Source organism: Ruegeria sp. SAZD013 (assembly GCF_059612525.1).
This window is the reverse complement of the sequence record NZ_JBXWQT010000013.1, coordinates 280,960-322,509: the sequence shown is the minus strand read 5'-3', so window position 1 is coordinate 322,509 and position 41,550 is coordinate 280,960. Positions and strand designations below refer to the sequence as shown.

42 protein-coding genes, 1 tRNA gene and 1 pseudogene (1 of these 44 only partly in view) are annotated in these 41,550 nt (G+C 56.7%); 26 read left to right on the top strand and 18 right to left on the bottom strand.

What is annotated here, in order from left to right:
- On the top strand, nucleotides 1–245 hold a 245-nt coding region (locus AC2FLU_RS03715), incomplete at its 5' end, for a tyrosine-type recombinase/integrase (RefSeq protein WP_496811870.1).
- 460 nt (nucleotides 246–705) lie between these two features.
- Here the strand turns inward: AC2FLU_RS03715 and AC2FLU_RS03710 are convergent.
- Complete coding sequence (locus AC2FLU_RS03710) at nucleotides 706–1,920, bottom strand: carbohydrate porin (RefSeq protein ID WP_480520385.1); 1,215 nt, start codon at nucleotides 1,918–1,920, stop codon at nucleotides 706–708.
- A gap of 250 nt (nucleotides 1,921–2,170) precedes the next feature.
- Between AC2FLU_RS03710 and AC2FLU_RS03705 the strand changes: the two genes are divergently transcribed.
- Nucleotides 2,171–3,496 (top strand): metal-dependent hydrolase family protein, encoded by a 1,326-nt coding sequence (locus tag AC2FLU_RS03705; RefSeq protein WP_496808275.1) that lies wholly within the window; start codon nucleotides 2,171–2,173, stop codon nucleotides 3,494–3,496.
- Nucleotides 3,497–3,640: 144 nt separating this feature from the next.
- Here AC2FLU_RS03705 and AC2FLU_RS03700 read toward each other — a convergent pair whose 3' ends face one another.
- The 9 genes from AC2FLU_RS03700 to AC2FLU_RS03660 all read right to left on the bottom strand — a co-directional run bounded on the left by AC2FLU_RS03700 (nucleotide 3,641) and on the right by AC2FLU_RS03660 (nucleotide 10,048).
- Nucleotides 3,641–4,222, bottom strand: a complete 582-nt coding sequence (locus AC2FLU_RS03700) for a TMEM175 family protein (RefSeq protein WP_480520390.1) — start codon at nucleotides 4,220–4,222, stop codon at nucleotides 3,641–3,643.
- A gap of 654 nt (nucleotides 4,223–4,876) precedes the next feature.
- Nucleotides 4,877–5,527, bottom strand: coding sequence for an urease accessory protein UreG (ureG, locus tag AC2FLU_RS03695; RefSeq protein WP_480520392.1), 651 nt, complete (start codon nucleotides 5,525–5,527; stop codon nucleotides 4,877–4,879).
- Nucleotides 5,524–6,177 (bottom strand): urease accessory protein UreF, encoded by a 654-nt coding sequence (locus AC2FLU_RS03690; protein ID WP_209504916.1) that lies wholly within the window; start codon nucleotides 6,175–6,177, stop codon nucleotides 5,524–5,526. The genes ureG and AC2FLU_RS03690 overlap by 4 nt, the downstream gene beginning before the upstream one ends.
- Nucleotides 6,161–6,613 (bottom strand): urease accessory protein UreE, encoded by a 453-nt coding sequence (gene ureE / locus AC2FLU_RS03685; RefSeq protein WP_209504410.1) that lies wholly within the window; start codon nucleotides 6,611–6,613, stop codon nucleotides 6,161–6,163. Before ureE ends, AC2FLU_RS03690 begins: the two co-directional genes overlap by 17 nt.
- Before the next feature lie 18 nt (nucleotides 6,614–6,631).
- Nucleotides 6,632–8,341 (bottom strand): urease subunit alpha, encoded by a 1,710-nt coding sequence (ureC, locus tag AC2FLU_RS03680; protein ID WP_480520394.1) that lies wholly within the window; start codon nucleotides 8,339–8,341, stop codon nucleotides 6,632–6,634.
- Entirely contained in the window at nucleotides 8,341–8,646 is a 306-nt protein-coding gene (locus AC2FLU_RS03675; RefSeq protein WP_209597619.1) for an urease subunit beta, read from the bottom strand. Before AC2FLU_RS03675 ends, ureC begins: the two co-directional genes overlap by 1 nt.
- Complete coding sequence (locus AC2FLU_RS03670) at nucleotides 8,643–8,804, bottom strand: peptidase M23 (protein ID WP_209504407.1); 162 nt, start codon at nucleotides 8,802–8,804, stop codon at nucleotides 8,643–8,645. Before AC2FLU_RS03670 ends, AC2FLU_RS03675 begins: the two co-directional genes overlap by 4 nt.
- A 16-nt stretch (nucleotides 8,805–8,820) precedes the next feature.
- Complete coding sequence (locus AC2FLU_RS03665) at nucleotides 8,821–9,123, bottom strand: urease subunit gamma (RefSeq protein ID WP_209504406.1); 303 nt, start codon at nucleotides 9,121–9,123, stop codon at nucleotides 8,821–8,823.
- 1 nt (nucleotide 9,124) lies between these two features.
- Nucleotides 9,125–10,048: an urease accessory protein UreD gene (locus AC2FLU_RS03660; RefSeq protein WP_480520396.1), complete on the bottom strand. Its 924-nt coding sequence runs from the start codon at nucleotides 10,046–10,048 to the stop codon at nucleotides 9,125–9,127.
- Nucleotides 10,049–10,341: 293 nt separating this feature from the next.
- Here AC2FLU_RS03660 and urtA point away from each other — a divergent pair, with 293 nt between their 5' ends.
- From urtA to urtE, 5 genes are read left to right on the top strand one after another with little or no spacing between them, the layout of a single operon-like run.
- On the top strand, nucleotides 10,342–11,622 hold the full coding sequence (urtA, locus tag AC2FLU_RS03655) for an urea ABC transporter substrate-binding protein (RefSeq protein ID WP_209504405.1): 1,281 nt from the start codon (nucleotides 10,342–10,344) through the stop codon (nucleotides 11,620–11,622).
- A gap of 60 nt (nucleotides 11,623–11,682) precedes the next feature.
- On the top strand, nucleotides 11,683–13,635 hold the full coding sequence (gene urtB / locus AC2FLU_RS03650; RefSeq protein WP_480623722.1) for an urea ABC transporter permease subunit UrtB: 1,953 nt from the start codon (nucleotides 11,683–11,685) through the stop codon (nucleotides 13,633–13,635).
- Between the two features lie 3 nt (nucleotides 13,636–13,638).
- Nucleotides 13,639–14,868, top strand: a complete 1,230-nt coding sequence (urtC, locus tag AC2FLU_RS03645) for an urea ABC transporter permease subunit UrtC (RefSeq protein WP_496808276.1) — start codon at nucleotides 13,639–13,641, stop codon at nucleotides 14,866–14,868.
- Nucleotides 14,865–15,605, top strand: a complete 741-nt coding sequence (gene urtD, locus AC2FLU_RS03640; protein WP_209504402.1) for an urea ABC transporter ATP-binding protein UrtD — start codon at nucleotides 14,865–14,867, stop codon at nucleotides 15,603–15,605. The genes urtC and urtD overlap by 4 nt, the downstream gene beginning before the upstream one ends.
- 3 nt (nucleotides 15,606–15,608) lie before the next feature.
- Complete coding sequence (urtE, locus tag AC2FLU_RS03635) at nucleotides 15,609–16,304, top strand: urea ABC transporter ATP-binding subunit UrtE (RefSeq protein WP_209504401.1); 696 nt, start codon at nucleotides 15,609–15,611, stop codon at nucleotides 16,302–16,304.
- Between the two features lie 129 nt (nucleotides 16,305–16,433).
- On the opposite strand, the pseudogene AC2FLU_RS03630 reads toward urtE, so the two are convergent.
- A pseudogene (locus tag AC2FLU_RS03630) lies at nucleotides 16,434–17,368 on the bottom strand (IS5 family transposase).
- A 219-nt stretch (nucleotides 17,369–17,587) separates the two neighbouring features.
- On the opposite strand from AC2FLU_RS03630, the gene AC2FLU_RS03625 reads away from it, so the two are divergent.
- From AC2FLU_RS03625 to AC2FLU_RS03580, 10 genes are all read left to right on the top strand, one after another.
- Nucleotides 17,588–18,907, top strand: a complete 1,320-nt coding sequence (locus AC2FLU_RS03625; protein ID WP_209504400.1) for an ABC transporter substrate-binding protein — start codon at nucleotides 17,588–17,590, stop codon at nucleotides 18,905–18,907.
- 79 nt (nucleotides 18,908–18,986) lie between these two features.
- A complete protein-coding gene (locus AC2FLU_RS03620; RefSeq protein WP_170332156.1) occupies nucleotides 18,987–19,934 on the top strand; it encodes a carbohydrate ABC transporter permease in 948 nt (315 codons plus the stop codon).
- Nucleotides 19,931–20,869: a carbohydrate ABC transporter permease gene (locus AC2FLU_RS03615; protein ID WP_010442361.1), complete on the top strand. Its 939-nt coding sequence runs from the start codon at nucleotides 19,931–19,933 to the stop codon at nucleotides 20,867–20,869. The genes AC2FLU_RS03620 and AC2FLU_RS03615 overlap by 4 nt, the downstream gene beginning before the upstream one ends.
- Nucleotides 20,866–21,054 (top strand): hypothetical protein, encoded by a 189-nt coding sequence (locus AC2FLU_RS03610; protein WP_209504399.1) that lies wholly within the window; start codon nucleotides 20,866–20,868, stop codon nucleotides 21,052–21,054. The genes AC2FLU_RS03615 and AC2FLU_RS03610 overlap by 4 nt, the downstream gene beginning before the upstream one ends.
- A gap of 2 nt (nucleotides 21,055–21,056) precedes the next feature.
- Nucleotides 21,057–22,154: an ABC transporter ATP-binding protein gene (locus tag AC2FLU_RS03605; RefSeq protein ID WP_209597607.1), complete on the top strand. Its 1,098-nt coding sequence runs from the start codon at nucleotides 21,057–21,059 to the stop codon at nucleotides 22,152–22,154.
- Entirely contained in the window at nucleotides 22,147–23,139 is a 993-nt protein-coding gene (locus AC2FLU_RS03600) for an ABC transporter ATP-binding protein (RefSeq protein ID WP_209504397.1), read from the top strand. Before AC2FLU_RS03605 ends, AC2FLU_RS03600 begins: the two co-directional genes overlap by 8 nt.
- Nucleotides 23,140–23,150: 11 nt before the next feature.
- Nucleotides 23,151–24,773, top strand: coding sequence for a dihydroxyacetone kinase subunit DhaK (locus AC2FLU_RS03595; protein WP_209504396.1), 1,623 nt, complete (start codon nucleotides 23,151–23,153; stop codon nucleotides 24,771–24,773).
- 7 nt (nucleotides 24,774–24,780) lie between these two features.
- Nucleotides 24,781–25,839, top strand: coding sequence for a LacI family DNA-binding transcriptional regulator (locus tag AC2FLU_RS03590; RefSeq protein ID WP_209504395.1), 1,059 nt, complete (start codon nucleotides 24,781–24,783; stop codon nucleotides 25,837–25,839).
- A gap of 27 nt (nucleotides 25,840–25,866) precedes the next feature.
- Nucleotides 25,867–26,922 (top strand): sugar phosphate isomerase/epimerase family protein, encoded by a 1,056-nt coding sequence (locus tag AC2FLU_RS03585; RefSeq protein WP_209504394.1) that lies wholly within the window; start codon nucleotides 25,867–25,869, stop codon nucleotides 26,920–26,922.
- Nucleotides 26,922–28,076, top strand: a complete 1,155-nt coding sequence (locus tag AC2FLU_RS03580) for a Gfo/Idh/MocA family protein (RefSeq protein ID WP_209504393.1) — start codon at nucleotides 26,922–26,924, stop codon at nucleotides 28,074–28,076. Before AC2FLU_RS03585 ends, AC2FLU_RS03580 begins: the two co-directional genes overlap by 1 nt.
- A gap of 164 nt (nucleotides 28,077–28,240) precedes the next feature.
- Here the strand turns inward: AC2FLU_RS03580 and AC2FLU_RS03575 are convergent, their stop codons facing one another.
- The gene (locus tag AC2FLU_RS03575; RefSeq protein ID WP_209504392.1) at nucleotides 28,241–29,119 is read right to left on the bottom strand and encodes a LysR family transcriptional regulator; all 879 of its coding nucleotides are present in this window, start codon (nucleotides 29,117–29,119) and stop codon (nucleotides 28,241–28,243) included.
- A 163-nt stretch (nucleotides 29,120–29,282) separates the two neighbouring features.
- Between AC2FLU_RS03575 and AC2FLU_RS03570 the strand changes: the two genes are divergently transcribed.
- The 5 genes from AC2FLU_RS03570 (at nucleotide 29,283) to AC2FLU_RS03550 (ending at nucleotide 33,262) form a co-directional block, all read left to right on the top strand.
- Nucleotides 29,283–29,546 (top strand): DUF4242 domain-containing protein, encoded by a 264-nt coding sequence (locus AC2FLU_RS03570; protein WP_209504391.1) that lies wholly within the window; start codon nucleotides 29,283–29,285, stop codon nucleotides 29,544–29,546.
- 475 nt (nucleotides 29,547–30,021) lie between these two features.
- Nucleotides 30,022–31,032 carry a tryptophan--tRNA ligase gene (gene trpS / locus AC2FLU_RS03565; protein ID WP_496811869.1) on the top strand — a complete coding sequence of 337 codons (1,011 nt, stop codon included), beginning with the start codon at nucleotides 30,022–30,024 and terminating at the stop codon, nucleotides 31,030–31,032.
- 484 nt (nucleotides 31,033–31,516) lie between these two features.
- Nucleotides 31,517–31,720, top strand: coding sequence for a helix-turn-helix domain-containing protein (locus AC2FLU_RS03560; RefSeq protein ID WP_058272705.1), 204 nt, complete (start codon nucleotides 31,517–31,519; stop codon nucleotides 31,718–31,720).
- Complete coding sequence (locus AC2FLU_RS03555) at nucleotides 31,720–32,226, top strand: helix-turn-helix domain-containing protein (protein WP_058272706.1); 507 nt, start codon at nucleotides 31,720–31,722, stop codon at nucleotides 32,224–32,226. The genes AC2FLU_RS03560 and AC2FLU_RS03555 overlap by 1 nt, the downstream gene beginning before the upstream one ends.
- On the top strand, nucleotides 32,204–33,262 hold the full coding sequence (locus AC2FLU_RS03550; RefSeq protein ID WP_496811868.1) for a tyrosine-type recombinase/integrase: 1,059 nt from the start codon (nucleotides 32,204–32,206) through the stop codon (nucleotides 33,260–33,262). The genes AC2FLU_RS03555 and AC2FLU_RS03550 overlap by 23 nt, the downstream gene beginning before the upstream one ends.
- 3 nt (nucleotides 33,263–33,265) lie before the next feature.
- Here the strand turns inward: AC2FLU_RS03550 and AC2FLU_RS03545 are convergent, their stop codons facing one another.
- The 5 genes from AC2FLU_RS03545 to AC2FLU_RS03525 all read right to left on the bottom strand — a co-directional run bounded on the left by AC2FLU_RS03545 (nucleotide 33,266) and on the right by AC2FLU_RS03525 (nucleotide 36,894).
- Nucleotides 33,266–35,101 carry a 7-cyano-7-deazaguanine synthase gene (locus AC2FLU_RS03545; RefSeq protein ID WP_496808277.1) on the bottom strand — a complete coding sequence of 612 codons (1,836 nt, stop codon included), beginning with the start codon at nucleotides 35,099–35,101 and terminating at the stop codon, nucleotides 33,266–33,268.
- Nucleotides 35,094–35,900, bottom strand: a complete 807-nt coding sequence (locus AC2FLU_RS03540) for a hypothetical protein (protein WP_480624745.1) — start codon at nucleotides 35,898–35,900, stop codon at nucleotides 35,094–35,096. Before AC2FLU_RS03540 ends, AC2FLU_RS03545 begins: the two co-directional genes overlap by 8 nt.
- Before the next feature lie 107 nt (nucleotides 35,901–36,007).
- Nucleotides 36,008–36,084, bottom strand: a tRNA-Arg gene (locus tag AC2FLU_RS03535).
- A 21-nt stretch (nucleotides 36,085–36,105) separates the two neighbouring features.
- Nucleotides 36,106–36,582, bottom strand: a complete 477-nt coding sequence (locus tag AC2FLU_RS03530; RefSeq protein WP_496808278.1) for a GNAT family N-acetyltransferase — start codon at nucleotides 36,580–36,582, stop codon at nucleotides 36,106–36,108.
- The gene (locus tag AC2FLU_RS03525; protein ID WP_480518575.1) at nucleotides 36,583–36,894 is read right to left on the bottom strand and encodes an ETC complex I subunit; all 312 of its coding nucleotides are present in this window, start codon (nucleotides 36,892–36,894) and stop codon (nucleotides 36,583–36,585) included.
- Nucleotides 36,895–37,163: 269 nt separating this feature from the next.
- Between AC2FLU_RS03525 and uvrB the strand changes: the two genes are divergently transcribed.
- From uvrB to AC2FLU_RS03510, 3 genes are read left to right on the top strand one after another with little or no spacing between them, the layout of a single operon-like run.
- Nucleotides 37,164–39,350, top strand: a complete 2,187-nt coding sequence (uvrB, locus tag AC2FLU_RS03520; protein WP_496811867.1) for an excinuclease ABC subunit UvrB — start codon at nucleotides 37,164–37,166, stop codon at nucleotides 39,348–39,350.
- Entirely contained in the window at nucleotides 39,245–39,631 is a 387-nt protein-coding gene (locus AC2FLU_RS03515; protein WP_496811866.1) for an ECs_2282 family putative zinc-binding protein, read from the top strand. The genes uvrB and AC2FLU_RS03515 overlap by 106 nt, the downstream gene beginning before the upstream one ends.
- Nucleotides 39,632–39,638: 7 nt before the next feature.
- Nucleotides 39,639–40,100, top strand: a complete 462-nt coding sequence (locus tag AC2FLU_RS03510) for a DUF8453 domain-containing protein (protein ID WP_496811865.1) — start codon at nucleotides 39,639–39,641, stop codon at nucleotides 40,098–40,100.
- A 117-nt stretch (nucleotides 40,101–40,217) separates the two neighbouring features.
- Here the strand turns inward: AC2FLU_RS03510 and AC2FLU_RS03505 are convergent, their stop codons facing one another.
- On the bottom strand, nucleotides 40,218–40,508 hold the full coding sequence (locus AC2FLU_RS03505) for an antibiotic biosynthesis monooxygenase family protein (RefSeq protein ID WP_209507883.1): 291 nt from the start codon (nucleotides 40,506–40,508) through the stop codon (nucleotides 40,218–40,220).
- A 256-nt stretch (nucleotides 40,509–40,764) separates the two neighbouring features.
- Between AC2FLU_RS03505 and AC2FLU_RS03500 the strand changes: the two genes are divergently transcribed.
- Nucleotides 40,765–41,550 carry the 5' portion of a formate/nitrite transporter family protein gene (locus AC2FLU_RS03500; RefSeq protein ID WP_496811864.1) on the top strand. The gene runs 6 nt beyond the window's last position, so 786 of the gene's 792 nt are visible here — the first part of the coding sequence; the start codon lies at nucleotides 40,765–40,767; its stop codon lies off the right edge, out of view.

Here is a 41,550-nt window from a genome sequence, read left to right as displayed (position 1 = left end):
CGCATCTTTCGACCCGGCAATACGCTAGGCTTGTCCGGGAATGGGTGTCAGCGATTGGTCTCGATCCGTCCAGCTACCGCACGCATTCGCTTAGGCGCACCAAAGCGGCTTTGATATACAGAAAGACCGGAAACCTACGTGCCGTTCAACTTCTGCTCGGTCACAGCAAAGTGGACAGTACGGTGCGTTACCTTGGCGTCGAGCTTGAAGACGCGCTTAGTATTGCCGAACGTATCGATCTTTAACGATTTAGGCGGGCGGGATCGTCCGCTCGCCACTCCCAAGCAGACATTCGAATCTCCCGTTAATCTTCCGCTTCGAGCCCTTCTAGGACGTTTATGATCTGCGCAGAATCCGTCGTGAAGGGCGGACTGCGGACCTCCGCCGCATGTGCGTCCTGTGAATGCGACAACCGATAGAGCGGACGTTCAGACGAAGATTCTAACACCCGACATTCCGCACCGGGCAAGTCGGCTCCGAGTTCATCAAGTTCGATGCTACGCTCAGTATCGACGAGTAGAATGCCGACCATGTGAAATTCTGACGAGAATTCACGGAAGACGCGTTCACGACCGGAAGCCGCAGTTCATGCGGACTGAAACATTCCGTGGCAATGGCGGGATCTGGACGTGCGCGCCGCAACTAACCGAAGGCGGGTTGACGGACGGTTTCTGACAGTCGCTCGCCTGCGCCACACCACATATCTCAGAACACGAAACGTCCGCGTAAACTGATCAGGGTAATGCCGTCGCCCGAAGGGTCGAGCAGCGGGTTCTTGATGAACTGGATCGACGGGGTCAGTTCCAGACCAGGCGAGAGCGAAAACCGGTAGAACGCTTCTGCCGTGAACTGGGTCCCCTCGATATCTCGGGCGCCGGACCAGTCAAAGCCGACCGCGGCGAGATCGCCATTGGACGCGAAATACCCCAATCCGGTAGAGATGGAACGGTCGTAAAGGGCCGCTGTTCCGCGCGAACGCCCGGCCCGAAAGAACGGGTAAAATCCGTTCTGCAAAATCGCTGACAACGAAACAGTCGCTCCGTAGTCCTCAGCACGGCTGCCATCACTGGCGGCATCCGAATGCCATATCGTGACATGAGCATTGTTGTAGAAGGCTAGACCGACATCCGTCGTGTAGACCAAATCGAGGCTCTTGAAGAGATCTCCATCCACTACAACGTCAAAGTCCGGCGAGGTCGTCGGGTCGGCATTGGCATCTGCCACCGATCCGAAAACAAGGAAGTTGTCACCTAGTTGTGCGGCCCCGGCAACGCCAAGACCCTGACTGGGCGCGGCAATCGTCGGACTGGTGCTGAAGGCCGCATTTTGAAAGGCGGCGTACGGGCTGACGAGACCGTAGGAATCGAGATAGTCGGTGACGTCGATCAAGCCGAAGCGAACCGCCCAACGCTTGTCTTTAGCGGTGTGCGTCCAAAACAGATTGGTAAGAATCGTGCCAGCGTCGCTGAACACGGTGCCGGTCACCGACAGCGCCCCGGATGCTTCTCCGAGACCTTGCGGCGATACGCTTGTGTAGCTGCGGCGGTTCTCGACCTTGAATGTCAGCGACCCGTTGGAGGTTGCCTGCCAAGTGCCGTAAAGCCGTGCCAATCCGCCGACGGCCTTACCCGGTCCAAACGCCGCGTTGGTCGATTGGCCAAGCGAAAGATACTCGAAGTTGAACTTGATTCCCCGCGCTTCGAGCCTGTCCTTCCAGTCGAAATAACCGGGGACCAGGTTGCGTGGGAAATCGAAGCGATAGTTCGGATCGGGCGGCGCGTAGGAGAGCAGTAAATCGGACCGGACCGATGAAGGCCCGCCAAGCACCTCGGCACAGGTATACTCCGCTGCGCCGACGGAGATTAGCAGCGTCAGGCAGAAACGGACGGCACAGCCGCGGCCAGCGATCACCGCTGTCATGCGCGCGCCCCGACCCTGAAAAGCAGACGCAGCGCTCGCCGTGCGTTGTGCCATTTCCGATCCACCTTTCAATCCCCGTCGGTTGCAACCACTCAGAGCGCCTTTAGCGCCAAGATGTCCGCCCACTATAGGTGCCAACGCAAAATCGATCAGACGCCGACATCTGCCCAGATTGTCACACCCCAAAATGTTGTTCGACTTGTTGCTCTATCATAGAGTCTAATCGAGTTGGCGGCGAGGAGAATCTAAGGTGAGAAGCTTTTTTTTATTAATTTCCATAATGTTGGCGGGAACGGCTCAAGCGCAGTCGACATCCGATGTCCTGGTAACCAACGTCTCCGTTTTTGATGGACAGAACCCCGACCTGATCGAAAACGCGAATGTTCTAATAGAGGGCACCACAATCAAAAGCGTCTCGACCGACGAGATCGACCCAGGCGATGCGACGGTGATCGATGGCAAGGGTGGAACCCTGATGCCCGGCATGATCGACAATCACTGGCACGTTAGCTTTGCCGAAATTCCTGTCGATATCCTTGCAGCGGGCGATGTGTCGGAGGTTGCGCTGCGCGGTGCGATTGGGGCTGAGGCCACCGTGATGCGCGGTTTTACCACTGTGAGAGACATGGGCGGCAATCCCTTCGCAATCAAGAAGTTGGTGGATTCAGGCGAGCTTGTGGGCCCGCGAATTTATCCATCGGGCCCGCCGATCAGCCAGACCTCCGGTCATTTTGACTTCCGCAGCAAAAACGCTGTCCCTGCCAATCCGGCTGACCCTCTGGACTACTGGGAACGCAATGCGATCCTGATGACGGCAGACGGCGTGCCCGAGGTTACCAAGCGCGTGCGTGAGGCACTTCGGATGGGTGCCACGCAAATCAAATTGGCGGCAGGTGGCGGCACTTCGTCGAGTTTCGACCCTCTCGATGTGCAGCAGTACACGCTGGAAGAGATAAAAGCGGCCGTCGAGGTGGCCAGCACATGGAACACTTACGTCACGGTTCACGCCTACACGCCCACCGCCGTCAGAACAGCTGTAGAAGCCGGGGTCAAGGTCGTGGAGCACGGCCAGCTTCTGGACGATGAAACCATGGCACTTCTCGCCGAAAAGGACATCTGGCTCTCTCTGCAACCCTTTGTAATTGAGGATGACTCGGAATACGCGGCAAACCCGTTCGTGAAAGCCAAGCAAGAGATAATGGTTCAGGGAACCGCAAAAGCCTATGAATTGGCAAAAAAACACGACCTGAAGGTCGCCTTCGGGACCGATATACTGTTTTCGCCAGGTGGCGGTATCCAGCAGAACAAGATGGTGGCACTTCTTGGGTCGCATTTCGGCTACACGCCCTTTGAGGCGCTTCGGATGGTGACCTATGACAATGCGCAGCTTCTGAAGCTGTCAGGGCCGCGGGACCCATACCCCAAGGAGAAGGGCGTCATTTCCCAAGGTGCCTTAGCCGACCTGATCATCGTTGCCGGCAACCCACTGGATGTTCTAAGCTTGATGGCGGACCCGGACCAGAACTTCGATTTGATCATGAAGGACGGGGTTATCCACAAGAACACGCTCGAGTGAGGCCGTCGGTCGAATGCTCGGCCCATATGCCCATGCGCGCCGTCCATCCCTGATCGGCGCGCATTCTGAGTTCCACCTTTGGCATTGCGCAACGGTATGAGTTGCGGAATTCCTAGTCGGGAGTTGTTGGCTTGCGGGTCGCGATCAGCGGTAATAGACAAATGGGTGCATCACGATTAGCGAGACCCAGACAAGTATTGCCAGCGTGGTGTCAACAAACGCCAGTGCAATGGACAGGATCGCGATCAATGTGCCCCGAATTGAAAGCAAGGTTGTTGCCAGTCCCGGCTCCGGTGCGGGTGCGTCCGGGACGAGGAGGCTGCGGTCGCGCGCATGCATTGCCATCATTGCAATCGACAACCATCCCATTCCGAGCGTGCCCGAGAACAATATTACCGACACCGGGCTATCGCCGTATGCGCTGATCAGCGAGGTGGTCCAGGGCGCGACGGAGATGAACAGGAGCAAGGCCAGATTGAGCAACAGGACCGTGATGTCGGCCAACCGGAGCTGCGCGACGATGTAATGGTGGTGGAGCCAAAGCGCACCGATGGCCAAGAAACTGATCAGCCAGCCGTACAGCTTCGGAAGGTCCGCAAGGATCAGTGTTCCAACAGATTTCTCCGTGCCGGTCGGAAGATCCAGATCCAGGACAAGAAGAGTTATAGCAATCGCAAATACACCGTCAGACAGGGCTGCTAATCGAGCGACGTCGAACTTTTGCATTGGGCGAACTCCTACGAGCACACGCTACTTTGTCAGGCTCGCAGGGTAAACCTTGATGGCGCCTCGTCTCTTGTATTCATGTACCGCGGATTTGTCCGTAGAGTGTGAGTTCGATCATCTCCAGATTTTGCACGCGCTGCGAATGGCCGGTAAGCAGGCTGCGACTGCAGCAACGTTAAGGTGAGGCGAAGGTCGGGATTGGGCCGATTTCGCCCACAAGTTCGGACGTTCTGAGGACTCGGGTACTCAGACTTAGCTGCTTCAAATGACTAGGTTCCTTGGCCGCCCAAACACGTCGCCTAGTGTCTAAAGTCCAATGCTCAGGCGGGTTCTATACTTTGGCCATATCCCATAAACTGATCAACATGGTCAGGTTACGCCAACAAATTTTGAAGTGGAAAACTGAGGCAAGGCGAAGACTGGTTGCAAGTACTGGTGGACCCTTCGAGCAACGAGACAAACGAGCTCTTTCGGAGACTTGCCGAAGATAACCCATTGATGACGATTGCGTTCATCCTCGGGGGGTGTCGGCACGACACCTTGCGGTGGAGCACTGTATCGGCGATCGGGCCGGTTCGCCGCGCCCAAGAACGAAATTGTGAGCGGACTACGAGCTACATGGTTCGGTCGTCATTCCGCCGTCAAAGGCACACGTCAACCGCCAGAAGCCTCTGCAACACATCCATCTGCAATTTTCAGACCCCCAATCTGCGCTAACAAACTGACGATCGCGTCAACGCCCGTTCGGTGGCGTAGGGCCGAAAACACGAAAGGTCGGCCCTTTCGAATTTGCGTGGCGTCGCGCTCCATCACTTCGAGCGACGCGCCGACATGGGGGGCGAGATCTGTTTTGTTGATGATCAGAATGTCCGATTTCGTTATCGCAGGACCGCCCTTGCGCGGAATTTCCTCACCCGCTGCAACGTCGATCACGTAGAGTGTCAGGTCCGCCAGTTCCGGGCTGAATGTGGCCGACAAATTGTCGCCGCCGCTTTCGATCAGAACTATATCCAAGCCGGGGTGACGGGCCTGCATCTCTGCCACGGCGGCCAGATTGATCGAGGCATCCTCGCGGATCGCGGTATGCGGGCAACCGCCGGTTTCGACACCGATAATCCGGTCCCGGGGCAGAATCTGCATCCGCATCAACGCTTCGGCATCCTCTTGCGTATAAATGTCGTTGGTGATGACACCAATCGAAAAGGCCTCGCCCAGGGCCTCTGCCAAAGCGGCAGTCAGGGTCGTTTTACCAGCGCCAACCGGGCCGCCGATACCAACGCGCAGGGGGCCGTTCATACTGCTCATGTTCGGAATATCCTTGAATATTGAGTTTCATGTTTCATCGACAAGATATCGGACAGGAATGCGGTTGAACCCAGTTCATCAAGGCCCGTGTGTTGTGCTGTTTCCGCAATCGAAGTGCAGAGCGGGGTCAGATCACGAATCAGCCGCTGAGCATCGGTCTGTCCCAAAGGGACAAGGCGGGTTGCGCAGGCCACAAGATTGCTCATGAAGGCCTGAAGGAACATCTGCGACACCAGCGGGCGCGGCAGATTCTGCATCCGCGCGGCACGGCCCACCGCGACCGGGTAGGTGAGGCGCCGCAGGTCGAGCCCCCAGATATCTCCGGTCACGGATCCGAAAGCCTGACCCAGAAGGTCGGATTCCATCAGCCGTTCCGACCCGGCGCAAAAGGCGCGGGCGGAGGCATCGATTCGGGCCAACGCGGCCCTGTCATCGGCGTTATACGCGGCCACAAGAAATAGCGCGTCATTCCAGCCCGAGCCATGTTGCAGTATCGTGGCGACCCAGTCGCCTGTCTGGTTTGCGCTGGCGACCCGGCCCAGTTCAATCGCTGCCTCCAGCCCGTGGGAATAGGCGAAGCCCCCAACCGGATAGGCGGGGGACAACCATTGGGTCAGTGTCAGGATGTCAGAGCTAGTGGGCGTGACCATGGGTCCTGCCGTGGCCATAGGCCCCGCCTTCGGGGGTGAAGGGTTCGACGACTTCGCGAATATCGGCACCCAGTTTCATCAGCATGTCGCGAATGACGTGATCGCGCTGGATCAGCAGCCTGTCAGATTCGATTTGGCAGGGTGTGTGCCGGTTGCCGATATGCCAGGCAAGGCGCAGCAGGTGGTCGCCCTTTACCTCCAGCAGCTCTTCGGGGGCCGCGACGATTTCAATCTCACGACCGTCTTCCAATACCAGAACCCCGCCATGATCCAGCGATTTGGTGTTGGAGAGATCAACCAGAAACGCCTCGCCATCATCCGTGGCCAGCATCTTGCGGCGCAGGAAGCGGCCATCATAGTCCAGCGAGACCTGCGCATGAGCGGGTGCATGCGCATGGTCGTGGTAGATACGAGCGGTTTTGATCGCGGTGGTCATCTTGGTGCTCCTTGTATCTCAGAACATAAAGTATCGCTGCGCCATCGGCAGCACCTCGGCAGGTTGGCAGGTCAGCAATTCACCATCGGCGCGGACCTCGTAGGTTTCCGCGTCTACTTCGACATGGGGCGTCGCATCGTTTAGCAGCAAATTGCGTTTGCCAATCTCGCGTGTGTTCCGCACGGCGACTGTTTTCTTGGCCAGGCCTAGAGTTTCACCGATCCCGTCCGCCTGCGCTGCTGCCGAGACAAAGGTAATCGCCGAGTGCTCCACCGACCGCCCATAAGCCCCGAACATCGGACGGCTGTAAACAGGTTGCGGTGTCGGGATCGAGGCATTTGGGTCGCCCATCTGCGCGCAGGCAATTGTACCGCCCAGCAGAACCATCTCGGGTTTCACGCCGAAAAAGGCCGGGTTCCACAGGACAAGATCGGCGCGCTTGCCTACCTCGATGCTGCCGATTTCATGGCTCAGACCGTGGGCAATCGCCGGGTTGATGGTGTACTTGGCGATGTAACGGCGGACCCGCAGGTTGTCGTTTTCACCGGTTTCCTCGGTCAGACGCCCTCGCTGTTTCTTCATCTTGTCGGCGGTTTGCCATGTGCGGATCAGCACCTCTCCGACCCGGCCCATGGCCTGGCTGTCAGACGCGATGATCGAGAACGCACCCATGTCGTGCAGGATATCCTCGGCCGCGATGGTCTCGCACCGGATGCGGCTTTCGGCAAAGGCTACGTCCTCGGGGATGGACTTGTCGAGGTGATGGCAGACCATCAGCATATCCAGATGTTCCTCGACCGTGTTTACAGTGAAAGGTCGCGTCGGGTTGGTCGAGGAGGGAAGAACGTGATTCTCGCCACAAATCTTGATGATGTCAGGGGCATGGCCGCCACCTGCGCCTTCGGTGTGGAAGGCGTGGATGGTGCGTCCTTTCATGGCGGCGACAGTGTTTTCGACGAAACCGGATTCGTTCAGAGTATCGGTGTGGATCATCACCTGTACATCCATCGAATCGGCCACCGACAGGCAGCAGTCGATGGCGGCAGGGGTCGTGCCCCAATCCTCATGCAGTTTCAGAGCGCAGGCCCCGGCATTGACCTGTTCCTCGAGCGCAGCTGGCAATGAGGCGTTGCCCTTGCCCGCAAAGGCGAGGTTCATCGGGAAGGCATCCGCCGCCTGCAACATCCGTCCGATATGCCAGGGGCCGGGGGTGCAGGTGGTGGCCAGCGTGCCATGGGCCGGACCCGTGCCGCCGCCTAACATGGTGGTCAGGCCGGAATGCAGCGCGTCTTCGATCTGCTGAGGGCAAATGAAGTGGATATGGCTGTCGAACCCGCCTGCGGTCAGGATGCGCCCCTCGCCCGCGATGGCTTCGGTGCCGGGGCCGATGATAATGTCGACACCTGGCTGCGTGTCGGGGTTCCCCGCCTTGCCGATCCTGGCGATACGCCCGTCTTTCAGACCGACATCCGCCTTGTAGACACCCGAATGATCCACGATCAGCGCATTGGTGATGACTGTATCCACCGCCCCCTTGTCCCGTGTGACCTGAGACTGCCCCATCCCGTCGCGGATCACTTTCCCGCCGCCGAACTTGACCTCTTCGCCATAGATGGTCAGATCGCGTTCGACCTCGATGATCAGGTCGGTATCGGCCAGCCGCATTTTATCGCCGGTGGTGGGGCCGAACATGGCGGCATAGTCGGAGCGTTTGATTTTTGCTGGCATCACAACGCCCCCATGACCTTTTGATTGAACCCATAGACCTTGCGTGCGCCGCCGATCGGGATCAGCGAAACCTCGCGTTCCTGTCCCGGTTCGAACCGCACGGCGGTGCCGGGGGCGATGTCCAGACGCAGGCCATGGGCGGCAGCGCGGTCGAATTCCAGCGCCGGGTTGGTCTCGGCAAAATGATAGTGCGAGCCGACCTGAATCGGGCGGTCGCCAGTATTGGCGACCATCAGCGTCAACGGCTCGGCGCCCAGGTTGAACGTGATTTCGCCTTCAGCGGGGAAATGCTCGCCGGGGATCATTTGTTTAGCTTCACCATCAAGGCAACAGCAGCCAACGCGACAATCGCGAGGCCCACGGCCAGAGCGGCATAGTCCGTGCCATGCGCGTGGATATGCGTGCCGTTATGCGCGGCGGCGGGGCCAGCCAGGATCAGAACAGGGAAAAGCATGCGGGTCATATCAGTGTTCCTTTTTTTAGCGAATAGGGTTGTGAACGGTCACCAGCTTGGTGCCGTCGGGAAAGGTGGCCTCAACTTGAACCTCGTGAATCATCTCGGGGACGCCTTCCATGCATTGCGCGCGGGTGATCACCTCGGCCCCGGCTTGCATCATATCGGCGACCGACCGCCCGTCGCGTGCGCCTTCAACCACGGCGCTGGTGATAAGGGCAATCGCCTCGGGATGGTTCAGTTTGACACCACGGGCCAGTCGTTTACGGGCAACTTCAGCGGCCATGGCGACCAGCAGTTTGTCTTTTTCACGGGGAGTCAGGTTCATGTCAGATTGTCCAGCATCTTGGAAGCGAGTCGTTGTTCAGTCGCCGAAGCACGGGCATCAGACTTCGGCGCAGGGCATACCCGTTCTTGGCCAGCAGTCGGACGACCAGCAGGTCAGGTTGAAACAGGCTGGCCCCGGCGGTATCGGGCAGCATCTGGCGGATTGCCTTCAGATGCCCTTCGGCCCTGGGCGAGGCAAATGCGACTAAGGCCATCGCGCCCGCGCCATCTGCAATGTGCTGACGGGCCAGATGCGCGCTAAGGTCGCCGGTGAACCGGGTGGCGTCCAGAAACACCATCCTTTCGTTGCGCCGAATCTCGATCCGATCGCTGAGGCGGATATCCGTCAGAGTTTCACCCATCGCGGTACGACCAAAGATCAAAGGTTCAACCATAAGGGCCGAGGCATCCTCGGCCAAATCAATACGCAAGCGCCGGTTTAATGCGCTGCCACTGTACAGGATCGTCTCTTGCGGAAGCCAGTTCAGCCTTGCCTGCGGACCGGCGGTTAAAGTGTTGACGATGCGTGCGGCCTGACCGGGTTGTGCTTTGTATGCCCGCTCACAAGCCTGCGTGGTCACTGTCAGTTCGGTGCCCCGGCCTGCGCGGCCTGAAAACCGGAAATCATCACCGCCAGTAACACCACCAGCCGTGTTCAAAAGCACGGCGTCCAATTGGCTGCCGTGTCCGCGTGGGAAGAGACATTTGAACGAACCCGCCGGCCGCAAGCGATCAATCACACTGCGCCCGTGGAACAGTTTGGCCGACAGCGTAACCCGGCCTTCAGCGCGTGGCGGTCTCGCATGTGACGCTGACGATATGGGCGTGAATTGAGTGATGGCAGCGGCTTTCGCGTCATGAACGTTTGGCGCTTTTTCACCTTTGGGATGTCGAAACTCTATCGACAGGTGCAGATTTTCGACCAAGTCCCGTACCGTAAGTGCAATTTTTAATCACGCATGCAGCATGTAGATCAAAAATCGGGCATATCAGTCCACTTTGCCAGAATGCTATGGGGCCAGATTTGCCTATTTCGCTGCAATGCAGAATCGATGTGGGGCCTGCCGGGCTAACGACCGCCGGGGGTGTGTGACGGCTGCGCGAATTGGACCTCGGACACAACCGCCACACGTAACGCAACATACAGTTGCGGGGATCAGGTAGTAGAAGACAGCGTGTCAACGCAAGGCTTCTGTGCCCGCCCCGCCAGGAGAATTACATGACATCTCTCAAATCCACGCTCTTCGGATCGGTTGTCTTTGCCGCCATGGCAACGGCCGCTCTGTCTGCTGAAGACACGATCAAAGTCGGCGTACTGCACTCGTTGTCAGGCACTATGGCGATTTCGGAAACCACGCTGAAAGACACGATGTTGATGCTGATCGACCAGCAGAACGCCAAAGGCGGCCTGCTGGGCAAGCAGCTTGAGGCAGTTGTGGTTGATCCTGCATCCGACTGGCCGCTGTTTGCGGAAAAAGCGCGTGAGCTACTGACCGTGCATGAGGTGGATGTGATCTTTGGCAATTGGACGTCCGTCAGCCGCAAATCGGTGCTGCCGGTGATTGAGGAACTGAACGGCCTTCTGTTTTATCCGGTGCAGTATGAGGGTGAAGAAAGCTCGAAAAACGTCTTCTATACCGGTGCCGCGCCGAACCAACAAGCGATCCCGGCGACCGACTATTTCCTCGACGAGCTTGGCGTTGAGAAATTCGCGCTGCTTGGCACAGACTATGTCTATCCCCGCACCACCAACAATATCCTCGAAAGCTATCTGAAGCAAAAGGGCATCGCGGACGGTGATATCTTCGTCAACTACACGCCCTTTGGCCATTCCGACTGGTCCAAGATCGTGGCGGATGTGGTTGCGCTGGGTGCGGATGGTAAGAAGGTCGGAGTGATCTCAACCATCAATGGCGACGCCAACATCGGCTTCTACAAGGAACTGGCTGCGGCTGGCGTCTCGGCGGATGACATTCCGGTCGTTGCGTTCTCGGTCGGAGAGGAAGAACTGTCGGGCCTGGATACAACCAACCTTGTGGGCCATCTGGCTGCTTGGAATTACTTTCAGTCGGCGGATACCGACGCCAACACTGAATTTGTTGAAACATGGAAAGCTACCATGGGCGAAGACCGGGTGACCAACGACCCGATGGAGGCACATTACATCGGTTTCAACATGTGGGTTAACGCCGCGACCGAGGCCGGTTCGACCGACGTAGATGCCGTGCGCGCCGCGATGTACGGGCAGGAATTCCCGAACCTGACCGGTGGAACCGCTGTCATGCTGCCGAACCACCATTTGGCCAAGCCGGTTCTGATCGGTGAGATTCAGGAAGACGGCCAGTTCGACATCATCAGCGAAACCGACGTTGTGCCGGGCGACGCCTGGACCGACTTCCTACCGGAATCGGCGGTGCTGGTATCGGATTGGAAAGAGCTGGGCTGCGGTATGTACAACACCGAGACCGAGACCTGCGTTCAGACCCTGTCGAACTACTAACCGACACGCAAGGTGGGTGTGATGCCCGCCTTGCCCCCAAAGACACTCGGGTTTCACCACATGTTACGACTTTTCCTTGCGGGCCTCGCAATTCTATGCGCCCACCTGACCGCCAACGCGCAAGAGGCCGGTCTGCAACCGATCCTGCAAGAGCATCAGGAGATCATCGCCAAAAGCTCACGCAAGACAATCGGGCCCGCGATTGATGCGATTGCCAGCAGCGGGTTGCCGCAAGCGCAGGTGATGCTTGAGACATGGGCCGCCAAGGACGTGTGGATGCGCAAGTCGGACGGCCTGTTCTTTGCAGGCAAAAAGGTCGAAGGCCGGTCGTATGAGCTTACCGATTTCGATACTGGCGAGGTCGTTGGTATTTTCGAGAAATCCAACCTGAAGCAGTTGAAGCCCAATAGCGGCATCCGCGCGATGATTGGCACGGCTCTGGTGCAGTACCAGCTAACAGATCCGGACCGCGCTCGGCGGCTGGCCGCTTTGCAATCCATCCAACGTGACCCCGAACGTGCTTTGCTGGAGCCCCTACGCGCGTCGATTGCCGATGAAGCTGATGCTGATCTGAAAGCTCACAAACAACGGCTCGAACGGTTGCTGACGATTGGATATGACGAAGATACCGCGGCGCGCGTGGCTGCGATTGAGCAGATGTCCGACGATCTGGGCGTGGACGTCCGTGGCGCATTAAATCCACTGATCGCGACGACGCGACAAGCAGCACCGGAACTTCCGTCTAATGTGAATATCGCCGCCGTTTTAGAACCGGGTTCGAGTGATTTGACGCGCGATGAGGCCTATGACTTGCTGGTCACTGGCAATCTGGCGCCCCCACGCTTGTCACGGGATGATATCCGGACAGCTCTTGCGGCCAATATTGACGGGGGTCGCGTTGGTGACATTCCGCTTGCGCAACTGAATACAGATGAAACGCGCGCTCGGGCATATGTAGCCTTGGCAGAGGCAAGGGTCGTTCCCGCCTTGGTAACCGAGGCCGACATAAACACGGCGCTGGCTGAACATGTGTTCATTGATACCTACACGGAACCCTCGCCCGAAGTGACCGCAGCTGCAGTGCAGGCACTTGAACAGATCGAGCTGAAGGTCGGCCTGAACCAGACGCTCGACCTGACACTGGACGCGATCTCATTGGCGTCGATCTATTTCTTGGCAGCCATCGGTCTGGCGATCACCTTCGGCGTGATGGGTGTGATCAACATGGCTCATGGTGAGTTCATCATGATGGGCGCCTATACCGGATACGTGGTGCAGCAGTTCATCCCCGACCACACGCTGTCGATAATCGTCGCCATCCCGATGGCCTTTGCCGTCACCTTCGCGATGGGCGTCGCGATGGAGCGGCTAGTTATCCGCTGGCTCTATGCCCGTCCGCTTGAGACGCTGCTGGCGACCTTTGGCATCTCAATCGCACTGCAACAGCTGGCCAAGAACATTTTTGGCACGCAGGCCCGCCCGCTGACCGCGCCCGGCTGGCTGGATGGGGCGTGGGTGCTGAACGATGTGGTTTCGATCAGTTATATCCGCATCGCGATCTTTGTGCTGGCGACGATCTTTTTGGGACTGTTCCTCTACATTATGAAGCGCACGCGGCTTGGGCTTGAGATGCGCGCGGTGACACAGAACCCACGCATGGCCGGGTCGATGGGTATCAATCCGGGGCGGGTGAATATGCTGACCTTCGGCTTGGGCTCGGGCATCGCCGGGATTGCCGGGGTTGCGATTGGTCTGTTCGCAAAGGTCACGTCCGATCTGGGCAGCGACTATATCGTGCAAAGCTTCATGACCGTGGTTGTTGGCGGCGTCGGAAACATCTGGGGCGCGCTGGCAGGTGCGGGCATGATCGGCTTCCTGCAAAAGGGGATCGAGTGGATGAACCCCTCGAACACCCTCGCCGCGCAAACATACATGATCATCTTCATCATCATTTTCATCCAGTTCCGGCCAAGGGGCATCATTGCCCTCAAAGGTCGTGCGGCGGGGGATTGAGCCATGGAACGCAGCTTTGTCGCCAAAAACCCATCGGTACTGGTCTTTCTGGCCATCCTCTCCCTGTTCACGTTGGGCGTCACCGTCCTGTCCGAAGGGTTCGGGATTGGCGTGATCTCGACCAGCTTTGTCAAAACGCTGGGCAAGACCCTGTGCCTTTGCCTGATCGCTGTGGCCATGGATTTGGTCTGGGGATTTACGGGCATCCTGTCCCTCGGCCATTTCGCGTTCTTCGGGCTGGGCGGCTACATGATCGGCATGTGGCTGATGTATGAACGTACCCGCCTGATCGTGGTGGAGTCGCTCTCCCAAGCCGACATTCCGCCAACATCGGCCGAGGTCGTGGATGCCATCGGCACGCAAATCTTCGGCGTCGTCGGATCGTCCGAATTCCCGCTGATCTGGGCCTTTTCGGACAGCCTGTTCCTGCAACTGGCGCTGGTCGTGCTGGTGCCGGGCCTTCTGGCACTGATCTTTGGTTGGCTGGCGTTCCGCAGCCGGGTCACGGGTGTCTACCTGTCGATCCTGACCCAAGCCATGACATTGGCACTGGCGCTGTACCTGTTCCAGAACGACAGCGGTATGCGTGGCAACAACGGCCTGTCGGGCCTGCAGAACCTGCCGGGCGTCACGGCCTCGCAGGACTTGGTGTCAATCTGGTTCCTCTGGGCCTCAGCGCTGGCCCTGGGGCTGGGCTACATGCTGGCGGCATGGATCGTGGCGGGCAAGTTCGGCTCGGTTATCCGCGGCATCCGCGATAATGAGGCGCGAGTGCGGTTCCTTGGCTATTCGGTCGAGAATTACAAGCTGGCTGTCTTCACATTGACCGCCTGCATCGCCGCCATCGCGGGCGCGCTGTATTATCCGCAGGCGGGGATCATCAACCCCGAGGAGATGGCCCCCATTGCCTCGATATATCTTGCCGTCTGGGTCGCCATCGGCGGGCGTGGTCGCCTGTATGGAGCGGTCATCGGCGCGGCGTCTGTCAGCCTGCTCAGCACATGGTTCACAGGTGGACAAGCGCCGGACATCCCACTTGGGTTCTACACGATCAAATGGGTCGACTGGTGGCAGGTGCTGCTGGGCGTCTCATTCGTGCTGGTAACCCTGTTCGCACCAAAGGGTATTGGAGGGCTATTCGACCTCTGGACCAACCACCGCGCGCCGCAACGCTACGGTGCCCCGCTTGGACCCGATGAAAGCGCATTGCGCGAAATGGAGGCCTTGGAATGAGCACTCTGCTGGAGGTCAGCGGCGTTTCAGTCACCTTCGACGGGTTCCGCGCCATCAACAACCTGTCCTTCCAGATTGGCAAGGCCGAGCTTCGCGCGGTTATCGGGCCGAACGGGGCAGGTAAAACGACCTTCATGGATATTGTCACCGGCAAGACCCGGCCTGACGAGGGCCGGGTAACCTGGGGTGAGAAATCCGTTTCCCTGCTGCGAATGAGCGAGGCCAAGATCGCGCAAGCCGGCATCGGGCGTAAGTTCCAGAAACCCACCGTGTTCGAGGACCAGACCGTGCAGGAAAACCTGCTGATGGCGTTGAAGAATAAACGGGGCTGGCTGGGTGTGCTGTTCTATCGCCCTTCGACGGATCATCTGGAGAAGGTCGAGGAACTGGCCGCTGAGATTGGCCTGTATGGCGAACTGCTCCGCAAATCCGGCGAACTAAGCCACGGACAAAAGCAATGGTTGGAAATCGGGATGCTACTGGCGCAGGAACCACGTCTGTTGCTAGTGGACGAACCCGCCGCCGGGATGACCTCGCAAGAACGCGAACACACAACCGACCTGCTGGTACAGGCCGCCAAGACCCGCGCCGTCGTGGTTGTGGAACATGACATGGAGTTCGTCCGCCGCCTGAATTGTCGGGTCACGGTTCTGCATGAAGGCTCGGTTCTGGCCGAAGGTTCGCTGGATCATGTCACATCAAATCAGGATGTCATCGACGTTTATCTGGGGCGCTAAACAATGCTGAAACTGACCGATCTGACCCTGCATTACGGGCACTCGCAAATCCTCAACTGTATCTCGTTGGAGGCCGCGCGAGGAGAGGTGACTTGCGTGATGGGCACCAATGGTGTGGGCAAGACCAGCCTGATCAAGGCGATCTCGGGCACGCATCCGCGCTCGGGCGGCGATCTGATGCTGAATGACGAGGCCCTGCCGCCTCTGCCAGCCCATCGCATGGCGTGGAAAGGCGTGGCCTATGTGCCGCAGGGGCGCGAGATTTTCCCGTTGCTGACTGTGCGCGAAAATCTGGAAACCGGTTTTGCCTGCCTGTCAGCAAGCGAACATTTCGTTCCGGACGAGATCTTCGATATGTTCCCGGTGCTGAAGAAAATGCAGAACCGGCGCGGGGGTGATCTGTCGGGTGGCCAGCAACAGCAACTTGCCATCGCCCGGGCGCTGATCGCCAAGCCTCAACTTTTGCTGCTGGACGAACCAACCGAAGGCATTCAGCCCAACATCATCCAGCAGATCGGCGAAGTAATTCGTCACCTCCGAACCAAAGGAGAGATGGCCATCATTCTGGTCGAGCAGTATTTCGATTTCGCCTATGATCTTGCCGACAAGTTCATCGTCCTGCGGCGCGGCGCGGTCCTGATGCAAGGCACGCGGGACGAGCTATCGCGGGAACAGGTTCTGCAAGGCGTAACGGTTTGACATTCATAAAGGAACCAGCCTATTGAGCGGCGAGAAGCTTCAGGGTTTAAGGGGCGCAATTTAGCACTCCAGCTAGGCTTTGTTGCGCGAAGAGCCTGAAGCCCGGACTTCCCTTTTCCCCGGACGTACTTATCCTGTGGGCTCTGTGACCGGTATGCCGAGCGCGGTGTAGCTGTTCAGGACGGCTGCACGGATTGGGAGTTCGGCGACTGGACGCTCGAAGTCGCGCGCCATGAGGCTCTGCCCCAACAGCTTCACGCAGTGCATCTTCGTTTCGGCGCGACTGCGGCGGTGGTATCCGCTCCAATTTCGCCGGATGGCACGGCCAAGGTATTTCGAGGCGCACAGCGCCTCGTTACGGGCGATAGCGCCTGCTGTCGATGGCTTTCGCGGTTTTGGTTCTTGCGCGGCGGGATAACGGCGTGGGCACCCCGGTTTGCGATGGCATCGTGGCATTTGCGCGTGTCATACGCCCCGTCTGCGGTGACCGAGGCGATCTCGACATCGACCGGGATCTGGCTGAGTAGTTCAGGCAGCATGGGCGCATCACCGATGTTGTTACCGGTGATTTCGATGGCGCGGATCTCCAGCGTCTGTTCGTCAACGCCGATGTGGATCTTGCGCCAGAGACGGCGTTTCGCGCGGCCATGCTTGCGGGCATGCCATTCGCCTTGGCCCTCCGCCTTGAAGCCGGCGCTGTCGATCAGAAGGTTCAGGGAACCTTGCTAGCCGCGATAGGGTATGGAAACCGCCAGGGTCTTCTGGCGCCTGCTCAGCGTGCTGAAATCCGGCACCGACCAGTCGAGGCCGACCAGGCGCAGCAGGCTCTCCACGAAGTCCGTGGTCTGCCTGAGGGCCATGCCGAAGAGGACCTTCATCGTCGTCAGGCATGTCTGAATCGCAGCGCCGCTATACTGCGGCTGCCGGCCTTGCTTACCGGTCGGCGGTGGTACCCAAACCATGTCCGGATCAAATCAGATCGCCAGGGAGCCACGTTGCTTGAGGGCTTCATTGTAGGCTGGCCAGTTCTTGGTCTTGTAGCTCGGCGGGATAGGTCTGCTCATGCAGTCCAGCTACCACGCTGGATTCACGAGATGAATCCCTCACCCAACCTTTGCGCAACAAAGCCAATCAACAGCTAAAAGAATATCTGACGGCCTCTTCTGACAGTTTGAGGTACGAACCTCAAAAAAATCTGGACATGAGGTGCGTACCTCAAATAGGCTTGGAAGTATGCCGCGATTCGCACATCCTCGATTGACGGCGCAAAAAGGGAGGAATGGATGACTTACACAAAACTGGCCTCGGCCAGCGCAATAGTCCTTGCCGCTACTACTCTTTCTACCAAGGCAAATGCTGAAGATCTGACGCTATGTTGGGCTGCATGGGACCCGGCCAACGCGCTTGTCGAACTATCAAAAGAATTCGAAGCAGAATCCGGCCACACGATGAACTTCGAATTTGTTCCCTGGCCAAATTTTGCGGACCGGATGCTGAATGAGCTGAATTCCGGTGGTAAGCTCTGCGATCTGCTTATTGGTGACAGCCAATGGATCGGCGGTGGCGCTGAAAATGGCCACTATGTCAAACTGAACGACTTCTTCGATGCTGAAGGCATCAGCATGGACGATTTCGCGCCGGCCACTGTCTACGCCTATTCAACTTGGCCCAAGGGCACACCCAATTACTATGCCCTGCCTGCGATGGGCGATGCGAATGGCTGGTTCTATCGCAAGGACTGGTTCGAAAATCCTGAAATACAAGCCGCATACAAAGAAGCAACTGGTCAGGATTTACGTGAGCCTGAATCTCAGAAAGAACTATTACAGATCGCCCAGTTCTTTCAGGGTCGTGAGATCGACGGCAAGACAGTCTACGGCGCAGCTATCTTTACCGAGCGCGGCTCGGAAGGGATCACCATGGGTGTGACCGGAGCACTGTATCCTTGGGGCTTTAAATACGAAAACACCCCGGGCTCATATGACATGGAAGGCGCCGTAAACTCACCCGAAGCGGTAGAGGCGCTGGAATTCTATAAGGAATTCTACGAAACGGCGACGCCTCCGGGATATACCAACTCTTACATGGGTGAGAGCTTGGACGCCTTCAAGTCCGGTCAGGTCGCCATGGCCATGAACTGGTTTGCGTTCTTCCCAGGTCTCTATGCTGACCCCAATACCGGCGGTGACAAGATCGACTTCTTTGTGAACCCACCGCAAAATCAGGCAGGTTCGACGCTGGGCGGACAAGGTATCTCTGTTGTCAGCTACTCTGACAAACAGGACGCTGCACTTGAGTACATCAAGTGGTTCGCACAGCCTGAAGTGCAGGCCAAGTGGTGGGAGCTAGGCGGCTACTCGGCGCATAACTCAGTGCTGGAAGATCCTGGTTTCGTGGACAGCCAACCGTTTGCCGGTGACTTCCTGGAAGCAATGGCTGGGGTTCAGGATTTCTGGCAAGAGCCTGCCTATGCAGAACTCCTGCTGGCCATGCAGAAACGCATCCACGACTACGTCGTTGCTGATCAAGGTACAGCTCAAGAAGCTCTTAATCTTTTGATCGAAGATTGGACTGAAGTTTTCGAAGACGAAGGCAAGCTGTAGTCCGGACACAGGCAGGAGCGGGCGCAATCCCGCTCCACCTTCACCCGTGAGTCCTAAACCAACAAGAACTGGCAAAGAGATGTCTGACCGGACCGTAGATCGCGTTGCCCAGGCAACGCCCGAGCGAGTTGCGCGAAAAATCCGAGGGTTATCCGACCGCGCGATCGCCTGGATATTCATCTCCCCGACGATTTTTCTATTGCTGGCGATCAACATCTTTCCGTTGATCTGGACCATCCAACTGAGCTTTACCAACTACAAGGCCAACCGGATCGGGCGCGAAGTCAAAGATGTCGGGCTCAGGAATTACGAGCGTATTCTGACAGACTCGGACACCTGGCTAAATATGCAGGCGACGGCGCACTTCCTGTTCTGGACGATCTTTTTCCAGGTCTTGATCGGGTTTACTTTGGCCTGGTTGATCAACAAGAAATTCAAGGGCAACGATCTTTGGACCACGATCATCGTGCTGCCGATGATGCTGTCTCCTGCAGTCGTCGGGAACTTCTGGAAGTTCCTGTATCAACCTCAAATCGGGCTGTTTAACTACATCGTGTCATGGTTCACAGGCAAAGATCCATCGAGCTTTGAAATGCTGGGATCCGTTACTTTGGCCCCTTGGGCGATCGTTATTGTCGACACCTGGATGTGGACCCCCTTCGTGATGCTAATCTGTCTGGCCGGGCTGCGCAGCATTCCCGATTACATCTACGAGGCGGCTGAGATCGACAGGGCCAGCAAGCTGCGGCAGTTCTTTACGATCACCATCCCGATGGTCCTGCCGTTCCTGATGCTTGCCGTGCTGTTTCGAGGGATCGAGAACTTCAAGATGTTCGACCTGGTGGTTCAGCTAACCGGCGGAGGGCCCGGTTCTGTAACGGAACTCACCTCAATCAATCTCAAGCGGGAGGCGTTTGAGAAGTGGCGTACGGGCTACGCCTCGGCCTATGCGATCATCCTTTTCGTCACCGTGTTCGGCCTTGCGTCGATCTACGTCAAAGCCTTGAACAAGGTGAAACAGAGATGAGCAGTTTTTCCGTAACCGAACCTTCGAACCGTTCCAAGTGGATCGCCGGTTTTCTGGTCATCACTTATGCGCTGATCACAATGATCCCGCTGGTTTGGATTTTACTGACAGGTTTCAAGTCTCCAGCCGATGCGATCAGCTACCCACCCAAAGTGGTCTTTGACCCAACGCTTGAAGGGTATGTAAATCTCTTCACCACGCGCACGCGGCAGACGCAGGAGTTTTTGGAAGCGAACCCGCCGCAGAACTGGGCCGATGAGATCGTCCGCCAATACGACATGGTGATTGTCGGGCCATCAAAGTTTGGCGAGCGCTTTATGAATTCGGTTATCATCGGATTTGGCTCGACGTTCTTGAGTATCTTCCTTGGCACGCTGGCAGCCTATGCGTTCAGCAGGTTCAAGGTCCCGCTCAAGGACGACCTTTTGTTCTTTATCCTGAGTACAAGGATGATGCCACCGGTCGCTGTCGCCATCCCAATCTTCCTGATGTTCAGAAACCTTGGATTAAGCGACACGCATCTGGGGATGATCCTGCTGTATACGGGCGTGAATATTTCCTTGGCGGTCTGGTTGCTAAAAGGCTTCATCGACGAAATCCCAAGAGAGTACGAAGAAGCCGCGCTCATAGATGGCTACACGAGGTTTCAGGCGTTTTACAAAGTGGTGCTGCCGCAAGCCGCGACCGGCATAGCCTCAACAGCTATCTTTTGCCTGATCTTCGCCTGGAATGAGTACGCGTTTGCCGTGCTGCTGACATCCGCGAACGCGCAGACTGCACCACCGTTCATCCCAACCATTATCGGTATTGGCGGCCTGGACTGGCCTGCAGTGGCGGCAGGTGCCACGATCTTCCTGATCCCTGTCATGATTTTCACCATCCTGATGCGCAAACACCTGCTGCGTGGGATCACATTCGGAGCCGTGCGCAAATGAGCGAGTTTCTTACCGGATTGATGCGTTTTCGCCGGGGCCCATGGGAGATGATCGCGACCATCCTCATCGCTCTGGGTGTCTTCATGCTTATGCAGCCCTTTGTCCTTTGGGCCTTCACATATTCTTTCATCGTCACGCTGATCGGAACCGTCATGTTCATCATCGTCAGCCATTTCCCGGAGTAGAAATGGCCCAGATCGTAGTTAAAAACGTAAAGAAGATGTTCGGCGATTTCACGGCTGTCCGCGAAAGCTCGTTCACGATTGAGGACGGTGAGTTCTTCATGTTGCTAGGGCCATCCGGCTGCGGAAAGACGACGACGCTGCGGATGATCGCAGGCTTGGAACTTCCGACGTCGGGTGAAATCTACCTGGACGGCGAGGAGATCAGCCAGCGCCCCCCATCGGAGCGAGACATTGCCTTCGTGTTCCAGATGTTTGCGCTGTATCCGCACATGAACGTGCGAAAAAATATCAGCTACCCCCTGATATCGCAGGGCATGCCGCGTGCTGCTGTCAAAGCCAAAGTAGAAGAAGTCGCGGGAATTCTGGGGATCAAGGACATCCTCGATAGCCCGGTAGGTGGGTTGTCAGGCGGCGATAGGCAGCGCGTGGCGCTTGGACGCGCGATTGTTCGCGAACCCAAGGCGTTCATGATGGACGAACCTCTTGGTGCCCTGGATGCCGAATTTCGTGAGCACATGGCCGAAGAACTGCGCGCGCTTCATGATCGCATGGGGGCGACCACTGTTTACGTCACACATGATCAGCTGGAAGCCATGCAAATGGGGGACAAGATCGTGGTGATGAACAACGCTGTGATCGAGCAATTCGGCACACCTCAGGAAATCTACGACAAACCAGCTACGATGTTCGTTGCAGATTTTATCGGGTCTCCTTCGATGAACTTCCTGCCGTTTCAGGGAAAGGTCGCGCCTGGCTCGGAAACGGTGCGACTGAATGGTCACGACGAAGCCGTACCCACACTGTTGGAAGGGGCGGAAGGTGACTTGGTTTTCGGTGTTCGCCCTGAGCATGTTTTTCTGTCGGATGCCAGCGCCTACCGAGCCAAGGTCCTGGCCGCAGAATATCTTGGAACCACCCAGATCGTGACGCTGCAAAGCCCGAACGGAGAGCTGAAAGCCCGCATTGATGCGCGCGAAACCGTTAACCCCGGCGAGACGGTTGGCTTGAAGTTCCGCTCATCCGCAGTGACCCTTTTCGAAAATTCTACCGGACGCGCGTTGAGGTCCGCTCTGAACGACGAGGTACTAAGCAATGGCTGAAGTCGTTCTGGAAAACATTTCGAAGTCATTCGGCGAAATCAAAGCGGTGGATGATATCTCAATGACGATCCCCAACGGTGCCTTTGTGGTTTTGTTGGGTCCGACGGGCGCGGGAAAAACAACGACGCTGAGATTGATATCCGGGCTTGAGAAACTGGATTCCGGAACGGTGCGCATTGCCGGGCGTGACGTTGGGATAGATACACCTGCCCAGCGTGATGTGGCGATGGTCTTCCAGCAATACTCGCTGTACCCCCATATGACGGTGCGTGAGAACCTGTCCTTCCCTCTGAGGTCACCGATCCTGAAGACGCCAGAGGATGAGATCGCCAGGAAGGTCAACGAAGTCTCGGAGATCCTGCAGATCCCGCACAAGCTGGACAACAAAGCCACTGAACTGTCTGGCGGCGAAATGCAGCGCGTTTCAATTGGACGGGCACTGGTGCGCGATCCCCAGATTTTCCTGATGGACGAGCCGCTCAGCTCTTTGGACGCCAAGCTTCGGGCGGATTTGCGGGTCGAACTGAAAAGGATTCAGGCCGATCTGGGATCAACCTTGCTTTACGTGACCCACGATCAGGTCGAAGCCATGACAATGGCTACGCATATCGGCGTTTTAGAGAACGGCCGGTTGGTTCAATACGGGACACCCCGGGATATCTACGAAAACCCGGGCAGTGTTTACGTTGCCAGCAGGTTGGGTCTGCCGCGAATCAACATCCTGCCGTCCGAGTTGTTCGGAGGCGATCACAAAGGACCACAGATTGGTCTTCGCCCGGAAAACATCATTGAAGGCGAGGGCAGTGAAGCGCGTGTCATACGTGCCGAACATCTGGGCGACCAAACACGGCTGCACCTGGACCTGAATGGCCACCCGGTTGTCACCCTGATTGATGTTCATCAGGATTACCCCTCTGGAAAAATTATAAAAATTCGCCCCCATAACCCGTTGTATTTTGACGCGTCTGGCGCGCGCGTGAATTAAGGAGCAAAAGCATGGCCCAGTTCCTCAACACAAAAGAAACCCTGGTAACCGAGGCGATAGATGGCCTTTTGGCTTCCTCAGGCGGGCAGCTTACACGGCTGGACGGATACCCGCATATCAAGGTTGTCTACCGGTCGGATTGGGACAAGTCGAAAGTCGCCTTGGTTTCTGGCGGAGGGTCTGGTCACGAGCCCGCCCATGCAGGTTTCGTTGGCGCCGGTATGTTGACAGCCGCGGTCTGCGGCGAAGTTTTCGCCTCACCCTCGGTCGAGGCAGTTCTGGCGGGCATTCTTGCGGTCACGGGTGAGGCCGGGTGCCTGCTTATCGTCAAAAATTACACCGGTGATCGATTGAATTTTGGACTGGCGGCTGAACGCGCCCGTGCATTGGGCCGCAAAGTAGAGATGGTCGTAGTTGATGATGACATCGCCTTGCCCGACCTTCCGCAACCACGTGGCGTGGCAGGTACGTTATTGGTGCACAAAATTGCCGGAGCGCTTGCTGAAGGGGGTGCCGATCTGGACACCGTTACCAAAGCAGCAAGAAGTACCATAGCAAAGGTTGTCAGCATCGGAATGAGCTTGGACACCTGCACTGTTCCGGGCTCTCCAAAAGAAGACCGGATTGCCCCTGGCAAAGCGGAACTCGGCTTGGGCATCCACGGCGAGCCCGGTGTACAACAAGTCGAATTTTCAAATGCTGTATCGGCCATGTCCACGGTGGTGGAGAAGCTGAAGCAAAGGGTGGGTGCCGGGCATTGTGTAGCGTTGGTCAACAACCTGGGCTCTACAACTCCTCTGGAAATGGCTGTCCTCACGCATGCGTTGTCCGAAACTGGTATTGCCCACCATATCATTGGCCCGGCACCGATGATGACGTCGCTGGATATGCACGGGTTTTCGGTATCCATTCTGCCTGTGGATCAGGACGAATTGTCAGCTCTTGAAGCACCTGTTGATCTGGCCGCATGGCCCGGCGTCAATTCCATCGACCCGATCAAAGTAGCCCCGTTGCCTGATGGCCTGACACCAATCGATCCAATCCCTTCGAACAATCCCACCACGAGGGAAACGATCACCCGCTTATCTGAGCTGCTCATCAACGCAGAGAAGTCTCTGAACGAGCTGGACGCGAAGTCCGGAGATGGCGATACAGGAAGCACACTGGCCACCGCCGCAAGAGCATTGCAAGGTAGCCTTGACCGCATGCCTCTTGCTGATCTGACGCAACTGTTTCCGGCGTTGGGCAATGAGTTAAGCCAGACAATGGGCGGGTCGTCCGGTGTGATACTCGCAATCTTCTTCAATGCAGCCGGAGATGCCTGTGCAAGCGGGGCTTCGGTATCGAAGTCTCTGGTCGAAGGCCTGAATCGCGTGAGCCAGGTTGGGGGTGCCAAGGTCGGTGACCGGACAATGATTGACGCTCTGGCACCTGCACTTGCCGCCCTCCCGTCTGGACTGACCGATGCGGCCGAGGCTGCCCGCGAAGGCGCGAACAACACCGCGAATATTCGTCGTGCGAAGGCAGGCCGCGCGGCCTATGTTCCCGAAGAAAACCTAGTTGGACATAACGATCCCGGTGCCGAGGCTGTTGCTTTGTTGTTTGAAGGCTTGGCGCGGGAGATTGAGGGCTGAAGAACACGTGGAAGACCAAAAACAAAAACTAGAATTGGTGAAAAAGCCAACCGTCAACGACCTCGCGCGCGTCGCCGGTGTCAGTCTGGCGACTGTTGACCGGGTCTTGAACAGACGCCCCGGTGTGCGGGCCGTTACCGTACAGAAAGTACAAAAGGCAATTGACGAGCTGGGGTATGTGCGCGACACCGCTGCGGCCAACCTTGCGCGAAACCGAGTTTACAACTTCCTCTTTGTTCTGCCGGACACGGACAACGAGTTTGTGGAGGCAATCAGCAGTCAGATCGCAGAACAGTCACGTGACCAATTTATCGAGCGAACTCGCATTGCGATAAAAAAGGTAGCTCCGTTTGAGCCGCAAGATATCGTCAATATTTTGGATGCTGTCGCCAGTTCGGATGTTGATGGCGTTGCCGTTTTTGGGCCCGAAACGCCTTCTGTTCGTGATGCTGTAAAAAGGCTCAGGGACAAAGGCGTTCCGGTGGTTGCGTTGGTGTCTGACTTGCCGAGTTCTGAGCGAGACCACTTTGTAGGAATTGATAACGTTTCGGCAGGGCGAACCGCAGCTCAGCTGATGGGACGATTTGTGCATCGTGACGGCAAGGTTTTGGTACTTACAGGATCCCGTTTGGCACGTGACCACCTAGAGCGCCGTCAAGGCTTTGATCTAGTTGTAGCTGAGGAATTTCCACACCTCGAAGTCGTAGCGTCTGTCGAGGGCCGGGATGACCCGGATCTGATTTACAAGATGATGCCCGAGATCTTTGAAACCTACCCGGATCTGGTTGGAATTTATTCCTCCGCAGCAGGCAATGCAGGACTGATTCAATTTCTTTCAGAAAACAAGCTCAGCAAAGATCTGGTGATCATAGCTCATGAGCTTACTCCGCTTAGTCGTGAGGCGCTTACGCTCGGTACATTTGACGCTCTTATCTCGCAAGACACTGGGCACATTGTTCGTTCAGCCGTCCGTCTGCTGCGTGCAACTTCAGACAAAGTGCCATTCAACAAAGCCCAGGAACGTATCCGTATCGACATCTATCTGAAGGAAAATTTACCGCCATAGAGACTCAGGTTTTGGGGAGGAAATTCAATGAAGACAATCAAAGGTCCAGCTTTGTTTCTTGCACAATTTGCCGGGGACGAAGCGCCGTTCAATTCGTGGGGCGCGATCACTAAATGGGCGGCTGACTGTGGATACAATGGCGTTCAGGTTCCCAGTTGGGATGGCCGGTTGTTCGACCTCGAACAGGCCGCATCCAGCGTCGGTTACTGCGATGAGTTCAAAGGCAAGGCCCAAGAAAATGGCGTCGAAGTCACCGAGCTTTCAACGCATCTTCAGGGTCAGCTTGTTGCCGTTCACCCAGCCTATGACAGTGCGTTTGATGGCTTTGCAGCGGAAAGCGTCAGAGGAAACCCTAAAGCCCGTCAAGAATGGGCCGTAGACCAGGTCAACAAAGCGCTATCCGCTTCGAAAAATTTAGGCATTTCGGCACATGCGACATTCTCAGGCGCGTTGGCATGGCCATATGTCTATCCTTGGCCGCAGCGCCCTGCCGGTTTGATTGAAACGGCATTTGATGAGCTTGCGCGCCGTTGGGTGCCCATCCTGAATCACGCCGATGAATGCGGTGTCGATGTCTGCTACGAAATTCACCCCGGAGAGGACCTCCACGATGGTGTGACCTACGAGATGTTTCTCGAGCGGACAGGCAATCACCCACGGGCCTGCATGCTATACGACCCGTCGCATTACGTGCTGCAATGCCTCGACTATCTGGACAACATCGACATCTACAAAGATCGAATTCGGATGTTCCATGTCAAAGATGCCGAGTTCAACCCGACCGGGCGGCAAGGTGTTTATTCCGGGTATCAAAGCTGGGTAGATCGGGCCGGGCGGTTCCGCTCACTGGGCGATGGTCAGGTGGATTTCGGTGCAGTTTTCTCAAAAATGGCCGCGAATGACTTTGATGGCTGGGCTGTGGTCGAATGGGAATGCTGCCTCAAACACCCCGAGGATGGAGCGCGTGAAGGTGCTCAATTTGTGTCAGATCACATCATCCGTGTGACCGAGAAAGCCTTTGATGATTTCGCCGACGGTGGCGCTGACGAAGCCGCCAATCGTAAAATGCTGGGGATTGAGTGATGGTCACAGGACGCAGTGAAGAAACCTCAGGACGCATTCGGCTTGGCATGGTTGGCGGCGGAAACGACGCCTTCATAGGGGGTGTTCATCGCATCGCCGCGCGATTGGACGACAAGTTCGAGCTGGTTGCCGGTGCTTTGTCTTCGACGCCAGAGAAATCTCTTGAAAGTGGTCAGGCATTGGGGCTCGAACGGGTCTATGAAGACTTCAAACAAATGGCGATTAGGGAAGCCCGACTGAAATCTGGGATCGAGGCAGTCTCAATTGTCACGCCAAATCACGTTCATTATGCAGCCGCACGTGAGTTCCTGAAACGCGGTATTCATGTAATTTGTGACAAGCCACTCACCTCGACCCTTGCCGATGCGAAAAAGCTGGTCAAAGCAACAGAAAGTGCGAATGCCCTATTCATTTTGACCCACAATTACACAGGCTATCCAATGGTTCGGCAGGCGCGTGAAATGGTTGCCAACGGCGACATTGGCAAGATCCGCGTGGTTCAGGTTGAATACCCACAGGATTGGCTGACCGAGCAGCAGGATTTCAAACAGGCGGAATGGCGAACCGATCCCGAACGCTCGGGCGCGGGTGGATCAACCGGTGACATCGGAACTCATGCATACAACCTTGCCTGCTTCGTGACCGGGCTAAAAGCGGAAAGCCTTGCGGCAGACTTGCAGGCCTTTGTGCTGGGGCGCAAAGTCGATGACAACGCCCACGTCTTACTTCGCTTCAAAGGCGGAGCGCGCGGTATGCTGTGGTCTTCTCAGGTGGCTCCCGGCAACGAAAACGCACTTCGTTTGCGCGTCTATGGCGAAAAAGGCGGGTTGGAGTGGGCTCAGGAAGATCCCAATTACCTGTGGTTCACGCCATACAACGAACCAAAGCGTCTAATCACACGAAATGGAGCTAGTGCTGCTGATGCAGCCAACCGGTTGAGTAGAGTTCCTCCGGGACATCCCGAGGGATATCTTGAGGGGTTCGCGAATATCTATGGAGAGGCTGCTGAAGCGATCCAAGCTTTCCGAAATGGTATTTCACCTGACGCTTCGGTTGTTTATCCAACAGTCTATGACGGGCTCAATGGCGTTAAATTTGTGGCCGCGTGCGTGCAAAGCTCTTCAAGGAATGCGGCTTGGATCGACTTAGCTTAGAATCTGGTTGTGGGCATAGGGCAGAAGGGGGTTGTCACGTTAACTTGCCGTTTAATGAAAGTGTCGCAAACTCTTGGAACGACCAAAGGAAAATACGAGCGAAAAACTCTAACTACAAACGGCAGGAAAATCGGGTTTCAGAGCAGGCCCAAAACCGAAGTTTTTTATCCCGGCCATGCAAAAGTCTGCGAAAACCTCATCAGCGCATCGAGAGCCGGCGAGTATTTTCGGCCAGGGACTGTAAAGGCCGCGATAGTTCTTGAAACTTCTGGCTCCACAAGCGGGCGCTGCAACAAGCCCGGCAGAGTAACCGAATACTCAGGCATGAAAGCAAAACCAATGCCTGCAGCAACCATTGCTTGTACCCAATCTTCGCGCTCAGAACGGAAGCGAGCGTAAAGTTCCACTCCTTTTGACTGACAAACGGACATTACCATCTCGCGCAACTCGCAAGCCAAACGATCTACATAGTTTTCTCGAGATAAATCTTGGAGCGAAATTGAGTTTAGTTGTCCAAGGCGGTGCTCCGGCGGAAAAACAACCACATATCTTTCGACGTAAAGTGGTCTAGCCCTAAACTCTTCTTCCAGTTCTTCAGTCAGCGTCATCAAAGCGACATCGATATCACCATCAGAAAGTTTTTTCTTGAGATCCGACGCGCTTGCTTCATTGACTGACAACTCCAAGCCGCTGTGGTTTTTCTCGAATTGAGCCAGAAACCGTGCAAGGCGAACGTGCCCAATTGTTGAAAGGACACCTAAGCGCAACGGCACCTTTTCAAGCAAACGAAAATTCTGAGCCAGCGCTTGTGTAGCTTCTGCTTCGTCAACGATGTGCTGTAGATGCGGCAGCATTGACTTTCCAAAGTCGCTGACCAAAATTTTCCGGCCTTCCCGATGAAAAACCTGTGCGCCAAGTTCGGTCTCTAATGACTTGACGCCCTTGGTAAGCGCTGGTTGGCTTACATTGCATTCTGCGGCAGCTTTGGTGAAATTCAGATGCTTTGCGGCAGATAAGACATATCTAATCTGAGACATCTCCATATTGGGGCACCTCGTCACTGATGGCGAAAGACAATCACAACGCAGGATACACCGTTTTATCCAAACCTGGAGTTATTAAGTCATAAGGTATCGATAGTTCCCCGAGCCGACGCTCCATAGTGTAATAGATGCACTGGTTTTGATTGTTCGGAAAGGGAACGAGATGTCTGTTTTTATGGTCGAAAGAAACCTCAAGGGTATCACCATGGATGACTTGGGTGCTGCTCAAAAAGCCGCGATAGCAACAGCACAGAAAATGACAGCAGATGGCGACAAAATCAGCTATGTTCGTTCAACATTTGCTCCCGAAGACGGGCGCTGCATGTGCTTGTTTGATGGTGAAAGTGCCGATCAAGTTCGTCGATTGAATGATACCGCCGGACTTCCTTACGACAAGGTCGTGGCGGCAATGGATCTTACCCCGTGACGACTTCTGAGCTTTGGAGTTGTGATTGGGCCCTGAGTACGTGCTCTAGGGCCCTCAGCAATGGTTGAACAGTTTGCAGAGAAATGCAGGTTCGTCCACAGAACGTGAGTTCAATCATCTCCAGATTTAGCACGCGCGGTGAATGGCCTGTCTGGCGAGCAGCGGCGCAGCATCCAGACCAGACGGCCAAGGGCAGCAAAGGGCCGTACTTGCATCGCATAGCGACCCCGATCGCGAACGTACTGCACCGCATCCGAGTTCAGCCTCGAGCCCTTTCCACCATTTGGTTGACGAGTAATCTCGCAGACGATAGCCAGTGTTCTATGGTAAACACTTCGATCATCGCAATGACTTGGTGGCTGGCCTCCTGACAGGGTGGCCCGATGACCAAACGTATTCCGAGGCCGCCGCATGGGCGGCCTTTTGTTTTCCGAGCTTCCCGATGCTCCGTATCCCGTTTCATGAGAAGACGCAAATGAACAGACCAACCATTCTGACAGGTGACCGCACCACAGGACCGCTTCACATCGGGCACTATGCAGGCTCGCTTGCAAACCGGCTGCGCTATCAGGGCAGTCATGAACAATTTCTGCTGCTTGCGGATACTCAAGCCCTAACCGACAACGCCCATGACCCGGAGAAGGTGCGGCGCAGCGTGATGGAGGTCGCGCTGGACTATTTGGCCGTGGGCATTGATCCCTGTCGCACCACCATCTGCCTGCAATCGCATCTTCCGGCGTTGGCCGAGTTGTCGATGCTCTACCTGAACTTCGTCACGGTCGCGCGGCTGGAACGGAACCCGACGATCAAGGACGAAACTCGCGTGCGCGGGTTCGGACGGGATATTCCCGCCGGATTTCTGTGTTATCCGGCGGCACAGGCGGCGGACATCACAGCCTTCAAGGCGACGGTCGTGCCGGTCGGCGAGGATCAGGCCCCGCTGATCGAACAAACGAATGAGATCGTGCGGCGCATCAACGCAACCTCAGGCCGCGCCGTGTTGCCCGAGGCGCGGGCGATCATCCCCAGGGCGGGCCGGTTGCCCGGTATCGACGGCAAGACCAAGATGTCGAAATCCGGTGGCAACGCCATTGCGCTGTCCGCGTCGTCCGAGGAGATCCGAAATGCTGTCAAGGCGATGTTCACCGATCCGAACCACCTGCGTCTCGAAGACCCGGGCTGCATCGAGGGCAATGTCGTCTTTACCTATCTCGACGCCTTCGATCAGGACCAGGACGGGCTTGCCGAGCTCAAGGCTCAGTATCAGAGAGGCGGGCTTGGCGATAGCAAAATCAAGGCGCGTCTGGAAGCTATCCTTCAGGAGCTCATCGCCCCAATTCGCGAGCGTAGGGCACAGCTCTCCGAGGACCGGGGATACGTCCTTGAGGTAATCAAAGAGGGCACGGAACGGGCGCGAGAGCGCACCGAGGCGACAAGGCGCGATGTGGTTAGTGCCTTGGGTCTGTTCCAGTTGTGGGTAACCTGAGGCGGGCGAACCGGATGAAGGTCCGTTTCGCCCGCGACCATGCGTTCGACGGGTCTTCGTTTTTGCGTTTGCAGCGAACGGCAGGTTCGACGGATCGCAGTGCAGAGGAGTGGATCTTCGGAAAATGACTGGAATGGGCCGTCCATTGTAGGACCAACGGCAGCGACGCACGCTTCGCACGTATTTGGGCCGACCGCAGCAATTTGCACTCTGGGCTCGAAGCCGTCTTCCAAGCATTTTTGATTAACGTCAGCTTTCGGGTCATTTGCAGCCGCTGACTCCCTGCGATTTGGATGGCAAGGTCACGCATTTTGCGGTTGGGTCACACCTTTCTGATTCAAGTCACATAATATCAATGATTTAGCCCTGGCATGCGTCACGCCTTTATTGGCGGCGGCCACAGATTTTAGAGATCCGAACTCTCACTTTGTTCAACAGAAGCGGACCGAACTTCCTCGTGCCGCAGTGAGCAATTGAGGTTGATATGCCCAAGTTGACACAAGATCAGCTGGCGGAGCGGTGGCACATGTCGCCGCGGACGCTGGAGCAGTGGCGCTGGCTCGGAAAGGGCCCCAGGTTTTTGAAGATCGGCGCGCGCGTTTTATACGATGAAGGCGTGATCGAAGCCTTTGAGGAGGCGCAGGTCTGCCAGAATACATGCGGACCGATTTCCGGGGAGGGTGTGTAATGGCAAAGTCCTTCCCCTCACACAAAGTCAAATCGCACCTTGTCTACACAGTCTGGGAGGTGGCGGACGTTTTAGGCTGCCATCGCCAGACCGTCATTCGCTGGATTGGGAACAACGGACTTGCGGCTGATACCAGCAGCAAGCCCTGGTTGATCGAAGGACATGTGCTCAAGGACTTCCTCGGACAAAGACAACGCAAGGCGCGGTGCAAGTTGGCATTGCATCACTGCTACTGCCTCAGCTGCAGAGGTCCGCGCGAACCCGACGGCAAGATCGCTGACTATGTTCAGGAAACAGCTTCCAGCGGCCGCCTAACCGCCCTCTGTCCGACGTGTGGTGCGGTCATGAACAAGATCATTCGCCGTTCAGATCTGGAAGCCATTCAGGCCAAACTGGAGGTCACACTTCAACAAGCCTCCCCAAGATTAGTGTCCTGTACCGAACCCCATTCAAAAGTGACCTTGAAAGAGGAGCCAGAGACCCATGCCAAAACACACCTCGGATAACCTGCGCATCAAGCGTAAACACCTTGTCTGGCTGAAGGACGCAAAGGGGCTGTCGCAATCTTCGATCGACAAAGCCGCAGCGTCGATTGCCATCTATGATAAATGGCTCAAAGGTAAGGATTACAGGGCGTTCCATTCAGAAAGGGCGCGCGCGTTCAAACGCCATCTGCAAGGTCTGCGCAATGAACGAACGGGCGCGCCACTGTCAGCAGCTACGATCAACGGAGTGCTGCGCGATGTCATGAAGTTCTTTGACTGGATGGCGGACCAACCGGGGCACAAGTCCAGGATCTCGCGCGCAGACATTGCCTATCTCACGCCGGATCGCAAATCGGAACAGGCCCGTCGAAGCACCCTGTGGAAGCCGCATCCGTCCCCTGAGCAAGTAAACCACCTGTTGTCCATCTTGCCTGTAGAAAAAGTGATCCAGCGCCGTGACCGCGCCCTGATCGCTTTCCTTTTCCTGACCGGATCACGTGAAGGTGCCGCCATCACCGTGCGGCTGCGTCATGTCGATCTAGCCAATAAATGCGTTCAGTTTGACGGCCGTTCCGTGGATACAAAGTTTGGAAAGTCCTTCACGACCAGTTTCTTTCCCTTCGGTGATGATGTCGAAAGGATTCTGCGAGACTGGATCACGGAGCTTCGTCAGGACCATCTTTTCTCGGACACGGATCCTCTGTTCCCAAAGACACGCGTCGCTGTTGGCCCGTCCAGACGGTTTGAGGCAGTAGGTATCGCGCGCGAGCCGTGGGCCGGCCCGTCGTCTGCGGCCAGGATCTTCAAGCAATCTTTCGTCAACGCCGGGCTGCCACCGTTTTCGCCGCACCGCGTGCGAGATACGATCGCAGAGCTGGCAAAACTTCACTGCAGGACACCAGAGGACTATAAAGCCTGGTCGCAGAATATGGGACACGACGACGTGATGACGACGTTCAGCTCCTATGGTTCTGTTTCACCTGGCCGTCAGGTCGAACTGATGGGGCGGTTTCGCCGCCGTGGACCGTTGCCAGACGAGGACGCGGTTATTGATTAATGATCAACTCCGGTGACGGACCCGAACGACCACGCGCTCGGGAGCAAGCCGGTATCCGTTCCAAGAGAGATTTTCGATCAACTCTTGGGGCTTATCAACTGACAGACCAGCGGACTCGAATCTCTTTGCAATCGTTCTTCGCGCGGTCAGTATTCTCCGCCTAACGACTTCGCTGGTTTCAACGCCTAATTTTTCGACGAGGTCGCCAGACTTCAAGCAGGGATACTCCAAAGGTTCGAGACCTTTGCCTGCCGCACGGAGCCACTCTTCAGCCAAAACGATCAACAGATCCGCTGTGGCGTTTTTCTTAAGCTCAATATGTTCGCCGATCAAAACCAAACGTGAGGTTTTGTCGATTTCTATGGTCAGCGGTGGTTTCTCTTTCTCGTTTTTATCAACTGAGGGAGCCGGCACGAAAGGCAAGGACAAGGCGCTCTGCATCTCGCCATATAGTCTTGGCAAACTCTGTTCTGGGAACTCGCCGGGTGACTTGCTTTCGAGAGTTCTGCGCATGACAGATGTGACCGCCTTGCCGTGGCGGTTAAGCAAATCTGCGATCATCGACATGGCTGTGTCTGGTGGACTGTCGAGATGATTGACCGCGTCCAGAACAACCGGGAAACTCCGGGCCAGCGCATCTGGTGTGGCGTTCTCGAAGAACACTGCATTGCGTACGTAGGACAACGCCATCTCCCGGTCGGTCCCGTTCGGTCGAGCGTCCGACACAAGGTCCACGCGATAGGCATCTTCCGGGTCAAATCGCTCCAACCCCTTTGAAAGCATCGCGAACCGCCGATCGATACACTGAGAACAGCGCCCACAATGGAAGTATTGATGGGTTTGATTATGCACATCAGCGCAACTGCGCGTCTCAACGATCTGGTCTGCCATGCCAAGATGGGAGATACGTTCCAAAACGTCTGCTTTTGTCCGAGCAAAGAATGGATTGTCGACCCGCATGTCATTTTCAAAAACAAGCCGCAGAAGACCGGTGAACAGCTTCAGTGTCTTTGGATGCGTGGTTCGCGTCGCTCGTGTTCCAACGACGTTGCCGACCGGCGGTAGGTTGAGGCTCACGACCCCGTTTTCATGGAACGACACGCGGTCCAGCCCAAAGGCCGTTGCAGTGATCGACCCAAGTACCGCAAACAAGAATGAGCGTGTGCGATGCGTTCTTTCCGCGGTCGATCGGCTCTTCAACTGGGCGGTCATGGGAATGTGACGGCACATTTCCGGTCCGAACCGTTTGCTCAACGCTGATATCAGCCGTTTCTGGACCGGCGCTATTTTCGTGGACGAGGCATGACTGACCAAAGCAACCCGATGCTTCTGTTCTACGATTTCTTCCACAGCACCCGCAAAGGAATCGAGCCCGCCGGAAAACATCAGGACGCGGTGGGGCTTCCATGAACTATTTCGGCCGAATTTGAAGAAGCGCGATCGCTCTGCATCCGGTTCGTCTTTGGTCGAAAAAGAAAATTCAAAGCGGTCGCCGGATAGAAACATCAACGTTTCTTCCAGAGCCTGTATTACGCTCTCACGTTGCCAGAAATCCAGATCGCGTACCGGCATGGTGGCTACGAACCGTCTGTGCCACTTCTCACCCATCTTCTGATCCGCCGGGCCACCACGGCTGACTGCCGCGTCCGCGCAATAGACAAGCGCGGCAATCTCCAGCAAATCGAGTGCACGATCCTGCAGGGCCTCGACCAATTGACGGTTCAATTGTCCAATCCGCAGCGTCATTGCTACTTCGCGGCCAGCAATGTCGAGACGCAGGACTTCATCACCGCCGCTTTTTGTCAGCGGCGGCAACCATCTGACTTCAACTTCAGACAACGGCGCGACGGCGCCCAAACTCCGAGCGCATCTTTTTGAACGCGTAAGCTGTGAACTTGTCTATTGCATCGCGATCAAGCGCCTGCTTCTGCCAGACGGTTTTGCCATACCAGCCGCCTGCATATTCTTCGACAATTCTAGACACTTCAAATGTGTGCTGGGCGAGGGCTTTTTGAAATGTCACTCGCTGTGCATCGGTGGAAAAGCGTCGATCCTCGCCAGTGTGATTGGCGAGTTCCCGGCTCAGATAATAGTCTAGCGAGCGGTATGTCAGCCGGGCAAAGAAATCCCGCGAGAGTCTCGCAAATGCATCACCCGAGGCGAAGCTCGCGAGTGCTTGGCGAATTTCTTGCGGTGTCGGTTCAAACAGGGATGGCAACCGGTCGTGCAGCTGAACGGAAAGGCTTTCCAAGAGCGCGACCTTCGCCAATTCTCCTGCATCTGAGGAACTTCGGAGATCGAAGCTGTTGCGATCAATGGCACGATCCAAACCGGCCAGCAAGCCGGTCACTGAACCGAGCTCCGACGTCGCAATGCCCAAGTCAGCCAAAGCGTCTTCGAAGCCAGGAGCCCTTGCAAGCAAAGGCAGCCTCACGAGGAGATCACTTACAAACTGAAACCTGGGGTCACGACTCGCCCGTGTGAGATCGCTCTCAGATGCATCCGCTGCGGCCTCGGCGATCTCTTCGACTGACGCATCGGTTGCGATCAGATCAACGACCTCGCGCCACTTCCTGGACCGAGGCAAAGTGCCAAGCCTGATGTGTCCCATCAGTTCCTCCCCTGTCTGCAGAGTCATGCAACCCTCGGGCGAATGTAAAGGGAAAAATCGGCACCTACGCTTACCCTACGCTTACCTATCAAGCAAGATACGCACGAGGTTAATGCATAAACATTTGAAATTATTGGCGATCCCTGAAGGACTCGAACCCTCAACCTGCTGATTAGAAGTCAGCTGCTCTATCCAGTTGAGCTAAGGGACCGCTGCGCCCTTCTTGCGGTTTTTACCCGCGGGGTTCAAGAGGCAAGCGCATGAATGCGCTGTTGGGATCGTCAACATACCCAAAGATAGGCCCGCAATAGGAATAGCCCAGCGACTCATACAGCTTGCGGGCGGCATCATATTCGCGAAGATGGCTTGCCCCGGTCTCAAGAACCAAAGCCTCGCACCCCTCTGCGCCAGCCTGTTCAGCCAGATGCGTCATCAGCACGTGCGCCAGCCCGCGCCCTCTTGCCTGCGCCAGAATATGCACCGATTTCACTTCGGCGGTTCCATCGGGCAGCACTTTCAGCGCACCGCATCCCAATGGCTGCTGTCCGTCAAAAATGGCCCAGAATCGCACCCCCGGGCCAGCCAGTGCTTCGGCGTCCATCGTGTGGTTGCTTTCCGCAGGTCCCGCAGTTTCGCCATGGGCAAAATGCGCATCGACAATCGGGCGCAATACGTCCGATGTCGGGTCAGCCTCGCGGATTTCGATCATTCAGTGAGTCCAGGGGGCACGTCGGTCGGTAGCGAAATTCTCGCCATAGCCCCGCGCACGCAGATTGGGTTTGCGCTTGTGCGGCTCGCTGACCTCAGCATCGATACCGTGGGCCTTGGCATAATCCAGCGCCTCTTCCCTCGTGTCGAACTTCAGGCGCACCTGAGCCTGCGTGTCACTGGACGACGTCCAGCCCATCAGAGGATCAACCTCGCGCGCCGAGGCCGGGGCGTATTCCAGAACCCATTTGCGGGTCTTGGCCATCCCCGAGGTCATCGCATTTCTTGCGGGCTGGTAGATCCGTGCGCGCATGTCGCCTCTCCGTACTCACTTGGCTGAGCCCGTTTATGCGTCAGAGCGCGCCCGGGGGCAAGATTGCAATTGTCGCGGCCCTCGCCCGCGAACTCATGCCAGAAACTGTCATCAGGCTGGGATAGGATCGCGCCAAACAAACGCAAGAACATTACACCATCTCACCCCCGCACAGTCTCAGACCGCATTGCGCGCAATGAATTCGGATCGGCCCTTGCAGTTGGACAAAATAAGAACAAATGTAAGGGCCTGACGCCCGGAGCCTGCCTATGCCATACGCCCATTCCGACAAGACCCAATTGACCGCCGAAGACGTGCGCGCCCGCCTGAAACTGGAAGGCGGCAGGCAATTCGTGATGCATACCGAATTCAATCCGGCGGGCGATCAGCCCACGGCGATCAAGGAATTGGCGGGCGGCGTGCTGGACGGGGAACGCGATCAGGTGCTGCTGGGCGCGACCGGAACGGGCAAGACCTTCACCATGGCCAAGGTGATCGAGGAAACCCAGCGCCCCGCCATCATCCTGGCCCCCAACAAAACGCTCGCCGCGCAGCTATACGGTGAATTCAAGGGCTTCTTCCCCGAAAACTCGGTGGAATATTTCGTGTCCTACTACGACTATTACCAACCCGAAGCTTATGTGCCGCGCTCTGACACCTACATCGAGAAAGAATCGCAGATCAACGAACAGATCGACCGGATGCGCCACTCGGCCACGCGGGCGCTGCTGGAACGCGATGACGTGATCATCGTCGCCTCGGTGTCGTGCATCTACGGTATCGGTTCGGTCGAAACCTACGGGGCGATGACGCAGGATCTGAAGGTCGGTCACGAATACGACCAGCGGCAGGTGATGGCCGATCTGGTGGCCCAGCAATACCGCCGCAACGATCAGGGGTTTCAGCGCGGCTCGTTCCGGGTGCGGGGCGACAGTCTGGAAATCTGGCCCGCCCACCTTGAAGACCGCGCCTGGAAACTGTCCTTCTTCGGCGAGGAACTGGAACAGGTCACCGAATTCGACCCGCTGACCGGCGAAAAGACCGACACGATGGACCATATCCGGGTCTATGCGAATTCCCACTATGTGACGCCGAAACCGACGATGCAGCAGGCGATCATCGGGATCAAAAAAGAACTGCGGATGCGCCTCGACCAGCTGGTCGGCGAAGGCAAACTGCTCGAGGCGCAGCGGCTGGAACAGCGCACCAATTTCGATCTGGAAATGCTCGAGGCCACCGGCGTCTGCAACGGGATCGAGAACTATTCGCGCTATCTGACCGGCCGCGCACCGGGCGAGCCGCCCCCGACCCTGTTCGAATTCATCCCCGACAACGCCATCGTCTTTGCCGACGAATCCCATGTCAGCGTACCGCAGATCGGCGGCATGTACCGGGGCGACTATCGGCGCAAGTTCACGCTGGCCGAACACGGGTTCCGCCTGCCGTCCTGCATGGACAACCGGCCTTTGAAGTTCGAGGAATGGGATGCCATGCGCCCGCAATCCGTCTTCGTCTCGGCCACCCCCGCCGCGTGGGAGCTCGACCAGACCGGCGGCGTCTTCACCGAACAGGTGATCCGCCCCACCGGCCTGCTGGACCCGCAGGTCGAAATCCGCCCCGTGTCGATGCAGGTCGACGACCTGCTGGACGAGGTGCGCAAGGTCGCCGCCGATGGCTATCGCACGCTGGTCACAACGCTGACGAAACGCATGGCCGAGGATCTGACCGAATACCTGCACGAACAGGGCATCAAGGTGCGCTACATGCATTCCGATATCGACACGCTGGAACGCATCGAGATTCTGCGCGACCTGCGTCTGGGCGCGTTCGACGTGCTGGTCGGCATCAACCTGCTGCGTGAAGGGCTCGACATTCCCGAATGCGGGCTGGTCGCCATTCTGGACGCCGACAAGGAAGGCTTTCTGCGGTCCGAGACCTCGCTGGTTCAGACCATCGGCCGCGCCGCGCGCAACGCCGATGGCCGGGTGATCATGTATGCCGACAAGATCACCGGTTCGATGGAACGCGCGCTGGCCGAAACCGACCGCCGCCGCGCCAAGCAGATGGCCTATAACGAAGAACACGGTATCACGCCCGCGACCGTGAAAAAGAATGTCGAGGATGTTCTGGCCGGGCTTTATGACGGCGACGTGGACATGAACCGCGTCACCGCCACCATCGACAAGCCGATGCACGGCGCCAACCTCGAGGCGCACCTGAACGGGCTGCGCGACCAAATGCGCAAAGCCGCCGAGAATCTGGAATTCGAAGAGGCCGCCAACATCCGGGATGAAATCAAACGTCTGGAAGCGGTCGATCTGGCCATCGCCGACGACCCCATGGCCCGCCAATGGGCGGTGGAAAAAGCCTCGGAGGACGCAATGAAATCGCGCGGACGGTCAACGGCTGGCAGGCCGGGGCAAAGGGGTGGGAATGTGAAGAGAAGGAAGAGGTAAAGCTATTCTTTCTTAATGTTAAACTCGAAAGGCATTTCATGAAACAGGACTATTCACGACAAGTAACTCTTATGTGCCCAACTTGCGGTGCAAAAGACTTTTCATTTGATGACGAAGCTCCCGAAGAAAACCGCGTCTACGTCTGCACAGGGTGTGAACTAGAGTTTTCCTACCAAGATATTTACGATAGCAATCAAGAGATTATCTCGCGAGCAATCGACGAAACTAAGCGTGAGATAGTTTCTGATGTGAAGAAGCAATTTAGACGAATGTTCAAATAGGCTCTAAATGGAAATTTCGGATGTCATTGCGGGATTGGCTCTACTGGTCTCCGCATCTGCCTTGATAGTGACCTTGAGAGCTTTCAAATCTCAAAGCCGCCTAACTGATCGCGAGATTGAGTTAGTGCGCATTCAAATCCAGAAGGCACAAGGTGAAGCAAAGCGCGAGAAAACAGCTTCGGTGTCAGCACGGCTAAACCGAATTGATAAATCAAATTGGCGCCTACGTGTTTTCAACTCCGGGCCGGCAACTGCTCGCAACGTTCGTCTGTTATTGGACGAACAAAACCAAATTGTCACAGAGAGCTTCGCGAATGATAAGTTTCCAATGAGCAAACTTGAAAAGGGTCAAGGAGTGGACTTGTCTGCAATGGTTCACATGGGTACCCCTTCTAAAGAATGGCTACGTATCACTTGGGAGGACCCTTCTGGAGAAGTTAAAGAAAACCGCGTGGAAATTACAATTTAGCAAGCGTAGGATGGGTTTTTGACCCATCACTCCGACGCCATTCAAACGCATGATGGGGTAAAACCCCATCCTACATACCGTGTTAAAGAAAGGGCGGGTCTATCCCCGCCCTAACCGCTACCCCTTATCCCAATGGGCAATCACGTCGTACCCAACCGGCGTCGGCGGGCCTTCCATGAATTCGGCGAAATGGCCCCACAGCTCGGCCACTTTGGGCGCGTTTGCGTTCGAGGTCGCCTCGCTTTCGACAACCGAGATCACATAGCCCGAACCATCCTCGTTCATCACATTGGTAAAGCTGTGCATGCCGGGCATACCCATGATGTCGGATTTCAATTCATTCATCTTCGCCGTCGCCGCCTCGCGCGTACCGGGCTTCATTTTATATTGGGTAATTCGTGCAAACATCACTTTTCTCCGTCGTCTGGCGAAATTGCCATGTAACACGGCCGGAACGGCCCCGCCGCGCGTACCCTAGCACGACGGCCCGAAATCTCGCATTGATACCGGCGATTTGCGCCGATTTTCAACCATACACCGCACTGCATCCGGGCGGCTGTCCCTTCAGGGTTGCAGCCTCGCCCCCAGTGCGGTTGTTTTTGCACCGATGGATGCTTGATCCCAATCAATGTCGAAACGCGAATGCGTCGGCAAAGTGGGTCCCATGCAAACACAGAACCCAACCGGAATTGACGCCTACAAACCCGCCCAGATCGCCGAGCTGGTTGAAACCGCCGGTGTTGCCAAGGCACATCTCACGGTCAGCCAGACACTGACTCTGGCGATACTCGCGGGCGTGTTCATCGGCTTCGGCGGGGCCGCCTATACCATGGTCATGACCGGCGTTGACCCGGGGTTTGGACCAGCCCGGTTTCTGGGTGGGGTCGTGTTCTCGCTGGGCCTGATCCTTGTGGTCGTCGGCGGGGCCGAGCTGTTCACCGGAAATGCCCTGATGACCATCGCGGCGGTGGACCGGAAAATCTCGCCGCGCGCCCTGCTGCGCAACTGGGGCCTCGTGTATCTCGGGAATTTGGCCGGGGCCATCGCGCTGGCTCTGGCCTTCGCTGCAACCGGTTTGCTGGACGGGCCCATGGGGGCCACCGCATCAGCAATCGCAAATGGCAAGGCCGACCTCTCGGCCACCCAAGCCTTTACGCGCGGCGTTCTGTGCAACGCGCTGGTCTGCCTTGCTGTCTGGCTGAGCTTCGCGGCCAGATCGGTGGTGGGCAAGGTCATGGCGGTACTCTGGCCCATTGCAGCGTTTGTCCTGTTGGGGCTCGAGCATTCCGTCGCCAATATGTACCTGCTGCCGCAAGGCGCGCTTGCGGGTGCCGACCTCGGTTTTGGCGCGGCCATCGGCAACCTGTTCTGGGTCACGATCGGCAATATTGTCGGCGGCGCAGGCGGCGTCGCGCTTGCCTATCGCTTTGCCTATCTGCGCAATACGCCC

What these genes read in the sequence shown, in the direction of transcription:
- AC2FLU_RS03710 (WP_480520385.1), bottom strand. Translation starts at nt 1,920, where the DNA reads ATGACAGCGGTGATCGCTGGCCGCGGCTGTGCCGTCCGTTTCTGCCTG.
- AC2FLU_RS03700 (WP_480520390.1), bottom strand. Translation starts at nt 4,222, where the DNA reads ATGCAAAAGTTCGACGTCGCTCGATTAGCAGCCCTGTCTGACGGTGTA.
- ureG (WP_480520392.1), bottom strand. Translation starts at nt 5,527, where the DNA reads ATGAGCAGTATGAACGGCCCCCTGCGCGTTGGTATCGGCGGCCCGGTT.
- AC2FLU_RS03690 (WP_209504916.1), bottom strand. Translation starts at nt 6,177, where the DNA reads ATGGTCACGCCCACTAGCTCTGACATCCTGACACTGACCCAATGGTTG.
- ureE (WP_209504410.1), bottom strand. Translation starts at nt 6,613, where the DNA reads ATGACCACCGCGATCAAAACCGCTCGTATCTACCACGACCATGCGCAT.
- ureC (WP_480520394.1), bottom strand. Translation starts at nt 8,341, where the DNA reads ATGCCAGCAAAAATCAAACGCTCCGACTATGCCGCCATGTTCGGCCCC.
- AC2FLU_RS03675 (WP_209597619.1), bottom strand. Translation starts at nt 8,646, where the DNA reads ATGATCCCCGGCGAGCATTTCCCCGCTGAAGGCGAAATCACGTTCAAC.
- AC2FLU_RS03670 (WP_209504407.1), bottom strand. Translation starts at nt 8,804, where the DNA reads ATGACCCGCATGCTTTTCCCTGTTCTGATCCTGGCTGGCCCCGCCGCC.
- AC2FLU_RS03665 (WP_209504406.1), bottom strand. Translation starts at nt 9,123, where the DNA reads ATGAACCTGACTCCCCGTGAAAAAGACAAACTGCTGGTCGCCATGGCC.
- urtA (WP_209504405.1), top strand. Translation starts at nt 10,342, where the DNA reads ATGACATCTCTCAAATCCACGCTCTTCGGATCGGTTGTCTTTGCCGCC.
- urtB (WP_480623722.1), top strand. Translation starts at nt 11,683, where the DNA reads ATGTTACGACTTTTCCTTGCGGGCCTCGCAATTCTATGCGCCCACCTG.
- urtC (WP_496808276.1), top strand. Translation starts at nt 13,639, where the DNA reads ATGGAACGCAGCTTTGTCGCCAAAAACCCATCGGTACTGGTCTTTCTG.
- urtD (WP_209504402.1), top strand. Translation starts at nt 14,865, where the DNA reads ATGAGCACTCTGCTGGAGGTCAGCGGCGTTTCAGTCACCTTCGACGGG.
- urtE (WP_209504401.1), top strand. Translation starts at nt 15,609, where the DNA reads ATGCTGAAACTGACCGATCTGACCCTGCATTACGGGCACTCGCAAATC.
- AC2FLU_RS03625 (WP_209504400.1), top strand. Translation starts at nt 17,588, where the DNA reads ATGACTTACACAAAACTGGCCTCGGCCAGCGCAATAGTCCTTGCCGCT.
- AC2FLU_RS03620 (WP_170332156.1), top strand. Translation starts at nt 18,987, where the DNA reads ATGTCTGACCGGACCGTAGATCGCGTTGCCCAGGCAACGCCCGAGCGA.
- AC2FLU_RS03615 (WP_010442361.1), top strand. Translation starts at nt 19,931, where the DNA reads ATGAGCAGTTTTTCCGTAACCGAACCTTCGAACCGTTCCAAGTGGATC.
- AC2FLU_RS03610 (WP_209504399.1), top strand. Translation starts at nt 20,866, where the DNA reads ATGAGCGAGTTTCTTACCGGATTGATGCGTTTTCGCCGGGGCCCATGG.
- AC2FLU_RS03605 (WP_209597607.1), top strand. Translation starts at nt 21,057, where the DNA reads ATGGCCCAGATCGTAGTTAAAAACGTAAAGAAGATGTTCGGCGATTTC.
- AC2FLU_RS03600 (WP_209504397.1), top strand. Translation starts at nt 22,147, where the DNA reads ATGGCTGAAGTCGTTCTGGAAAACATTTCGAAGTCATTCGGCGAAATC.
- AC2FLU_RS03595 (WP_209504396.1), top strand. Translation starts at nt 23,151, where the DNA reads ATGGCCCAGTTCCTCAACACAAAAGAAACCCTGGTAACCGAGGCGATA.
- AC2FLU_RS03585 (WP_209504394.1), top strand. Translation starts at nt 25,867, where the DNA reads ATGAAGACAATCAAAGGTCCAGCTTTGTTTCTTGCACAATTTGCCGGG.
- AC2FLU_RS03580 (WP_209504393.1), top strand. Translation starts at nt 26,922, where the DNA reads ATGGTCACAGGACGCAGTGAAGAAACCTCAGGACGCATTCGGCTTGGC.
- AC2FLU_RS03575 (WP_209504392.1), bottom strand. Translation starts at nt 29,119, where the DNA reads ATGGAGATGTCTCAGATTAGATATGTCTTATCTGCCGCAAAGCATCTG.
- AC2FLU_RS03570 (WP_209504391.1), top strand. Translation starts at nt 29,283, where the DNA reads ATGTCTGTTTTTATGGTCGAAAGAAACCTCAAGGGTATCACCATGGAT.
- trpS (WP_496811869.1), top strand. Translation starts at nt 30,022, where the DNA reads ATGAACAGACCAACCATTCTGACAGGTGACCGCACCACAGGACCGCTT.
- AC2FLU_RS03560 (WP_058272705.1), top strand. Translation starts at nt 31,517, where the DNA reads ATGCCCAAGTTGACACAAGATCAGCTGGCGGAGCGGTGGCACATGTCG.
- AC2FLU_RS03555 (WP_058272706.1), top strand. Translation starts at nt 31,720, where the DNA reads ATGGCAAAGTCCTTCCCCTCACACAAAGTCAAATCGCACCTTGTCTAC.
- AC2FLU_RS03550 (WP_496811868.1), top strand. Translation starts at nt 32,204, where the DNA reads ATGCCAAAACACACCTCGGATAACCTGCGCATCAAGCGTAAACACCTT.
- AC2FLU_RS03540 (WP_480624745.1), bottom strand. Translation starts at nt 35,900, where the DNA reads ATGACTCTGCAGACAGGGGAGGAACTGATGGGACACATCAGGCTTGGC.
- AC2FLU_RS03530 (WP_496808278.1), bottom strand. Translation starts at nt 36,582, where the DNA reads ATGATCGAAATCCGCGAGGCTGACCCGACATCGGACGTATTGCGCCCG.
- AC2FLU_RS03525 (WP_480518575.1), bottom strand. Translation starts at nt 36,894, where the DNA reads ATGCGCGCACGGATCTACCAGCCCGCAAGAAATGCGATGACCTCGGGG.
- uvrB (WP_496811867.1), top strand. Translation starts at nt 37,164, where the DNA reads ATGCCATACGCCCATTCCGACAAGACCCAATTGACCGCCGAAGACGTG.
- AC2FLU_RS03515 (WP_496811866.1), top strand. Translation starts at nt 39,245, where the DNA reads ATGGGCGGTGGAAAAAGCCTCGGAGGACGCAATGAAATCGCGCGGACG.
- AC2FLU_RS03510 (WP_496811865.1), top strand. Translation starts at nt 39,639, where the DNA reads ATGGAAATTTCGGATGTCATTGCGGGATTGGCTCTACTGGTCTCCGCA.
- AC2FLU_RS03505 (WP_209507883.1), bottom strand. Translation starts at nt 40,508, where the DNA reads ATGTTTGCACGAATTACCCAATATAAAATGAAGCCCGGTACGCGCGAG.